The organism is Collinsella sp. AM31-2AC (assembly GCF_003469285.1).
Classification (GTDB): domain Bacteria; phylum Actinomycetota; class Coriobacteriia; order Coriobacteriales; family Coriobacteriaceae; genus Collinsella; species Collinsella aerofaciens_AT.
Genome location: NZ_QSJB01000006.1, coordinates 1 through 57,671 on the forward strand (window position 1 = coordinate 1; position 57,671 = coordinate 57,671).

The 57,671-nt window shown below is 61.6% G+C and carries 51 protein-coding genes (1 of these 51 running past the window's edge); 11 read left to right on the top strand and 40 right to left on the bottom strand.

Annotated elements, in window-relative coordinates:
• Positions 1–130 precede the first annotated feature (130 nt).
• The 3 genes from DW796_RS03690 to DW796_RS03700 form a co-directional block, all read right to left on the bottom strand.
• A complete protein-coding gene (locus tag DW796_RS03690) occupies positions 131–1,531 on the bottom strand; it encodes a phosphoglucomutase/phosphomannomutase family protein (protein ID WP_118094291.1) in 1,401 nt (466 codons plus the stop codon).
• A gap of 158 nt (positions 1,532–1,689) precedes the next feature.
• The gene (locus tag DW796_RS03695) at positions 1,690–2,583 is read right to left on the bottom strand and encodes a homocysteine S-methyltransferase family protein (protein ID WP_118094292.1); all 894 of its coding nucleotides are present in this window, start codon (positions 2,581–2,583) and stop codon (positions 1,690–1,692) included.
• A gap of 10 nt (positions 2,584–2,593) precedes the next feature.
• Positions 2,594–3,016: a metal-dependent transcriptional regulator gene (locus tag DW796_RS03700; RefSeq protein ID WP_089573098.1), complete on the bottom strand. Its 423-nt coding sequence runs from the start codon at positions 3,014–3,016 to the stop codon at positions 2,594–2,596.
• A 120-nt stretch (positions 3,017–3,136) separates the two neighbouring features.
• Between DW796_RS03700 and pepT the strand changes: the two genes are divergently transcribed.
• Complete coding sequence (gene pepT / locus DW796_RS03705) at positions 3,137–4,384, top strand: peptidase T (protein WP_118094361.1); 1,248 nt, start codon at positions 3,137–3,139, stop codon at positions 4,382–4,384.
• 397 nt (positions 4,385–4,781) lie between these two features.
• Here pepT and DW796_RS03710 read toward each other — a convergent pair whose 3' ends face one another.
• From DW796_RS03710 to DW796_RS03850, 29 genes are all read right to left on the bottom strand, one after another.
• The gene (locus DW796_RS03710) at positions 4,782–6,017 is read right to left on the bottom strand and encodes an LCP family protein (RefSeq protein ID WP_089573100.1); all 1,236 of its coding nucleotides are present in this window, start codon (positions 6,015–6,017) and stop codon (positions 4,782–4,784) included.
• A gap of 12 nt (positions 6,018–6,029) precedes the next feature.
• A complete protein-coding gene (gene murA / locus DW796_RS03715) occupies positions 6,030–7,313 on the bottom strand; it encodes a UDP-N-acetylglucosamine 1-carboxyvinyltransferase (protein WP_118094293.1) in 1,284 nt (427 codons plus the stop codon).
• 88 nt (positions 7,314–7,401) lie between these two features.
• Positions 7,402–7,794 (bottom strand): ATP synthase F1 subunit epsilon, encoded by a 393-nt coding sequence (gene atpC / locus DW796_RS03720; protein ID WP_006235718.1) that lies wholly within the window; start codon positions 7,792–7,794, stop codon positions 7,402–7,404.
• A 3-nt stretch (positions 7,795–7,797) separates the two neighbouring features.
• Positions 7,798–9,252, bottom strand: a complete 1,455-nt coding sequence (atpD, locus tag DW796_RS03725; protein ID WP_006235717.1) for a F0F1 ATP synthase subunit beta — start codon at positions 9,250–9,252, stop codon at positions 7,798–7,800.
• The gene (atpG, locus tag DW796_RS03730; protein ID WP_006235716.1) at positions 9,252–10,160 is read right to left on the bottom strand and encodes an ATP synthase F1 subunit gamma; all 909 of its coding nucleotides are present in this window, start codon (positions 10,158–10,160) and stop codon (positions 9,252–9,254) included. Before atpG ends, atpD begins: the two co-directional genes overlap by 1 nt.
• A 5-nt stretch (positions 10,161–10,165) precedes the next feature.
• Positions 10,166–11,764, bottom strand: coding sequence for a F0F1 ATP synthase subunit alpha (gene atpA, locus DW796_RS03735; protein WP_035138794.1), 1,599 nt, complete (start codon positions 11,762–11,764; stop codon positions 10,166–10,168).
• On the bottom strand, positions 11,764–12,240 hold the full coding sequence (locus DW796_RS03740; protein WP_006235713.1) for a FoF1 ATP synthase subunit delta: 477 nt from the start codon (positions 12,238–12,240) through the stop codon (positions 11,764–11,766). The genes atpA and DW796_RS03740 overlap by 1 nt, the downstream gene beginning before the upstream one ends.
• On the bottom strand, positions 12,230–12,832 hold the full coding sequence (gene atpF, locus DW796_RS03745; protein ID WP_006235712.1) for a F0F1 ATP synthase subunit B: 603 nt from the start codon (positions 12,830–12,832) through the stop codon (positions 12,230–12,232). The genes DW796_RS03740 and atpF overlap by 11 nt, the downstream gene beginning before the upstream one ends.
• A 15-nt stretch (positions 12,833–12,847) precedes the next feature.
• Positions 12,848–13,042, bottom strand: coding sequence for an ATP synthase subunit C (locus DW796_RS03750; RefSeq protein ID WP_022094262.1), 195 nt, complete (start codon positions 13,040–13,042; stop codon positions 12,848–12,850).
• Positions 13,043–13,166: 124 nt separating this feature from the next.
• On the bottom strand, positions 13,167–13,970 hold the full coding sequence (gene atpB, locus DW796_RS03755; protein WP_022094263.1) for a F0F1 ATP synthase subunit A: 804 nt from the start codon (positions 13,968–13,970) through the stop codon (positions 13,167–13,169).
• A gap of 3 nt (positions 13,971–13,973) precedes the next feature.
• On the bottom strand, positions 13,974–14,285 hold the full coding sequence (locus DW796_RS03760; protein ID WP_117803918.1) for a hypothetical protein: 312 nt from the start codon (positions 14,283–14,285) through the stop codon (positions 13,974–13,976).
• Between the two features lie 281 nt (positions 14,286–14,566).
• A complete protein-coding gene (upp, locus tag DW796_RS03765; RefSeq protein ID WP_040359658.1) occupies positions 14,567–15,214 on the bottom strand; it encodes a uracil phosphoribosyltransferase in 648 nt (215 codons plus the stop codon).
• Positions 15,215–15,337: 123 nt separating this feature from the next.
• Positions 15,338–16,879: a glycerol kinase GlpK gene (gene glpK / locus DW796_RS03770; protein ID WP_118094294.1), complete on the bottom strand. Its 1,542-nt coding sequence runs from the start codon at positions 16,877–16,879 to the stop codon at positions 15,338–15,340.
• A 13-nt stretch (positions 16,880–16,892) separates the two neighbouring features.
• Positions 16,893–17,636 carry an L-threonylcarbamoyladenylate synthase gene (locus DW796_RS03775; protein WP_118094295.1) on the bottom strand — a complete coding sequence of 248 codons (744 nt, stop codon included), beginning with the start codon at positions 17,634–17,636 and terminating at the stop codon, positions 16,893–16,895.
• A 134-nt stretch (positions 17,637–17,770) separates the two neighbouring features.
• Positions 17,771–18,217 (bottom strand): type II toxin-antitoxin system HicB family antitoxin, encoded by a 447-nt coding sequence (locus DW796_RS03780; protein WP_118260181.1) that lies wholly within the window; start codon positions 18,215–18,217, stop codon positions 17,771–17,773.
• Positions 18,218–18,228: 11 nt separating this feature from the next.
• Positions 18,229–18,414, bottom strand: a complete 186-nt coding sequence (locus DW796_RS10790) for a type II toxin-antitoxin system HicA family toxin (protein WP_089573106.1) — start codon at positions 18,412–18,414, stop codon at positions 18,229–18,231.
• A 68-nt stretch (positions 18,415–18,482) separates the two neighbouring features.
• Positions 18,483–19,733, bottom strand: coding sequence for a HemK/PrmC family methyltransferase (locus tag DW796_RS03790; RefSeq protein WP_118094296.1), 1,251 nt, complete (start codon positions 19,731–19,733; stop codon positions 18,483–18,485).
• Positions 19,734–20,322: 589 nt separating this feature from the next.
• Positions 20,323–21,390, bottom strand: coding sequence for a peptide chain release factor 1 (prfA, locus tag DW796_RS03795; protein ID WP_055252487.1), 1,068 nt, complete (start codon positions 21,388–21,390; stop codon positions 20,323–20,325).
• A gap of 231 nt (positions 21,391–21,621) precedes the next feature.
• Positions 21,622–23,037: a M20/M25/M40 family metallo-hydrolase gene (locus tag DW796_RS03800; RefSeq protein ID WP_089573109.1), complete on the bottom strand. Its 1,416-nt coding sequence runs from the start codon at positions 23,035–23,037 to the stop codon at positions 21,622–21,624.
• Between the two features lie 72 nt (positions 23,038–23,109).
• Positions 23,110–23,895, bottom strand: coding sequence for an amino acid ABC transporter ATP-binding protein (locus DW796_RS03805; protein WP_118094297.1), 786 nt, complete (start codon positions 23,893–23,895; stop codon positions 23,110–23,112).
• Between the two features lie 22 nt (positions 23,896–23,917).
• Positions 23,918–25,066 (bottom strand): amino acid ABC transporter permease, encoded by a 1,149-nt coding sequence (locus tag DW796_RS03810; protein WP_118094298.1) that lies wholly within the window; start codon positions 25,064–25,066, stop codon positions 23,918–23,920.
• Between the two features lie 9 nt (positions 25,067–25,075).
• Positions 25,076–26,002, bottom strand: a complete 927-nt coding sequence (locus tag DW796_RS03815) for a transporter substrate-binding domain-containing protein (RefSeq protein ID WP_118094299.1) — start codon at positions 26,000–26,002, stop codon at positions 25,076–25,078.
• A 328-nt stretch (positions 26,003–26,330) separates the two neighbouring features.
• Positions 26,331–27,224 carry an aldose 1-epimerase family protein gene (locus DW796_RS03820; protein WP_118094300.1) on the bottom strand — a complete coding sequence of 298 codons (894 nt, stop codon included), beginning with the start codon at positions 27,222–27,224 and terminating at the stop codon, positions 26,331–26,333.
• Positions 27,225–27,303: 79 nt separating this feature from the next.
• The gene (locus tag DW796_RS03825; RefSeq protein WP_118094301.1) at positions 27,304–28,173 is read right to left on the bottom strand and encodes a hypothetical protein; all 870 of its coding nucleotides are present in this window, start codon (positions 28,171–28,173) and stop codon (positions 27,304–27,306) included.
• Between the two features lie 229 nt (positions 28,174–28,402).
• Positions 28,403–29,272 (bottom strand): MerR family transcriptional regulator, encoded by an 870-nt coding sequence (locus tag DW796_RS03830; RefSeq protein ID WP_118094302.1) that lies wholly within the window; start codon positions 29,270–29,272, stop codon positions 28,403–28,405.
• 92 nt (positions 29,273–29,364) lie between these two features.
• Positions 29,365–29,943 carry a UbiX family flavin prenyltransferase gene (locus tag DW796_RS03835; protein ID WP_118094303.1) on the bottom strand — a complete coding sequence of 193 codons (579 nt, stop codon included), beginning with the start codon at positions 29,941–29,943 and terminating at the stop codon, positions 29,365–29,367.
• Between the two features lie 190 nt (positions 29,944–30,133).
• Entirely contained in the window at positions 30,134–31,609 is a 1,476-nt protein-coding gene (locus DW796_RS03840) for a UbiD family decarboxylase (RefSeq protein ID WP_118094304.1), read from the bottom strand.
• 143 nt (positions 31,610–31,752) lie between these two features.
• Complete coding sequence (locus DW796_RS03845) at positions 31,753–33,210, bottom strand: SLC13 family permease (protein ID WP_199579826.1); 1,458 nt, start codon at positions 33,208–33,210, stop codon at positions 31,753–31,755.
• 243 nt (positions 33,211–33,453) lie between these two features.
• Positions 33,454–34,401, bottom strand: a complete 948-nt coding sequence (locus DW796_RS03850; RefSeq protein ID WP_158567679.1) for an isopentenyl-diphosphate delta-isomerase — start codon at positions 34,399–34,401, stop codon at positions 33,454–33,456.
• A gap of 152 nt (positions 34,402–34,553) precedes the next feature.
• Between DW796_RS03850 and DW796_RS03855 the strand changes: the two genes are divergently transcribed.
• On the top strand, positions 34,554–35,798 hold the full coding sequence (locus tag DW796_RS03855) for an MFS transporter (protein WP_233539654.1): 1,245 nt from the start codon (positions 34,554–34,556) through the stop codon (positions 35,796–35,798).
• A 51-nt stretch (positions 35,799–35,849) separates the two neighbouring features.
• On the top strand, positions 35,850–36,296 hold the full coding sequence (locus tag DW796_RS03860; protein ID WP_187362366.1) for a low molecular weight protein-tyrosine-phosphatase: 447 nt from the start codon (positions 35,850–35,852) through the stop codon (positions 36,294–36,296).
• A gap of 105 nt (positions 36,297–36,401) precedes the next feature.
• On the opposite strand, the gene DW796_RS03865 is transcribed toward DW796_RS03860, so the two are convergent.
• Positions 36,402–36,731, bottom strand: coding sequence for a TIGR04076 family protein (locus DW796_RS03865; RefSeq protein WP_199579827.1), 330 nt, complete (start codon positions 36,729–36,731; stop codon positions 36,402–36,404).
• Positions 36,724–37,548 (bottom strand): PfkB family carbohydrate kinase, encoded by an 825-nt coding sequence (locus DW796_RS03870; RefSeq protein ID WP_118094306.1) that lies wholly within the window; start codon positions 37,546–37,548, stop codon positions 36,724–36,726. The genes DW796_RS03865 and DW796_RS03870 overlap by 8 nt, the downstream gene beginning before the upstream one ends.
• Before the next feature lie 560 nt (positions 37,549–38,108).
• On the opposite strand from DW796_RS03870, the gene DW796_RS03875 reads away from it, so the two are divergent.
• The 3 genes from DW796_RS03875 to DW796_RS03885 are packed head-to-tail and all read left to right on the top strand — an operon-like array spanning position 38,109 to position 42,364.
• A complete protein-coding gene (locus DW796_RS03875; RefSeq protein ID WP_117655367.1) occupies positions 38,109–38,615 on the top strand; it encodes a MarR family winged helix-turn-helix transcriptional regulator in 507 nt (168 codons plus the stop codon).
• Entirely contained in the window at positions 38,608–40,452 is a 1,845-nt protein-coding gene (locus tag DW796_RS03880; RefSeq protein ID WP_233539655.1) for an ABC transporter ATP-binding protein, read from the top strand. Before DW796_RS03875 ends, DW796_RS03880 begins: the two co-directional genes overlap by 8 nt.
• On the top strand, positions 40,445–42,364 hold the full coding sequence (locus DW796_RS03885) for an ABC transporter ATP-binding protein (protein WP_118094307.1): 1,920 nt from the start codon (positions 40,445–40,447) through the stop codon (positions 42,362–42,364). Before DW796_RS03880 ends, DW796_RS03885 begins: the two co-directional genes overlap by 8 nt.
• Before the next feature lie 319 nt (positions 42,365–42,683).
• Here DW796_RS03885 and DW796_RS03890 read toward each other — a convergent pair whose 3' ends face one another.
• Complete coding sequence (locus DW796_RS03890) at positions 42,684–43,562, bottom strand: LysR family transcriptional regulator (protein WP_233539656.1); 879 nt, start codon at positions 43,560–43,562, stop codon at positions 42,684–42,686.
• Between the two features lie 233 nt (positions 43,563–43,795).
• Here DW796_RS03890 and DW796_RS03895 point away from each other — a divergent pair, with 233 nt between their 5' ends.
• The 4 genes from DW796_RS03895 (at position 43,796) to DW796_RS03910 (ending at position 49,698) form a co-directional block, all read left to right on the top strand.
• A complete protein-coding gene (locus tag DW796_RS03895; protein ID WP_118094309.1) occupies positions 43,796–44,677 on the top strand; it encodes an SDR family NAD(P)-dependent oxidoreductase in 882 nt (293 codons plus the stop codon).
• An 85-nt stretch (positions 44,678–44,762) separates the two neighbouring features.
• Positions 44,763–46,019, top strand: a complete 1,257-nt coding sequence (locus DW796_RS03900; protein WP_118094310.1) for an MFS transporter — start codon at positions 44,763–44,765, stop codon at positions 46,017–46,019.
• A 69-nt stretch (positions 46,020–46,088) separates the two neighbouring features.
• Complete coding sequence (locus DW796_RS03905) at positions 46,089–47,129, top strand: Gfo/Idh/MocA family protein (RefSeq protein ID WP_118094311.1); 1,041 nt, start codon at positions 46,089–46,091, stop codon at positions 47,127–47,129.
• Positions 47,130–47,550: 421 nt separating this feature from the next.
• Positions 47,551–49,698 (top strand): Tex family protein, encoded by a 2,148-nt coding sequence (locus tag DW796_RS03910; RefSeq protein ID WP_118094312.1) that lies wholly within the window; start codon positions 47,551–47,553, stop codon positions 49,696–49,698.
• Between the two features lie 382 nt (positions 49,699–50,080).
• On the opposite strand, the gene DW796_RS03915 is transcribed toward DW796_RS03910, so the two are convergent.
• Positions 50,081–50,785: a transaldolase gene (locus DW796_RS03915; protein WP_233539657.1), complete on the bottom strand. Its 705-nt coding sequence runs from the start codon at positions 50,783–50,785 to the stop codon at positions 50,081–50,083.
• Between the two features lie 193 nt (positions 50,786–50,978).
• Positions 50,979–51,806: an HAD-IIB family hydrolase gene (locus DW796_RS03920; protein ID WP_158567680.1), complete on the bottom strand. Its 828-nt coding sequence runs from the start codon at positions 51,804–51,806 to the stop codon at positions 50,979–50,981.
• Positions 51,807–51,881: 75 nt separating this feature from the next.
• Between DW796_RS03920 and rlmKL the strand changes: the two genes are divergently transcribed.
• Positions 51,882–54,449, top strand: coding sequence for a bifunctional 23S rRNA (guanine(2069)-N(7))-methyltransferase RlmK/23S rRNA (guanine(2445)-N(2))-methyltransferase RlmL (rlmKL, locus tag DW796_RS03925; protein WP_118094315.1), 2,568 nt, complete (start codon positions 51,882–51,884; stop codon positions 54,447–54,449).
• Positions 54,450–54,543: 94 nt separating this feature from the next.
• On the opposite strand, the gene DW796_RS03930 is transcribed toward rlmKL, so the two are convergent.
• The 3 genes from DW796_RS03930 to DW796_RS03940 all read right to left on the bottom strand — a co-directional run.
• On the bottom strand, positions 54,544–55,257 hold the full coding sequence (locus tag DW796_RS03930) for a response regulator (RefSeq protein ID WP_199579828.1): 714 nt from the start codon (positions 55,255–55,257) through the stop codon (positions 54,544–54,546).
• A gap of 4 nt (positions 55,258–55,261) precedes the next feature.
• Positions 55,262–56,887, bottom strand: a complete 1,626-nt coding sequence (locus DW796_RS03935) for an ATP-binding protein (RefSeq protein WP_118094316.1) — start codon at positions 56,885–56,887, stop codon at positions 55,262–55,264.
• Between the two features lie 136 nt (positions 56,888–57,023).
• On the bottom strand, positions 57,024–57,671 hold the 3' end of the coding sequence (locus tag DW796_RS03940) for a KUP/HAK/KT family potassium transporter (protein WP_118094317.1). It continues 1,380 nt past the right edge of the window; the window shows 648 of its 2,028 coding nt (coding positions 1,381–2,028); its start codon lies beyond the right edge, outside the window; its stop codon occupies positions 57,024–57,026.

The following is a 57,671-nucleotide window of genomic DNA, read 5'->3' on the forward strand; positions in this document are numbered from 1 at the left end:
CAGACCGGAGGGGAGCCGGGGTCGGGAATCTGGGCGTACACATTTCCTACACAGTTTGGAATCCGACTAACGTTTGCCAGCCGTTAACTACCGCTCGCCGAGCATCTCTTTATATAAGGCAGTCTCATGGTTAAAGCGGATACGTTCCCCTAGCTAAAGCACAGCCAGCATCGAGCAACTCATCACGTTCTTCCACCGAGAACCCCTCGGCGTAGACGCGCACCACTGGTTCGGTCCCGCTAGGACGGACCAGCAGCCATGTGTCATCCTCGAATGCTAAACGCAAGCCATCCATATGACTAACGTTTTGCGGCACCTTGCCACAAATCGACTTGGGGTTTACGCCCGGCAGCAGGGTTCGTAACGTTTCGGCATCTTCGGCCTCAAGTCGCAAGTCGCGTCGACCGTAACTCGTCTTACCAAATCTGTCCTCGAGTTGGTCGACCAGAACGCCCAAAGGCGCGTCCGTCTTTGCCATAAGCTCACACAGAATCAGACAGGCGAGGATTCCATCGCGCTCGGGCATATGCGCGGCGATGCCGATACCACCGGCTTCTTCGCCGCCCATGAGGACGCCGCCCTTCTTCATCTCCGCCGCTATATATTTGAAACCGACTGGTTTGACGGTCACGCGGCAGCCAAGCGCCTCGGCAATGCGACGCACGAGCGTCGAGCATGAAAGATTGACGACGACGCGCCCCTCCAAATTACGAAATTGAACCAAGTCGCCCAAAACGAGCGCCATGATCTGATGCGGATGTATATATCTGCCGCGCTCGTCAACCGCGCCGATACGGTCGGCGTCGCCGTCGGTCACCAGGCCAGCGCAAGCTCCGTCCTCGATAACCGTGCGCTCGCAAGTGTCCACCCAAGGCTCAACGGGGTCGGGGCAGATATCTTCTTGATCAGACGCCTGCCCGGCGTGAATCTCGTGCACCTCAACGCCAAGCTCACGCAGCAAGTCGGCTAGATAGCCCTGGGCTGCGCCGCCCATGGGATCGACAACCACGCGCAAGTGCGCGGCGCGGATGGCTTCGGCATCGACAAATGATGCCACCGCCTGCATATAGTCAGGAATGATATCCGCGGTGCGATATTGCCCCTCGATCCCCATTGGCTCGGGAGCCATGGTCTCTTCGAGCTCTTCGATGACATCCTGGTTGGCGGTTGAGCCGTCACCCATGCGAATCTTGAGGCACAGATAACCCTGCGGATGATGGGACCCCGTCACCATGAGCGCGCCGCACGCCTCACCGTCATAAGCCGCCGCCCACGTAAGGGCAGGGGTCGGACCAGGTCGCGAAGCGAGCACGGTGTCCAGCCCGTGCGCTGCTAGCACGCCCGCCGCAAGCTCAGCGAACTCGCGCGCCAGGGGCCGGGTGTCGAACCCTATATATACCGTTTTGCCCGGATTGGTCTTTTGCCACAACTCGCCGACGGCATCGGCGATACGGGCAACGTTATCGGCAGTGAAGTCCTCATCGACGCGAGCGCGCCAACCGTCAGTTCCAAAATGAATTATCGCGCACACGCGCAGACACCTCACAGTGTTTGGATCATGGTACGCATGGGGTATACCCGCAACATGCACTCGGCAACCTGCCGGCACCAGCATTCACCATTTGGGCAAATGCTGCCGAGGACATGCAGGCAATAAAAAAACCGCCCCGTATGGAGCGGTTTTGCCCTTTATATATCGAGCGCCTCGGCCATCGCCGCCGTAGTGATTGCCGTGGTTCCACAGCAACTGCCCACCATTGCGGCACCGGCATGTCTCCATTCGACGCATGCGCGCGCGAAAGCTTCGGGGTTCTCGTGCCATACGGGGCCATCCTGAGTCTGGACCGGATCGCCTACGTTGGGACGCACCGTGACGGGAGTAGTCGCCGATGCAACCATCCTGGGCACCGCCGCGTTCGCGGCCGCAAGCGAACAGCAATTAACACCAACCGAGTTTGCGCCGTGTTTTTCGGCGTACAAAACGGCTGCCTCGATGTTGAGGCCATCGCCCAACAGGTCGCCCTTATCGTCAACGACAAAACTCACCAGAACAGGCATGCCGTCGGCGGCATCTCGGGCGCCGGCAAGCATGGGCTGCAAATTACGGATAGACGTCACCGTCTCGATCAGCAGACCGTCAACACCAGCATTGAGCAAGGCGTGCGCCTGTTCGCGCGCAATGCCTCGGATCTCACGAAACTCGGCCGAGTCCTCGGCAAACCACTCAATACCGATCGGACCCATCGAGCCCAGCAGCAGCTGAGGGTGCGCCTGGCGGGCATCGTCGACGGCCCCGCGATTGACCTCCGCCACGGACGGCGCAATCTGGTCGTGCTTGAGGGCATAGCTTGATGCCTGAAAGGTATTGGTAATGAGTACCTGCGCGCCGGCGGCGACATACAAGCGATGGATACGAGAAACGGTCTGCGGCTCTGCCAGATTCCAAAACGCCGGTGGAATATCGGCGGCGTCGTACTCACTCAACAGAACACTGCCCATGGGGCCCTGCGCCAACAAGGTCTCGCTCGACAAGCGGCGCGTAAGTTCCTCGGCACCAAAGCGATTGTAATAACTCGTATCCATATATATCCCGCTATTCCTCGACGCTGATTCCCTGCTTTTCGAGATAGGCGAGCCAGCGGTTCATCGTGTCCTCGGATAGCGCATGCTCCATCATGCAGGCCTCGGAATCGGCTCGCTCAAATTCGACACCGAGCTCCTGAACCAAAAACGTGCGGACGAGGCGATGACGGTACCAGATAGCCGTGCCAACCTCGCGGCCGCGATCGGTCAGGACTACCTTGCCGTAGTGCGATTGCTCGACAAGCTCGGATGCCTTGAGCGCCGAAACCGCTTTATTGACCGATGCCTTGGAGACGCCAAGGCGCTGCGCGATGTCGACCGATCGCACGCCGTTGGTTTCCCCCTCTTCGCTTTCAATGCGAACCATGCACTCCAAGTAGTCTTCGTTCGCCACCGTCAGATGTAGTTCGCGCGAGCTATTTGTCGTATCCATGATCTTCCGTCCCTTCTGCATTCAATGGCTGATTCTACCCCATCCAAGCGTCGCGGTATGCCGTGGCATACCGTGCTAGAGTTCTTGTTGCACACGACGACCAAGATTGGAGCGGTCTTTATGGAAAACACCACCACGAACCCCGATGTCCTCGAGCGCTTTTTGCGCTACGTCCAGATCAACACGCAGCCCGAGGATGCAAACTGCGACCAGGTACCCTCGAGCGTCGTTCAGTTTGACCTTGCCAACGTGCTGGCTGAAGAGCTGCGCGAGCTTGGTGCGGAAGATGCCCACGTGACCGAGCATGCCTATGTCTGCGCGCATATCCCCGCAAGTGCGGGCGCTGAGGACAAGCCCGCCCTTGGCCTGATCGCCCATCTCGACACCACCGAAGTTGCACCGGGCGCCGGCGTGAAGCCGCACATCGTACACTACGAAGGCGGCGACCTGGTCTGCGGCACGGTTGACGGTAAGCCCGTTGCCATGAGTACCGCCAAGCTTCCCGCCCTGAACGACCTCGCGGGTGAGGACCTGGTCTGCAGCGATGGCACCACGCTGCTGGGCGCGGACGACAAGGCAGGCGTCGCCGAGATCATGTCGCTTGTCGCGCGTATCGCTCAGGACCCCTCTCTGCCCCATCCCGCACTCGGCATTTGCTTCTGCCCTGACGAGGAGATCGGTCACGGAGCCGAGCTGTTGGATATCGATACCTTTGGCTGCAAGTACGCCTACACGGTCGACGGCGGCCCCATCGGCGAGCTGGAGTGGGAGTGCTTTAACGCCGCCGAGGCGACCATCCGCTTTGAGGGCCAGTCCATCCACCCGGGCGACGCCAAGGGCCGTATGGTCAACGCAGGCAATCTGTTCTGCGACTTCAACGCGTTGCTCCCCTACGTGCAGCGCCCGGAGTATACGGAAGGCTACGAGGGCTTTTATCACCTTGAGGGTGTATCTGCGACCGTCGATCACGCCACGGCGCGCTATATCGTCCGTGATCACGATGCCGCCAAGTTCCAGCAGAAACTCGACCTTATTGATGCCGCCGCCTCGATGCTCAACCAGCGTCTGGGTGAGGAGCGCGTGACGGTCGAGATTAAGCAGCAGTATCGAAATATGGCCGAGATCGTTCGTGACTATCCCGAGCTTATTGATGTTGCCAAGGAAGCCTACCTTGCCTGCGGCGTTGAGCCCCAAGTGCTGCCGATTCGTGGCGGCACCGACGGCGCTCAGCTGTCGTTCCGCGGTCTGCCCTGCCCCAACCTTTCCACCGGCGGCTATTGCTACCACGGCGTCAACGAGTTCGTCCCGGTCAGTTCGCTCGTCAAGATGACCGACGTGCTCCAGGAGCTCGTCGCCCGCTTTGCATAAGCCTGGCCGCTCAAGCCTAAAAGACAAACCGCCCCGTCCTCTACAGAGGACGGGGCGGTTTTTGTACAGGGAGTGTCCCTAACTGCCGGCAGAAAAGGAACGTCCCCAAGTGCCGCAAAATGACGAGATCCACTCTCGCTTTGTGGGTAGTCATTGGGGACGTTCTTGTTTGACTAGTCGTTTAAGAACGTCCCCAATGACTACCCAACGACTAGTCCGGACCAAGGCAACGCCGATGTTTTGGCAACGACAGCGAAAACCCGCCAGAGCGAGCAAGGTGCCTTGAAACGAGGCGGCATTGATCTTTTGATCATGCCGCCGAAGTTGAAAGGCAGATTGCCGCTCTGGCGGGTTTGCAGCGTCAACTGGTTACGCGGGCTGGTAAGCCCGCGTAACCCTAATAATTGGCTTCGTAGCCGTTGCCGTCGCCGGTGGGCTCTTCGTAGTAGTCCGAATCGCTCGAATCGCTTGAGTCATCGGAATCGTCAGAGCTGACCGATGAGGTTGCGGTACCGTTTGCGTAATCGTCAGACGTGTTGTTGTTCAGGTCGCCGATCGTAGAGCTGGAACCGTCGGAAAGACCCATGGTGTTGGGACCCTTGGGATCCTTGCCAGCATCGACGCGCTCCATCATTTCCTTGAGCTCGTCCTCGTAGACAAAGACGTAGCTCACACCGTCGATCATGGTGCTGTCGTCGGCGTACGAGGGCAGGTTGGCCGAGTAGATACCGTCGACATCCATACCGCGCATGGCGTTGACCGTAGCCACGATATCCTGAACGCTCATATCGGTTACGAGCATATCGGACAGCGAATTAACCAGGCCAAAGATCTTCGTGGCATCGAAGTTATTGAGAATCTGGTTGGCAAGGGCGCCAAGCACCTGACGCTGGTGGCGCATGCGCGTGTAATCGCCGTCGGCATAGGTGTAGCGGCAGCGGGCATAGGTAAGGGCGGTGGCACCGTCCATATGCTGCTGGCCAGCGGTAATCTTAATATCCAGGTGCTCGGGGTCGTCAACATCATCGGTTGCGTTAATGTCGATACCGCCAACCGAATCAATCAGCGCCTGCATACCGTCGAAGCTGACCTCGGCATAGTGGGAAATCTGAACACCGCACAGCTCGTTGACCGCCTCGACCATGGCCTCGGCGCCGCCAACGGTATGGCAGGCGTTGATCTTCATGGTCTCGCCCTTGTACTCGACCTTGGTGTCGCGCGGAACGGAAATGAGCGTCGCCTGCTTTTGCGTAGGGTCGATGCGTGCCAGGATAATCGAGTCGGCACGATACGTATCCTCGCCCGGACGGCCGTCGGTACCAAGAAGCAGCACGTAGAACGGATCCTTTGCCTCATCGGTGTCAACCAGAACCCGACGCAGATTGTCGGTAATGACATTAGAATCGCCGAGCTTGCCCATAATGGTGGCAAACCACAGGCCGGCAGCGGTAGTGGCACTCAACAGCACGCCAAGCACGACAATGAGCGCGACGTGACGAATCGTGTGGCTACGACGACGTTGGCGAGCGCGCTCGGAATAGCGAGCCACGTTATCGCGACTGTAGATCTTGGCCTGCGCACCAGTTGAGGGTCTTCGGGTGGTGGTATCTGCGAGGGGCTTTTTATTAAACATAGGCAACCTGTATTAGTAGATGACGGGATCGGGGACGGTAGCATGCTCGACATGCGCGCCGAGCGCATGCAGCTTTTCGACAAACTGCTCGTAGCCGCGCTTGATGTGATGGATAGCCGAAACCTCGGTCGTCCCGTCGGCGATCAAGCCCGCTACGACGAGGGCCGCTCCGCCGCGCAGATCGGGCGAGGTAACCTGTGCACCCGAGAAGCCCTTGACGCCATGAATCATGGCATGATGGCTCTCGATACGAATGTCGGCACCCATACGCACCAGCTCAGAGGCAAACATAAAGCGATTCTCGAAGATGTTCTCGGTAATAACGGAACTGCCGTCGGCAAGGGCGGAGAGCACCATAATCTGCGCCTGCATGTCGGTCGGGAAACCGGGGAACGGAAGCGTCTGGATGTCGACCGGCTTGATACGCTCGGCACGGTTCACATGGACGCCATCCTCGACGCGCTCGCAGTCGATACCCATGAGCTCCATCTTCTTGAGCACCATGCCCAAATGAATGGGGCAAAAGCCCGTGACATCGACACCGCGATCGTCCGCCATCAACGCACCGGCGACGATAAAGGTACCGGCCTCGATGCGGTCGCCCACCACGCGATGGATAACGGGATGGAGCTCTTCCACGCCTTCGATAGTCACGACGGGCGTACCGGCGCCAACAATCTTGGCGCCCATCTCGTTGAGCATGTTAGCGAGATCGACGATCTCGGGCTCGCGGGCGGCATTGTCGATAACCGTGGTGCCCTGTGCGCGCACAGAGGCCATGATGAGATTCTCGGTCGCACCGACGCTGGCGAACTCGAGCGTGACGGTGGTACCGCGCAGACCTTGGGGCGCATTAGCGTTGATGTAACCGTGGGCGGTATCGAACTCAACGCCCAGGGCCTCAAGACCAAGAATGTGCATATCGATCTTACGAGCACCCAGGTTGCAGCCGCCCGGCATGGCAATTTTGGCGCGATGGAAGCGGCCCAGCAGGGGCCCCATGACGGCGGTGGAAGCGCGCATCTTGGCAACGAGCTCGTAGGGGGCCTCCCATGAATCGACCTGAGAGGTATCAATCTCGAGCGTGTGCTCGTCGAGAACATCGATCGTAGCGCCCATGCCCTTGAGCACCTTGCCCATCACGTGGACATCGGAAATATCGGGCACGTTCTGCAGCGTCGTCTTGCCCGGCGCCAGAAGCGTTGCCGCCATGAGTTTGAGCGCGGAGTTCTTGGCGCCCGAGACGGGCACGGAGCCTCCGATGGCGTGGCCACCCTCAACGCGGATAATATCCAAGGTCTACCCTTTCAAAAAGCATGCCCGGGGTGGCTGGGCCATCCCGGGCATGATGTGTTCGCAAATGGTCGAACGCTAAATCGTTTGACTATTGGGCAAGCTTGAGCTTACACCATGCGATTTCATTATAGAGGTAGGCGCGGCGTGCATCATCCTCCGACAAATTACCCAGCTTCTCTTCAAAACCTTGAATATCAGCTTTAAGCTTGTCGGCATCGACGGTCGCCAAATCGCAAGCGCGCTCGGCGAGAACGGTCACGACATCGTCCGCAACCTGGGCATAGCCGCCGGCCACGGCAAACGTGTGGTCGACAGTGCCCATGGCCTTATCGGAAACGCGAACGTAACCGCGGTCGATCGTGCAGATCTCGCTGGAGTGAGCAGGCAGGACGCCAAACTCGCCATCCGTGGACGGAATCGACACAAACGCAGCGTCGCCCTCATAGGCGCAGCTCACGGGGCACACGATGCGGATACGCATAACCTACTTCTCCCCCATCTTGCGGGCGCGCTCGCGCACGTCCTCAATCGTGGAAGCATAGCGGAAAGCCTGCTCGGGCAGGTCATCGGCCTTGCCGTCGACAATCTCGGCGAAAGAGCGGACGGTATCCTCGACGCGGACGTAGACACCGGGGTTGCCGGTGAACTTCTCGGCGACGTGGAAGGACTGCGAGAGGAACTGCTGAATCTTACGGGCACGGTTGACCGTAAGGCGCTGCTCCTCGGACAGCTCGTCCATACCCAGAATGGCGATGATGTCCTGAAGGTCGGAGTACTCCTGCAGGAGCTCCTGGACCTTGACGGCGACACGGTAGTGCTCCTCGCCGACGATCGAGGGATCGAGAGCGTCGGAGGAAGATGCGAGCGGGTCGATAGCCGGGAACAGGCCAAGCGACGAAATGCTACGCGAAAGAACCGTGGTGGCGTCGAGGTGCGTAAACGTCGTGGCAGGCGCCGGGTCGGTCAGGTCGTCTGCGGGGACGTAGACAGCCTGGACGGAGGTAATGGAGCCCGTCTTGGTCGAGGTAATACGCTCCTGGAGGTCGCCCATCTCGGTTGCCAGCGTGGGCTGGTAACCAACGGCGGACGGCATACGGCCCAGCAGTGCGGAAACCTCGGAACCTGCCTGGGAGAAGCGGAAGATGTTGTCGATGAACAGCAGAACGTCCTGGCCGCGATCGCGGAAGTACTCAGCGGTGGTAAGGCCGGCCAGACCGATGCGCAGACGCGCTCCGGGCGGCTCGTTCATCTGACCATAGACCAAGCAGGTCTTGTCGATAACGCCAGACTCGCTCATCTCGAGGAACAGGTCGGTGCCCTCGCGGGTACGCTCGCCGACGCCGGTGAACACCGAGGTGCCGCCGTGCTCCTGGGCGAGGTTGTTGATGAGCTCCTGAATCAGAACGGTCTTGCCGACGCCGGCGCCGCCGAACAGGCCCGTCTTGCCGCCACGGATGTAGGGCTCGAGCAGGTCAACAGCTTTGATGCCGGTCTCGAAGATCTCGGTCTTGGTGGTGAGCTCGTCAAAGCGGGGCGCTGCATGGTGGATGGGGTAGAACTCCTCCACCTCAGGCATGGGCTTGCCGTCGACAGGCTTGCCCATGACGTTCCAAATGCGGCCGAGCGTCTTGGGGCCAACGGGCATCTTCATGGGCTCACCGGTATCGGTGGCGATGAGGCCGCGCTGCAGGCCGTCGGTCGAGGACATGGCGACCGTGCGGACGACGCCGCCCGGAAGCTGGCTCTCGACCTCGAGGATCGTGCTCAGATGACCGATCGGGGTCTCGGCCTCGACCGTGAGCGCGTTGTAGATCGGGGGCACCGCGCCGTCAAACTTGACGTCGACGACAGGGCCGATGATACGCACGATGCGACCATCACCGGCAGTCGTCTTCTTGGTGGCTTCCTCGACCGCAAGCTTTACGGTGTTATTAGCCATTACTGTTCCTCCAATGCTGAGGCTCCGCCGACGATCTCGTTAATCTCGGTCGTAATCGAAGCCTGGCGCACGCGACTATACGTGCGGGTAAGGGTCGAGATGATCGCGGTGGCGTTTTCCGTCGCGGAGTGCATGGCCTTGCGGCGTGCACCCTGCTCGGCAGCCGCCGAATCGATCAGGGCCTGGTAGATGACCGTCAGGATATAAGACGGCACAAGCTTGCCGAGAACATGCTCGGGAGAGGGCACGAACTCGAACGTGGACGAGATGCGCTTAGGGGCGTCGGTCTCGTTCTTACGCGGACCGTGGGCCATAGCGATCATCTCGGGGTCGAGCGGCAACAGATGCTCGACGCGAAGCTCCTGATCCACGCGGTTCTTGGCGTGGTGGTAGACAAGCTCGACACGGTCAAGCTCACCGGCACGATACGCATCGCAGATATGAGAGGAGATCATGCGGGCCTGATTGAAATCGGGCTCAGAGGAGTTGCCCTCAAAGTGCATGACAACGTTTGCGCGGTCACGGAAATACGTGGCCGGCTTACGCCCGCACGCGATGATCTCGCACTCGATGCCGTCGTTCGCCCAAGAAGCGGCGAGCTTTTCGGCCGTGCGCTCCACCGTCGTATTGAAACCGCCGGCAAGGCCGCGGTCCGAGGCAATAACGACAATCAGGCCATGCTTGACGCTCTCATGCTTCTGCAGCATGGGATCGGTGCCCGAACAGGAGGCGTCGCCGGCGACCGTCAACATGACGTCGGTCAGCGCCTCCTTATAGGGCTCGGCCTGCTTGGAGCGATCGAGGGCACGACGGATCTTGGCCGTAGAGACCATCTCCATCGTGCGCGTGATCTGCTTGGTCGTGGTAACCGAGGAGATTCGCTTCTTAATGTCGCGAAGGTTGGCCATGGGGCTTAGTTCTCCTCTGATCCAGAAACATCCGAATGGTGCTTGGCCATGAACTGCTGTTTGAAGTCGCCGATGACGCGCAAGAGCTCAGCCTTGGTGTCATCATCGATCTTCTTGGCGCGAACCTTGTCGAGCAGCGAACCAAAGCCATTGTCCATGTACTCGATGAGCTCGGCACGGAAGGGCAGCACGTCGGCGATCTCCAGGTCATCCAGGAAGCCCTCGTTGCCAGCGAACAGCGTAACGATCTGCTCGCCAACCTCAAACGGCTTGTAACGCGGCTGCTTCAGGAGCTCGGTCATGCGAGCACCATGGGTCAGCTGCTTCTGAGTAGCCTCGTCGAGGTCGGAGCCGAACTGCGTAAAGCCGGCGAGCTCCTGGTACGAAGCGAGGTCCAGACGGAGGTTGCCGGCGACCTGCTTCATGGCCTTGGTCTGCGCATCGCCACCGACGCGGGACACGGAGATGCCCACGTCGACTGCCGGGCGCTGACCCTGGAAGAAGAGCTCGGACTGCAGGTAGATCTGACCATCGGTAATGGAAATGACGTTGGTCGGAATGTAGGCCGAGACGTCGCCGTCCTGGGTCTCGATGATCGGAAGAGCCGTCATGGAGCCGTAACCGTTCTTCTTGGACATCTTGACGGCACGCTCGAGCAGACGAGAGTGCAGGTAGAAGATGTCGCCAGGATAGGCCTCGCGTCCGGGCGGACGATGCAGCGTCAGCGACATCTGACGGTAGGCCACAGCCTGCTTGGACAGGTCGTCGTAGATGACGAGCACGTGGCCGCCAGGGTTGGTCTCGCTGGCGGGCTTGCCGTCCTCGCCGTTGTACATGAAGAACTCGCCGATAGCGGCACCGGCCATAGGCGCGATGTACTGCATAGGGGCGGAATCGGCAGCGGTGGCCGAAACGATGATGGTGTAGTCGAGCGCACCGTGCTGAGCGAGGGTCTCGCGGATGTTGGCAACCGTGGAGGCCTTCTGGCCGATGGCGACATAGATGCAGACCATGCCCTTGCCGCGCTGGTTGAGGATAGCGTCGATGGCGATGGCGGTCTTACCGGTCTTACGGTCGCCGATGATGAGCTCACGCTGACCGCGGCCAATAGGCACCATGGAGTCGATAGCGAGCAGACCGGTCTGAACCGGCTCGCACACCGGGGTACGATCGATGACGCCGGGAGCCTTGAACTCGATGGGGCGACGGTGCGTGGCGACGATGTCGCCCAGGCCGTCGATGGGCTGGCCGAGCGGATTGACGACGCGGCCGAGCATGGCACGGCTCACGGGGATATCCATAATGCGGCCAGTGGTGCGGCACTCGTCGCCTTCCTTGATGGAGTCGACGGCACCGAACAGAACGGCGCCGACCTCGTCACGGTCAAGGTTCTGGGCAAGGCCGAAGACGGTCTCACCGGTATCGGAGCTCTTGAACTCCAGAAGCTCGCCTGCCATGGCGCTCTTGAGGCCGGAGACGCGCGCGATGCCGTCGCCTACCTCGTCGACCGTTGAAACCTCATGCGTATCGACCGTCGCGGAGAGGCTCGTGAGCTGCTCCTGCAGTTTCTTGGCGATATCCTGGGCATTGAGGGTTTCGGACATTAGGCTTCACCTCCGTACGAATTAGCAGAGTTTGCGAGGGTCTCCTGCGCGATGCGCAGCTGCGTCTTGACGGAAATGTCACGACGCTCGCCGCGAGCCTCGAGCACCAGGCCGCCCACGATAGACGGGTCGACCTGCTCGATAAGGAATACCTTGCGGCCGAAGTCCTGCTCGCATTTCTTAGTGATGGTTTGACGCAGCTCGTCGTCGAGCGGGATCGCCGTGGTGACGGTCACGCCCACTACATCCTCGTCTTCCTCGGCAACGTACTTAAAGGCAGCTGCCACCTTGGGAAGAAGGTCGAGCTGGTCGCGCTTGGACATGGTGTCGAGCACGGCGATGATCTCGGGGCTGGCAGAAGCCAAGCGCTCGATCATCTCGAGGTCCTCGAACACATGATTCTCGGCCTTAGCGGCTTCCAGAAGGGAGCGCGCGTAGGTCTCGAGCACCTTGTCCTGATAGCGGCTAGTCGGCATTCAGGCTACCTGCTTCCTGGATGTAGCGCTCGATGAGCTTCTTCTGCTCGGCATCGTCCTCGAGTGCCTCGCCCACGATCTTGGTGGCGACGGCAACGGACAGGTCGGCGATGGAGCTCGCGGCACCGGCGTAAATGGACTTGCGCTCGTCCTCGACGGTCGTATGGGCCTTGGCGATGATCTCCTCGGCCTCCTTGTGAGCAGCCTCGATGATACGGGCGCGCTCGGACTCGGCGTCCTTACGGGCCTCGAGAACGATGTCGGCAGCCTGACGACGGGCGTCGGTGACGATCGAGTCGGACTCAGCGCGCTTGGCGATAGCCTCCTGCTTGGTCTTCTCGGCCTCGTCGAGGCTCTCCTCGATCTTCTTGCCGCGCTCCTCCATGGTTTTCATGATGCCCGGCAGGGCAACCTTGGCCAGCACGATCCAGATAATCAGGAAGGCGATAAGCGCCGGGATGAACTCCGCCATCTTAGGGATGAGGATGTCCGCACCGGCAGCGCCGTCCTCAGCGAACGCGGAAACCGGCATGAGCAGCGCGGCCGCGGACGCGGAGAGTGCGATCGCGCTCTTCTGGGATGAAAGATTCATACTTGACGCTCCGTGCTATTTAACGATCAGCGCGACAACGAAGCCGATCAGAGCCAGAGCCTCGCCGAAGGCGGAGCCCATGATGAAGACGGTGAACACGCGGCCCTGGACCTCAGGCTGACGGGCCATAGCACCCGTAGCACCCAGAGCAGACAGGCCGATAGCAAGACCAGCGCCGATAACACCGAGACCGTAACCGATAACTCCCACGATTCCTCCTTTGTCGTGCGTGTCTTATTTCACGCAGGATAACCTTTTTATAACTGCCGGGCTCCATGGGTACGGGCACCGGCGGTTTAACGAATTGCCTTACCTTTAAGGCGCGAACGGAAGACTACTCCTCCTCCGCGACCTCCTCTGCCTCGGAGACATACACGGCGGTAAGGACCGTGAAGACGTAAGCCTGAATGGCGCCGACCACAAGCTCGATCGCATAGATCAGGATGAGGATGGCAAGCCAGGCTAGCGAAGGCAGGGCGCCGACGGCGTGGGCCGCGGAAACCTGCTGAAGCAGCGGCTGCATGAACATGCTCGCCATGATGGCGAACGAGCCCATGACCACGTGTCCTGCGAACATGTTGCAGAACAGACGGACGGCAAGCGTGATGAGGCGCAGGAAGGTCGAGAAAAGCTCGACGACCCACACGAGCACGTTCATCGGGAAGCTCACGCCCTGCGGGGCGAGGCTCTTGATGTAGCCGATCACGCCGTGAGCCTTGCATCCGTAGTAGATGAAGTACACGAAGGCGAAAATGGCGAGTGCGGCGGTGGAGCCGATTGCACCGGTGCCGGGCTTCATTCCCGGGATCAGGCCGATCATGTTATTGATCAGGATGAACAGGAAAAGCGAGCACAGGAACGGGAAGTGCTTCTTCCAGTTCTCACCCACGACGCCCTTGCCGATATCGTTCTCGACGTACTCGATGATGTACTCGAAACCGTTGACGAAGAAGCCCTTGGGAACCAGGGTCTGCTTCTTCTTGAACACGGCCAGGACGATCAGGAGCACGATCGTGGAGACGATCAGCCAAAACGAGTACTGCGTGATGCCGCAGCTCAGATCGCCCACGACAGGGGTGGAGCTGAACTCGCTGACCAGATGATTAATCTCATCAGGCAGCTTTTCAAAAATTTCCACGACTTACCTTTCGACCTCATGAGGATCTCGCAGCGCCTTGACGACACGAACCGTGCAGGCAGCCATAAAGGCCACGAAGCCGATCGCCTCGCCCAGGAGGAACATGCGAAATGCCTCTCCGAACAACACGAACACAACCAAGGTAAAGACGAGTAGGGCGATTGCCGAGACCGCCAGACTCACCATGCCCTTGAGCATGTCCGCATTCTGCTTATCGTCAAGAACCGGCTTGAGCGTAAAAACAAAGGGAAGAAAGGCGACCGCGCCCGCGATGACGCCTGCAACGATAGCGAGCAGATCGGCTATCTGAAACACTGGCGTCCTCACTTTCCCTCTTTAACGCTTCCCAGAACAGTTCCCGCCAAACATTGGTGACTATTGTACGAGCCAATCGCTAAAGTACAACCGAAAAAGCATCGGTTAATACGCACCTGTTCGTTTTCTTAAGACCTTCTTTATGCCGCAGGTAGGTAATACGTTTTTCTCGAACCCTGCAGGGCAAAACGTCCGTTAACGGGAGTGCGCGCGGTCGCCTTTTGTTCGTCCGCGCGCACCGTTTCTTCGTATTTGCAGCCGCGGCCGTCTTAGCCCGACGACTAGAGCGTGCCGTAGATGCGGTCGCCGGCGTCGCCCAGGCCGGGAACGATGTAGGCAGCCTCGTTGAGATGGTCGTCGATGGCGCAGGTATAGATATGCACATCGGGATCCTTCTCGGTCAGCGACTTGAGGCCCTCGGGGGCCGCGACGATGCACAGCATGCGGATGTCCTTGACACCGCGCTCGCGCAGGTAGCTGATGGCCATCTCGGCCGAACCGCCCGTGGCAAGCATGGGGTCGACGACCAGGCAGATGCGCTGGTCGATATCCTTGGGCATCTTGCAGTAATACTCGTGCGGCTCGTGGGTGACCTCGTCGCGTTCCATGCCGATGTGGCCCACGCGAGCGGAGGGCACCAGGTCGAGGATGCCGTCGACCATGCCAAGGCCCGCACGCAGGATGGGCACGATGGCGAGTTTCTTGCCGGCAAGCTGTTTGAACGTGGCGGTAGTGATGGGGGTCTCGACCTCGACGTCTTCCATAGGCAGGTCGCGCATGGCCTCGTAGCCGTCAAAAAGCGCGAGTTCGCGCACGAGCTGACGGAACTGGTTGGTGCCGGTGTTTTTGTCGCGCAGGATCGACAGCTTGTGCTGGACGAGCGGGTGATCGACAAGCGTCACACGGGACGCATCGTAGGTGACGGTCATGGATTGATTGCCCCTTTCGTTGCGGCCGCAAAACGGCCTTGCTGACAAGGTGTGCAGCAATGTTGCCGCCGCACGCCATGCATTAGTTTAGCGGTTTGTTGTATCGAGCAGCCCATCGCAGCCCTACTGTGAGGTGTTGAGCGAGCGCCTGACTGCATCACGCCAGCCCGCAAGGTTTTGCTCGCGGCGCTCGGCGGACATGTGGGGAAGGAAGGTCCTAACGATCTGGGCATTTTGCTCCAGCTCTTCCAGGTCTTCCCAATAGCCGACGGCAAGACCCGCCAAGTACGCGGCACCGATTGCCGTGGTCTCCACCGTCTCGCATTGCAGCACGGGGATATCCAGCAGGTCGGCCTGGAATTGCATGATGAACTCGTTGCGCGAGGCACCGCCATCGACAGACAGGCGCTCAATCGAAAGCCCCACGTCCTGCTCCATGGCGCGCAGCACGTCGTAGCTCTGATATGCCATGGATTCGCAGGCGGCACGTACGATGGTCGCACGGCTCGAGGCGCCGGTCAGACCGCACACGATACCGCGAGCATGCGGGTCCCACCAGGGAGCACCCAAACCCGCAAAGGCCGGAACGAAGTAGCAGCCCTCGTTGTCGCTAATCGAAGCGGCGAGTTGTGCCGACTCGCTCACGCTCGAGATGATGCCCATGTTGTTGCGAAGCCAGTTCATCGTTGAGCCGGCGGCAAAAATAGAGCCCTCGAGCGCATAGCTGACTTTGCCGTCCGCAGCGATACCGATGGTGGAGACCAGGCCGTTCTTGGATTCGACGATCTCGTCGCCGGTGTTCATGAGCATAAAGCAACCCGTGCCATAGGTGTTTTTGGTCTGGCCGGGACGGAAACAGCAGTGGCCGAACAGCGACGCCTGTTGGTCACCCGCCACGCCCATGATGGGCGGCATGTTGGTCATGATGTCGCTCGCGACGCGGCCGTAGTCGCCCGAGCTCCAGCGAACCTCGGGCATCATGGAACGTGGAACGTCAAAGAGTGCCAGCAGGTCGTCGTCCCAATCGAGCGTATGGATATTAAAGAGTGCCGTGCGGCTGGCATTGGTGTAGTCGGTGGCAAAGACCTGGCCGCCGGTGAGGTTGTAGATGAGCCAGGTGTCGATGGTGCCAAACATGAGGTCGCCCGCCGCCGCGCTTTCGCGTGCGCCGTCGACGTTGTCGAGAATCCACTGCACCTTGGAGGCCGAGAAATACGGGTCGAGCGTGAGTCCCGTGCGGGAGCGCACCAGCCCTTCTGCGCCCTGCTCGACAAGCTCGTCGATCAGAGGTGCGGTACGGCGGCACTGCCATATGATAGCGTTATAGATCGGCTGACCGCTCACGCGATCCCAGACCACCGTGGTCTCGCGCTGGTTGGAGATGCCGATGGCAGCAATGCGGTCGGAGTGGATACCGCTCTTAAACTGGACTTCCATCATGACGGCGATCTGGCTAGCAAGGACCGCCATGGGGTCTTGCTCCACCCAGCCGGGACGCGGGAAGCTGGTTTTGACGCTGCGACGTGCCTGCGCGACGATGCATCCGTACTCGTCGACGATGGTCGCAAGTACCGAGGTGGTGCCGCAGTCGAGCGCCATGATGTAGGAACCGCCAAAGTCAAACGAGGCATCTTCCATGCCCAGGCTGCCCAGATTCAACGACATCGCTTAAACCTTTCTATTGCATCGGGTCGGACAGGACCCGTTCGATCTCTGATGCGGGAAGTGCGCCTTGGCGCAGGAGCTGGAGCTCGCCGTGCTGAAACGACACGATGGTCGAGGCGTCGCGACACGGGGTCTCACCGGCGTCGACGGCAACATCGACCCCCTCCAGGATGCGACCCTCCACCGTGATAAAACTTGCCGGCGCGGGCGCGCCATGCGTGTTGGCGCTGGTGCAGGCAAGGGGGCTGCCACAGGCGCGAATGAGCGCCTGCACCACGGGCGAGGCCGAAGCGCGAAGTGCCACCGTGTCGTCGGCAGCGCGCATAAAGGTCGGCACGCAGGGGGCTGCCTTGACCACGATAGTCAGGGCTCCCGGCCAGCATCGTCGCGCGAGTATGCGGGCATCTTCCGGGATATCCACGCCATAGTGGTCGAGTGCTTCGACGCCATCGACCAGCCAAGCGACGGTTTGCGTGAGTTCACGTTGCTTGAGAGTGAAGATACGGCGATAGCCGGTGCCGAGCGCAGGAACTGCGGCGCCATTGACGGCAGCCTGCGGATCGCGCGGCCACGATGGGAATTCGCTTGTATCTTGGGGCACGGCGTCCGAGAAGGCGTTGACTGCCACGGCGACACCGTAGACGGTCTCGGTCGGGATCAAAGCCAGGCCGCCGCGGCCGAGCACCTCGGCCGTGCGCTCGACGGCAAGCCGATGCGGCTCGCGCGTTCCCTCGTATACCCGATAGACCGTCTGCATGTGTATGCCAGCCCCTTACGCTCTGGTGCAAGTTTGTTTACTGTGGGGCATTCTCGCACGAAACGTTCAACCTATTTGCCCAGAGCGCATGTTGGTTTGGTGAGCGGCTCTAGTAGTCGGTGAAAGTGAGGGGGTTATTGGACGGCTACGAACTTCTTTGGCCTGCCGGCGTGGCGTTCTTGGGCGGCGTAGCGCTCGATGCTGTCTATCGTTATCATCCGACGGCCGTCGACGAGTTCAACATCGAGCTTTCCGGCTTTGACCAGCGCGGTAATCCGCGGAGCGGAGACTTTGAGGTCCAGCGCTGCGTCTTTAAATGTTCGGCACGCCGCTTCCCGAGCGTCCTCGTGGTCGATTTCGACTGAAAGGGCCACGACCTCGGCCGAGCGTTCGTACCCTGCCGGAGTCAAACCGTTGTTGAGGTCGTCGGCCAAAAACGCCATCAGTGCCTCGGTAGCATGGGCAATCGCTTCTTCGCGCGTATCGCCATCGGCAAAGGCGCCGGGAATCTGCGGGAAGCTAGCGCAGTAACCGTCGTCTTCTTTTATGAGAACGCAGTCATAGGTAAATCGCTGCCTCATTTTGCCTCCAACTACCATCCAGCTTGGCGACGAATACTTGCCCACGTGCCCTTCTTTGGTCGATCACCACCAGAGCCGTTCACGGTGACAACACGGTCACCAGAAACATACTTAGCATGACTACCGACTTGCGCGACCTTCACGAATCCATCGTGCTTGAGTAGGGCAATGATTTCCCGAAAGGTAGGAGGTTGCATGGGCCGACCTCTTTCAGCCGTCCTAATTATAAACTAATTTATAATTTTTGCTAACCAGTTAATAAATATTACTGGCGCTGCTTGGGCTCGGTGACGATGGCTCGGACGATGCGGGGGCGATCGGTAAGGTCATGGACGATACGCACGTCCGAAAGGCCTGCCTGGCGACAGAGCTCGGCCGCGGCATCGAGGGTACCCTCGTAGAGCTCGCAGGCAAACAGGCCGCCGGCGCGCAGCATGTAAGGTGCCGCGTTGAGCAGGCGGCGGAAGATATCGAGGCCGTCGGCGCCGCCCTCGAGCGCCAGGTCGGGCTCAAAGTCCTTGACCTCGTGCGGCAGCGAGCGCATGACGTCGGTCGGGATGTAAGGTGGGTTGGAGACGAGCACATCAAAGGTGCCCCACTCTTCGCGGGGAATGGAACTCACCAGGTTGGTGAGGCTAAAGGCAACCTCATCTGCCGTGAGGCCGAGGGTGTCGCGGTTTTTGGTGGCCAGATCGATGGCGCGCGACTCGATATCGGTGGCGGTGCAGGTAACGTGGCCGCGGCGCTCCCAGGCAAGGGAGAGCGAAATGCAGCCCGTGCCGCAGCCGACCTCGAGAACGCGGGCAGTGCGGGGCTCGGCTGGGGCAGGCGCAGCGGCATCCTGAGCTGAAACCGTCTCCTGGTCGGCACCCTCGATGGCGACGCCGTATTCGTCGAGCTCGGACTCGGCGGCTTCCGCGGCTTCGGCTTCTGCTGCCTGCGCGGCGGCTTCCTCGGCCTCGCGATCGGCCAGTTCCTCGGCATAGGCACGGCTGCCCAGTACGTCGCCGCCTAGCGCCGCCTCATCGGCAGCCGCCAGATTAGTGGCACGGCGCTCGGCAGTCGCCCGTTCGTCTGCCAGCGCGGCCTCGGCCTTGCGTGCCTCCTCGACCTCATCGTTCCAAGGCAGCTCAACACGCTGACGGGCAGCAGCCTCGGGGCTCAGCACCTCGGCATCCAGATAATTGAGGACTTCCTCGACGAGCATCTCGGTTTCGGGGCGCGGAATGAGCACACCGGGAGCGCACGCGACGTCAATCATGCGAAACTGCGTGCTGCCGGTGATGTACTGCAGCGGCTCGCCTTTGGCGCGACGAACGACGGCCGCATGCATGGTCTCGAGCTGGGCCGCGTTAAGCGTCTCGTCCATACGCATATATAGGTCAATGCGCGCCAGGCCCGTGGCGGCGCACAGCAGCCACTCGGCGGAAAGACGGGGATGCTCCTCGCCGCGCTCGGCCAGGTACTCCTTGGTCCACTCGAGACAACGCTTGATGGTCCAGATCTCGTTTGCCATGGGGCCCTCCCCTCTTAAGCGCCGGGCGGCGCGCGAATGTCGGAGCAGATTGTAAGCGAGGCCAGCGCTTGGCAAGGGACGATTGAAGGCGATTATCGAGAATCAGCCCAGAATTTTGCTTGGAGCCTGCCTAGAGTGTTCATTCGTCGACGTCTAAATCTGCATCCGTCAAGCTTTTGGCAAGGTTGCCCCAAAACTGACCAATATCTAACCAAGAACTTGCCAAATCACTTGACGCGCGACCCATCAAAAATCGCTCCGCGACTTCTTGAACGATATTTTGAGCAATATTTTCGATAGCGGACTTATGCCGTCAATTACCTTAAGCAGGTAAGCAGCTCAAATGACATCACAGCCGACTAAATAAAATATCAAGGCAATGTCACCAATGACTCCCTACGGATCATTTGACAACCAAGGAAACGCCAATGATTTGGCAATGTCAGCGAGCGACGTCCAGAGCGAACAAGTTGGCATGAAAAAGGCAAGGCATAGACCTTCTGGTCATGCCTTGCCTTTTGAATGACAAATTGTCGCTCTGGACGGCGCACAGCGTCGGCTGGTCCGCCGTTCGGTAGAACGGCGGAACTTAGACTGCCTGTGCCAGCTTCTCGGCTCGCTCGGCGGCGGCGAGCGCCTCGATGACGGTGCCGAGCTGATCGCCCAGAAGGACGCCGTTGTAGGTGGAGTTGAAACCGATGCGGTGATCGGTCACGCGGTCCTGGGGCTGGTTGTAGGTACGGATCTTCTCGGAACGGTTGCCGTGGCCGATCTGGCTCTGGCGCTCGGCACCGAGCTCTGCCTGCTGCTTCTCGAGCTCCATCTCGTACAGACGGGCACGCAGCATCTGCATGCAGACTTCGCGGTTCTGGATCTGGGAGCGCTGTTCCTGCGACTGCACCACGGTGTTGGTGGGCAGGTGGGTGATGCGCACGGCGGAGTAGGTGGTGTTAACGCACTGACCGCCAGGGCCGGAGGCACAGTAGGTATCGATGCGCAGGTCGGACTGGTTGATCTGAACGTCGATCTCCTCGGCCTCGGGAAGCACGGCGACGGTTGCCGTGGAGGTCTGGATGCGACCCTGGGACTCGGTCTTGGGAACGCGCTGGACGCGGTGCACGCCGGACTCGAACTTCATGACGGAGTAGACGCGGTCGCCCTCGACCTTGAACTCGATGGACTTAAAGCCGCCGGCCTCGCTGGGGCTGGAGTCGAGCACGGTGGTCTTCCAGCCGCGCGACTCGCAGAAGCGCTGATACATCTTGTACAGGTCGCCGGCGAAGATGGCCGCCTCGTCGCCACCGGCGGCGGAGCGAATCTCGACGATGGTGTTCTTGTCGTCGTTGGGGTCGCTCGGGATGAGCATGTACTTGATGTCTTCCTCGAGCTGGGGAAGCTTGGCCTCGTTTTCGGAGATGTCCATCTGGAGCATCTCCTTCTCATCGGCATCGGTAGTATCGTGGAGCATTTCCTTGGCAGCCTCGATGTCATCGAGCGCGCCGATGTACTCGCGCGAGGCAGCGATGAGGTCGGACTGGTGCGCGTACTCCTTGTTGAGACGCGTGAACTCCTTGATATCGGAGGCGACGGCTGGGTCGGAAAGCTTCTTCTCGAGCTCCTCGTAGGCCTTGATGATCTTTTCGAGCTTGTCGCGCATGACGGACTCCTTTTATATGCGTGAAGGTGAAAATCGGCAGAATTGATGGGGCGCGGGGCGCCGCTGCGGGGGTAAAGCCCGGCTAGAACATGTCGATCTTCAGATACATGCGCATCCCTTCGCGTATGGGGGTACATAGTTGCGGTCTAACCCATACATGATAGCGTGCGCAGGCAAACCTGCATACAACCCGCACGGAATCCGACAAAGGGAGAGTCCCTTTGTCGGATTCTAGAGCGTATGGAGCAGGGCGATGAGGAAGCGAACACCCTGGAGGTAGGCGCGGCGGGTGATGCGCTCGTTGGTGCCGTGGACGCCGCGGTCGCACTCGTCATCGTCGACCACAAACGCCGAAAAACGAATGCATTCGGAGCAAATGTGCTGGTAGTTGGCAGCGTCGGTCGCGCCGATCACGGTCGAGGGGACAATCGCCAACGGCTCGGATGATCCGTTTTCCTCCGTCCCCTTTGGATCGCAGAAATAGCGGGCGGCGATGGAGCGAACCGCCTCGAGGCCGGGACCACCGATGCGCGGGGACGGCGAGGGCTCGGAGCTGCCGGGGCCCAGCTCCACTTCGACACGACCGGCAAGGTCCGCCCCGGCAACCGCCTCACGGCAGCGCGCCACAACGTCGGCCACGCTCGTGCCCTCGAGCATGCGGAAGTTAATGTTGGCCCACATATCCTGCGGCATCACGTTGGCGCCGGCGCTGCCTCCCTCGATCTGCGTGGGCGCGCAGGTGGTCGTCACCAGCGGATAGAGCTTCTTGCTGGCGAGGCAATCGCGGACAATGGCGCCCCCGTTGGCGGCAATCTCATCCGCCGTGTAGAGCCCCAGCTCGACAAGCTGCGCGGCAAGCAGATCGGTCACGCGCGTCGGCCACTCGATATCGCAGATTGCGGCGATGGCACGGCTGAGCACCTCGAGCGACGTGCCGCCGTAGGGGTTAGACGAATGCCCGCCCGCGCTCTTCGTCTTGAGCACGATATCGGCATAGCCCTTTTCGGCCAGGTCGGCATGCATAAGCCAGCCCTCGCCCGCGCCGTACTCGGCAGCCGGAACGATGCGGTAGTCGCCCTCGTCGATCAGGAACTCGAGCTCAACACCGCGCTCCTCGAGCACGCGGCCGATAGCTCCAGCGCCGTACTGCGTGGTTTCCTCGTCCTGGCCAAAGGCGAGCAACAGCGAACGCTTGTGCTCCCAACCGTGCGCCAATGCATACTCAACCGCCTCGAGAATGCCTGCGACCTGATCCTTCATGTCGATAGCGCCGCGGCCCCAAATGTAGGTGTCGTCCACGTGCCCGCTAAAGGGGGCGTGCGTCCAGTCGGCCTCGGTACCCGGCACCACGGGGACCACGTCCATGTGGCCCATGAGCATAACGGGATTGAGAGCAGGGTCGGAGCCGACAAGCGTCACCAACAGCGAGTGGTCGATAAGCTCGACCTCGCCCGCCGCAAACACGCGCGGCCAGGCCTGCTGCATATAGGCGCGCAGGTCGTCGAAGGGCTGCCAGTCCACCGCCTCGGCATCCATGCTCGAAATGGTCGGAAACGACAGCACGCGGCCCAAGCGCTCGCACGCGCTGACCTCGTCTATATCGGCAAAATCGTCCTCATGCGCAAAGAAGCGCCAAACCTCGGCCATGACATCCTTTCGATTGTGACGACAAAGGCCGCCCCACGGGAGCGGCCCTGCAACGTAAGCGTTTGCGGTCGGTTATTTGTCCTCGAGATAGCGAGAGAGGAACTCACGAGTGCGCTGGTGTTTGGGGTTGCCGAAGAGCTCGGCCGGCGCGGCATCCTCGAGCACCACGCCCTTGTCCATAAAGACCACGCGGTCGGACACCGTGCGGGCAAAGGCCATCTCGTGCGTGACGACGACCATGGTCATGCCGTCGGCGGCGAGCTTGCGCATGACCTCGAGCACCTCGCCCACGATCTCGGGGTCGAGTGCCGAAGTCGGCTCGTCGAACAGCATGATCTGCGGACTCATGCACAGGGCGCGGGCGATGGCCACGCGCTGCTTTTGGCCACCGGACAGGCGACCCACGGCGGCGTGCGCGAACTTTTCGAGCCCCACGCTCGTCAGATGCTCCATTGCGACCTTCTCGGCCTCGGCCTTGCTCATCTTTTTGAGCGTGACGGGCGCGAGCGTGCAGTTGTCGAGCACATCCATGTTGTTGAACAGGTTAAAGCCCTGGAACACCATGCCGATGTCCTCACGAAGTTTATTGATATTGCAGCGCTCGGCCGTAAGATCCTGGCCGTGGAACCAGATGTGGCCCGCGTCCGGGGTCTCGAGCAGGTTGAGGCAGCGCAGGAAGGTCGACTTGCCCGAGCCCGAGGCGCCGATGATGGTAACGACCTCACCGGGATTGACAGCGAGGTCGATGCCCCTGAGCACCTCGAGCGAACCGAAGCTCTTGCGCAGGCCCTCGACGCGGATGAGCGGCTCTTTAGTTTGTGCGGCGGCCACAGCGCCGGTGGTAGTGGTATCTGCCATGATGATTCTCCTCGTCTTGCGCCTAGTTGGAGCTGGGCAGCGTTGCCGGGGCCTCGGCGCCGAGCTTTTTGCCAAAGGCCTCGAGCAGGCGGCTCGCCACGAGCGTCAGGATCAGGTAAACCACGAGCGCCACGCAGTAGACCTCCATCTGGCGGTAGTACACGCCGGCGACAGTGGTGGTGGCGTACATGAGGTCAAACACGCCAATGACCGAGAGCACCGACGAGTCCTTGATGTTGATGATGAGCTCGTTGGTGAGTGCGGGGATCGCGTTTTTAATACCCTGGGGGAACACGACCTTGCGCATGGCCTGCCACTGCGACAGACCCAGCGAGCGCGCCGCCTCGGCTTGACCGGGGTCGATGGACTCGATGCCGCCACGCAAAACTTCCATCATGTAGGCGGTGGAGTTGAGCGAGATGGTGACAAGGCCGGCGGTGAAGGTACTCCAGATCTGGTTGGCCTGGGCGGTTTCGAAGCCCATGCCGCGCAAAACGGTGAAGCCCGCGTAATAGATGAGCAGGCCCTGGACCATCATGGGCGTGCCGCGCACGATGGTGGAGTAGATGGTCGCAAAGCCGCGGCCGATGCTCTTGAAGAAGCGCGTGAGATCGTTGTCCACACGGTCGAAGGTCTGAATGCGCAGGAACACAAAGAGCAGCGCCAGGAAAAAGGCGATGACGGTGCCGAAGGTCGCAAGCGCGATGGTGATCTCGATACCGCGGATAAAGAAGTCCCCGCTCTTGTAGGTCATGTAGACCAGACTCGACAAAAAGTCGCTGGGGTTGGAGTCCGAGACAATGCTCACCCGCACCAGGTCGATAAACGACATGACGCAACGGTCGATAAAGAAGATCGCCGCAATGGCGACCACGACATAGCTGCCCTGGCGCGCGCTGCGACGAAAGCGCTCGGAAGCAAACGGCGACGTTTCGCGATAGTCATTCCAGTGCATGAGTTTGGTGACGAGCGCCGCCGCCGACACGACGAGCCAGGCCCAAAGGATTGCCCAGAGGCAGTCTTGGAACACGCCCGTAGGCGCCAAGAAGCTCAGCGGCGTGGGGTTGCGCTGGCTAAACGCCAGGCCGAGCGCCGCGATAACGCTCGTGCCCAGGTATACATAACGGTGGTCTGCCTTGATAAAGGAGGCCAGGCGATTGATGGTTTTCATGCTGCCTCCCTATGCCGGCTGACGGTCGAGGCACGCGTCCCACATTTGGTCGCGCTCCTCTTGGCTAATGCCCTTGAGTGTCTTGTCGATGAGTTTAAGCAGCTTGTCCGAGCCCTTGCGGCAGCCGACGTTTGCCGTGACCTCCTGCTTGAAACCCTCGCCCTCGGCAAATTGAATCGGCACGATACCCGGGTTTTGGGCCATATAGCCCTTCTCGTTCTCAGTGTTGTAGGTCACGGCGTCGCACGTGCCCTGCAGCAGGTTCGAGAACACCGTGGGGACGGAGTCGACCGGGTTTTTGTGCACAACGCCCGGGATCTCGTCAATGACAGTGTCGAGCATGGTGTCCTTTTGGCCGAGCACCGTGGCGCCGCTAAAGTCGCTGAGCTTGGTCGCGTTTTGGTAGGGCGAGCCCTCTTTTACGAACAGGCCAAAGTAGCCGATAAAGTACGGGTCGGAAAAGCCGACGGACTCCTCACGCTCGGGCGTGGCGCTCATGCCGGCGATGATGAGGTCGATCTGGCCGTTGTTGAGCGAGTCAATAAGGCCCGAAAAGCTCTGCTTGACGGCGACGGGCTCGCCGCCGAGGGCCTTGCAGACGATCTTGGCGATCTGCACGTCGTAGCCATCGGCGTAGGCTCCCTGCACGTTGTCGATGGGAATGGTGTACTCGCTGGCCTCGGAGACCTGCCAGTTGTACGGGGCGTAGGCCGCCTCCATGCCGATACGGATCTTGTCCTTGCCGATCACGGAATCGGACAGGTCGTCGCGACCGCCGCCCGTCGTGGGCTGAACCACCTTGAGCGTGGACGGACGCTGGCAGCCGGCAAGCGCGCCGGCGACAACGGAAGCACTCGCAGCGAGAGCGCTACCCAAAAAGATGCGACGGCTGAACACCAGCTGTGGATGCGCGTCGCGTTGATGGGGAGAATGCATAATCTGCCTTCCCTGTTGAATCGTATGCTGACGACTTAACAGGATATACGCCAGCGACCAGCAGCGCAGCACAAGCTCGAAAAATTAATAGACACACGGTAGTCATTGGGAACGTCGATGTTTTGGCAATGCCAGCGAGCGCCGCCCAGAGCGAACAAGTTGGCATGAAAAAGGCAGGGCATAGACCTTCTGGTCATGCCGTGCCTTTTGAATGGCAAATTGTCGCTCTGGGTGGCGCGCAGCGTCGACCGGCCCGCCGTTCGTCAGAACGGCGGAACCTAAGGGCGCAGCGTCGACCGGTCCGCCGTTCGCTAGAACGGCGGAACCTCTAGAGCAAGGTGACGCTAAAGCTGCGGACGTCTGTCTCGCCCGGCGCCAGCGCAATGGTGTTGACCTTGTGCTCAAAGACGTCGTCCTCGGTGTCCATGGTGGTGTGGCCGGACCAAGGCTCAAGCGCCACAAACGGGGCGTCGTTGGCGGCAGACCACACGCCGATGTACTTAAAGCCCTCAAAGTCGATCTTGACGCCGTGGCCCGACTTGCGACCGCGCAGCGTGAGCGTGGAGCCCGGGGTATCGGTGAACATGATGGCGTCGTTATCGAAGCTACGGTGCGTGATGGGCAGCACGTCAGAGTTATCGGGGGCCTTGTAGCTACCCTCAAACGTCATGAGGCCATCGGGCGTGATGATGGGGGCCTCGTTGGTCCAAGCCTCGGTAAACGCCAGCTCGTAATCCTCGAACGTCTCGTCCTCGGCACCGGGGGCGGGCACGTTAAATGCAGGGTGGCCGCCCACCGAGAACGGCAGGTCCACGTCGCCGGTGTTCGTAACGGCAAAGGTCTGCGTGAGCGTGGCGTCGCCGGTTAGGGCATAGGTCATGCTGAGCTTAAAGTGGAAGGGGAAAGCCTTGAGCGACTCGGGCGTGTCGGTGATCTCGTAGGTGACGGACGAGCCGTCCTCGGAGACCTCGACCAGCTTGTGCTCGACGATGCGCGCGAGGCCGTGGCGCGGCATCTCGCAGGTGCCAGCCGCAGATGTTGCCGTGTTGTTGCGCAGTGAGCCCACGATGGGGAACAGAATGGGCGCGTGCTTGCCCCAAAAGACCGGGTCGCCCTGCCACAGATACTCGTTGCCGTTGAGGGCAAGGCTCGTGAGCTGGGCACCCATGGAATCGATGGCCGCGGTGAGGCCGCCGCGCTTGATGGTAGTGACGGTGGACATGCTACTTCCTCCAAAAATAAACAACAGTATCGAGGGCTATTGTCCCACTCTTGGCGGCGGGGTTGAGCGTCAGGCGCAGTTATTGAGCAATAGCGTAAAGGTCAAACCCGCCCTGCGGCGTGCTATCGACCGTATCGGGCGCCCGTGAATTAAAACTCACCGGAACCATGCGCTTTGAGGCGCGGTAACGCGTGCCGTCGGTGGCGACGGGCGGCTCATCAACCGTGAGCTCGTAGTCGCCGGGCTTGAGCTCGATACCGTCACCTTCGGAATTGACGTATTGATACTCGTCGATTGCTTGTCCCCTGAGCGTGCGGCCCACGATATGGACGAGCATTTGGCTATCGCCGCGCGCGGTATCCCACGTCGCGCCGTCCTTAACCTCGACCGACACATGCACCGAGCGCGTGCGGCTGAGCGATTGCTCGACGGACATCTCGACCTTGGCGGCGTCTTTTCGCTGTTGTTCAACATGGCTCCAGACGTTTCCAATTGCCGAGCATGCGATAACGCCGGCCATAAAGGCGATAAGGATGGGGCCGAGTGGTGAGCGGCGGGCCGCGTCTTCCTCGCGAGCCAGGTTGGGGCGATGCGTGGGGGCGGGCGCCTGGGCACCCTGCGCGGGCACGTCGAGTATGCTGAAGGATGCCGTGCTGCCGGGGTCGATGTTATGGCGCGGCTGCGGGGTCTTGGCCGGCGAGATGGACATGTCGGCTGGCTCACCCAGCGTGGCCGTGGCATCGGCCTTTGCCTCGTCGGCCTCGGCCTGGGCCCAAGCCTGTTCAAAGGTTAGGGGTTCGGCGGCATCGGAGGCGGCTTCAGGCTCGACACCGACATCATTGCCGGCCTCGTCCTCGTCGCTCGACACGTCACACGGAGCGGGCTCGTCCCACTCCTCGTCCGGAGCCTCGCCCTCGCTATACCACCATTCAAAGTTATCGATATCCATACGGGGCGCCCCTTAAGCCTCGCAAATAAACACTTGCTAGCCTTATACCCCCATATGACACGCCCGCTCGCACGGAATGTGACAAAGGGACTGTCCCTTTGTCACACGGCCAGACGTGAAAACTTATAAACTTGCAGATTTTGCAAGTTTATAAGAAATGAGCGACCCTCCTCCGCTTCAAAACAAGCTTGCGATGCTATTCGGATGTGACAAAGGGACTGTCCCCTTGTCACATCTGAAGGGCGACGGGGATTTGGATACAGCAGAAGTCCTCTTGGTGGGACTCGTCGTAGCTCGTGGTATCGAGGTAGCAAAAGTCGAAGGCGTTGCCAACGGGCTGGAGCGCGTGCTCGTCCATGCAGGCCACAATGACGCGGATGCCTTCGGGCTCGTACGGCATGCCCCAGCGGCTCATGCACAGGCATGTGCCCTCGGGCAGCACTTCGATGCCGATCTCTGCCAGCTCGGCAGCGTCGCTCGGCAGCAGCTCCTCGGCACCGCGCGGCAGCACGGCAAAGGAGCCAGCGCCGGCGATGGGATCGTCGGAATGCAGCGCCTCGCGACGCAGCATGGCGCCCCAACCGCGCATGGGGCGCGTGCCCGTCAACGTGCGCATGCGCAGGATTGCCCGCATGAGCGTGGGGTGAAGCATCGAGCGACCGCGCTCGATATCGCCCGGGAACTCCTCAAAGACCACGTAGCGGCGCTCAAACTGTTTGAGCTCCGGCTTGCCCTCGCGCTCGCGCCAGTAAACCGCCTCGTCGTAAAAGCTCAGACGCTCCTGCACACTCGCGCGCTCGGCTTTGAGCCCGGCGATCCGTTCATCGAGCGCCTGCACCCGCGAGCGCAGGTGATCGGTCATCTCGCCAATGTCGAACGTCGAGGTCAGGCGGTCAATCTCGTCGAGTTCGAGCCCCAGGTCGCGAAGCATGCAAATCAGACGCATGAGCGGGATCTGCGTAGGCGAATAGAAACGGTAGCCCTTTTCGTTAACCACGGCGGGTTTAAACAGACCGATCTTGTCGTAGTAGATGAGCGTTTGGCGCGAAACGTTAAACAAGCTCGCCATCTCGCTAATCGCATACATGCCTGTCTGCATAAGTCCTCCCGGCACATCCTTTTAGCGCACAAAGCCCGCCGCCCACAGGGGCAGCGGGCTCAAACACTACTCGTATCCTACCCTAAAGACGCCTATGACCAGCGCTTATAGTTTGCACATGACACGCCGACGGCCTCGAGCGCCTTGGCGGCGATGTGATGCACCGCGTCATCGAGCGTGGCGGGGCCGTTGTAAAACGTAAGCATGGGCGGCATGAGCATGACGCCCGGCACGCGCGCCAGGCGCGCCATGTTGTCGATGTGAATGGCGCTGAAGGGCGTCTCGCGCACCATGAGCACCAGGCGGCGCTGCTCTTTCATCTGAACATCGGCCGCGCGCAGCAACAGGTTTTCGCTGTAGCCGCTCGCGATGCCGGCGAGCGTCTTCATGGAGCAGGGCGCCACGATCATGCCGTCGACCGGATAGGTGCCGCTTGCGATGGCGGCGCCGATGTTCTTGTTGTCGTAGACCACATCGGCATGGCACGCAAACTCGTCGAGCGTCATGCCGAGCTCCTGCTCGATGGTAATCTCTCCCCCGCGCGTGACGACAAGCGCCGACTCGGCACCGGCCTGGCGCAGGCATTTGAGGCACTCAAGGCCCAGCGCGGCACCGCTGGCGCCCGAAACGCCAACGACGATGCGACGGGGACGGACAGAAGACTCAGGCATGACAACTCCTAACAACAAAATGGCAGCTATAGGTCGGGCAATGTCAGCGAGCGCGCGTCTGGCGAGGCAAGGTGCCCCGAAACAAGAAGGCATAGGGCTTATGCCCATGCCTTCGCAGTTGAGGGGCAGATTGCCCGCCAGGCGCGGGCGCAGCGTCGAGTGGTCCGACGTTCGGTAGAACGCCGGAACCTTAGAAAGCAATCTCCTTGGCCCACTTGTCCTTGTCGATCTCCATGAACTGCGAGCGAATGAAATTCTTCTTGAGGTCGAACGGAACCGTGCAGTCGAAGATGGCCTTGCAGGCGATGCCGTGCTCGCGAATCGTGGGGTCGTTGGACGGGTCGAGCACGTGGCAGTGGCAGCCGGGGATGGTGATGAGGTCGACGTCGGCCTGGAAGCGCGTGGTCATGGCCCACATCACGTCGCTCATATCAAAGATGTCAACATCCTCGTCAACCAAGATCACATGCTTGAGCTCGGAGAATGCCGAGAAGGCGAGCATGGCGGCGTTGCGCTGACGGCCCTCGTCATTTTTGCTCGACTTCTTAAACTGCATGATGGCAACGAACTTGCCGCCGCCGCAGGGTGCAGCGTGGACGTTGAGCAGGCGGCCCGGGATAGCGGTCTCGACCATCTTGTAGATGGAAGCCTCGGTGGGGATACCGGCCATGGACACGTGCTCGTGCGAAGGGCCGATGCAGCTCTCCATAATGGGGTTGACACGCGTGGTGACGGCGGTGATCTTGATCACCGGGCAGACCTTGGCGCCGCCGGTGTAGCCGGGGAACTCGGGCATGGCGTAGCCGTGGCCGTTGACGTCCTCGTTGATGGTCTCGTCGTGCATGAGGTAGCCCTCGAGCACGTACTCGGCATTGGCGATGCACTTCTGCGGAACGGTGACGCAGTCGGCAAGCTCGACAGCGTGGCCGCGCAGGGCGCCGGCAATTTGCAGCTCGTTGAAGCCGAGCGGTGTGGTGGGAGCCTCAAAACCGCAGCACATGTACACGGCGGGGTCCAAACCGATGGAGATGGAGATGGGCATGTCTTCGCCGCGCTGGCAGTACTCGTCAAAGAACGCGCCCAGGTGACGGCTGCCGGGGGTAATCCACATGGCAAGCTTATCCTTGTCGACGCAGGAGAAGCGGTGGATGGTCACGTCGGACTGGGAGCCGTCGGGGCTCGTGCCGTAGGCGAGGCCCATGGTGATGTAGGGGCCGCCGTCGACGGGCGTGTTGGTAGGAGCGGGAACGATCTTGCGCAGGTCAAAGCCCTCGTCGGTCGCCTTGTACACGACCTCTTGGCAGTCGACGTGCGCACCCTCGGCGATCTGCTCGGGCGCGATCAGGTTCTCGAAGCGTTTGCCGATCTCGAGGCCCAGGTGCTCCTCGTCCAGGTCGAGCAGGGCGGCAACGCGCTTGCGGCTGGCAAGCATGCCGATGCAGACCTTGGCATCGTCAAAGCCCTTGACGTTGTTGAAGACCATCGCCGGCCCCTCTTTGGTCGGGCGCATAACGGTGCCGCCGGCACCGACGTGGCGATAGACACCCGAGACCTCGGCGTCCGGGTCGACCTGAGTGTCGGTCTCGAGCAGCTGGCCCGGCATCTCGCGCAAAAAGTCGAGCGCGGAGCGCAAGTCGTGGATCTGGGAAGCATCGGTAGTGGACATAGCATGCTCCTTTCGGGAGAGTGCCCGGCGGCGAGGATGCCGCCGGGCTTGGTAACGTAATGGGGCCGCAGCGCTCATGGATGGGGCGCTCGGGCACTCGAAGTTCGAGCACTCGGCTGTTTACAGCCCAAGCGCTCGGCCGCTTACATCAGGCCAAAGAGATGGAACCAGGCGGCCTCGACCAGCACGACGATAAAGACGACCGCGGTGAGGGGAATGCCCATGCGCATGGCTTCTTTGGAGGTGTAGCCGTCGGCGTCCTTGCCCTCGCCGATAAGGATCGGCAGGTTATGGAACGGCAGGATGTAGTGGATGTTGATGGACGTGAAGACGATGAGCGCCACGGCGAGCGGGCTCACGCTGGAGCCGGCCGCGAAGCTGATGAACGCCGGCACGCACACGCCGAGTACGGCCATGACCGAGCCCATGAACATGTGGATGATCATGGAGAGCGCAGCGACAAGCAGGGCGAACAGGAAGATGTTCTCGGGCACGGAGCTGGGAAGCACGACGTCGGCGATCCAGGCGTTCATACCGGTGGCACCGCCCACGGAGCCCACGGCCATGGCGGCCGTCAGGAACATGAGGGACTTGATGTCGACAGCATTCCAGCTGGCGGGGGTGAGGACCTCGCCGATGACGGGCATGGCGAGGCAGACGCCGATGGCCAGGGTGACCCAGCCGATGTAATCGCCCGAGACGGTGAGCCACAGCGCGATGGCGATGATAAGCCACACAATGGTGCGGATCTCCTTGACGGAGAGCTTGCCGAGCGCAGCCTGCTTGGCCACGATCTGCTCGCGATCGTAGACGAGCTCCTTGCTGGGCTTAAAGAGGAAGAGGCCCAGGAACAGGGTGCACAGCAGCGCGACCAGCATGGGCACGCTCATGTACAGGAACCAGTCGACGAAGGACGGGCTCATTCCGCCGGCCTCGGCGCTGTACTGCGCAACGAGCGGGTTGAGCGTGGAGTCGCCCGTCAGGAAGAACATGGAGCCCGGGGCGGCAGCGGCAAACACGAGGAAGCCGAGCTTGCCGCGGTCGTCGTCACCGTAGCCGGCGGACTCGGCGATGACCGAGACGACGGCGAGGATGAGGAAGGCGCGGGGGAACGGATGCGGGATCAGCAGCGACAGCACAAAGGTGAGCGCGAAGATCGAGATGATGAGCGACTTGGCGTCGCGCACGAACTTGAGCATGAACGCATAGGCGATGCGCTCGCCCAGGCCCGACTCCTTGACTGCACTGGCGATGAGGTAGGCGCCGATGACGAGCCACATGGTGGCTTTGGTCCACGAGCTAAACGTGGAGGCGACCGTCGCCGAGATGCTCGCGGCGCCCGTGTCGTCCACGCACACCTTAAACAGAACGAGCAGCGCGCAGTAGAGCAGGCCCACAAAGCCCGGCTGTGCCACGCCACATGCCCAGAACACCACCGTGGCGAGCGTCAGTGCCAGACAGGTCTGACCGCCGACCGTAAGCTCGACCGTCGAGCTCAGCTCCGCCAAAGGAAGAAACTTCACTAGCAAAAAGACAACAATACCCAGCACAAAGCCAATTTCGCGCTTGGTGATCTTAAATGCCTTCTTTTCCGCTTCCATCTCCCCACCTTTCTTGTTGGGGGCGCTCCGGATTCGCAGCCACGTTGCCACTTAAAAAGGGGCGCCCGTTATCGGACACCCCTTACGTTGCGCCGTGTTGTTGCAATACAGTCAAGCGGATTTTTTGGATGAGGAGCGATCCTCTGGGCAAAAACCGTCACAACATTCGACGCTTTTCCTCGATTTCGAGATTTTCATCGAATGTTGTGACGGTTTGGATATGGCAAAGGGACTGTACCTTTGTTACATAGCGAGGGCCGTACGGATGGATGGGTCGCTGAGTGCCTCGCGGAGCCAGGGGGCCAGCTGCTCGGGGTGACCCTGCAGGTAGCCTTTGAGCTCGGACGGGGCCACGCGACGCACCTCCGAGATCTCCTCTTGGTTGATATGCAGCTCGCCCGGCTCAACATGGGCAAGGTAGACCTCGCACCATTCGCACTCGCAGCGGCCGTCGCCGTGGTCCTCGCGGCACACCACGTGTCCGAGGTGCTTGAGCTGATCGGGCTCGCGCGTGATGCCAAGCTCTTCGTTGATGCGACGTGCCGTGGCGGCCGCGACGTCTTCCCCGGGGAGCGGATGGCCGGCACAGTCATCGGCCAGCACCCCGCCCCACAGGCGTTTGAGCGGACTGCGACGACAGAGCAGCAGGCGCGCGTCTTCGCCCTGGCCCTCGACCAGAAGCGTCAGAAATGCCTGATGCAGGATTCCCTCGCCGGTATGGGCCTCGATGCGGTCGACGGGGCCAAGCGCCTCGCCGGTCGCGGCATCGACCGCCACGACCTCGGCGCCTGCGCCGCCCTCATCCCAGCCGGCGCGCAGAATGCGGGCTGCGGCCTCCTCGAGCGCGGCGATGAGTTCCTTGGTGGTATCGAGCATGCGCCGCAAGTCGTCCGCGGTCGCGTTCTCCACATGAAAACCCGTGCTTGCAACTACCGGCACGCCAAAGCGCGTGGCCAGCGCCGCCGCAATATCGTGCGCCGGAATTTCGTCTCGATGGCACGGAACGGCCAGGATGCTCACCGTCGCCGTACGGCCGGGCTCGGGGCGAGGAATGGCCTGCGCCGTGGCGCCCAGGTGCGCAAACTCCGGCGAGCAGGCGTACACCGCCATGCCTCGCGGCGTCACCGTCAACTGGGCCTCGAGCGCAAACTTGCCCTCGCCCACTACAACCTTTGTCGTGTGCATACCCATGGGATCTCCTGTCGCCCGCAATGTACCTGAGACTATCTTCGCCTGTATTGCGACTATACAGGCAAGCGCAGCCTGCGACAAAGGAGGCAGGCACCTGACACATTCTGTTAGAGTTGCAGGGATTGAATCCCGCTTATTCATGCGACATTGGAGTGACAACCTTGACCGCCGCAACCACGCCTAAAAGTAAGTCAACCGCCGCCGCGCTCTCCCCCGCGCGCACCAGGCTCTGCCTGGCGCTGCTCGTGCTGCTGGGATTCTCGCTCGGCTGCTCCGAGTTCGTGGTCATCGGCATCGAAAGTGACTTGGCGACGGAACTCGGCATATCGCTTGCCGCTGCGGGCCAGCTCATCAGCGTTTTTGCACTGGTCTACGCCATCGCGACGCCGGTGCTTGCGCTCAGCACGGGGCGCTTCCGTCGTTACCAGCTGCTCGTGTGCTACAGCATTATCTTTGTGCTCGGCAATCTGGTCATGGCGTTGGCGCCCAACTTCCAGGTACTGTTTATCTCGCGCATTGTCCTGGGATCCGTCTCGGGCGCACTGCTCGCCGTGGGCGTGACGTACATCCCCGAGCTGCTGTCCCCGCAGCAAACTTCGCTTGCCATCTCGGTGGTATATGGTGCGTTTTCCGTGGCAATGGTCTTTGTCACTTCGATCGGCAAGTTCGTGGCCGACACGCTCGATTGGCACGTGGCCATGTACGGCACGCTGACCTTTGCCGTTTTGATCTGCGGAGCGCTCGTGGCGTTTATGCCGCGCGCTGGGCAAACCGACGAGCCTGCCACCTTTCGCGAGCAGGCGGGGCTTCTACGCGAACCGAGCATCATCACCGGCATGCTCATCTTTTTGTTTGGCGTGGGATCGGTCTATGTGTTCTACGGCTACGTGACGCCTTATCTTGAGCAGGTGCTGGGCATGGGCACTGTTCAGGCAAGCACCACGCTTATGGCCTACGGCGTGTTCTGCCTGGTCTCGAACATCTTGGGCGGATGGATCGACGCGCGCTTTGGCATGAAGGCGCTGCTTGTGACGTTTGTGCTGCAAGCTGCGGCGTTACTCGGGCTGTTTGCCGTGGGCGACACCATGCCGCTCGCGCTGGTCTTTGTCTTTAGCCTAGCGCTGCTCATGTACCTGTTCTCGGTGTCATGCATCACGCACTTTATGGACGTGGCGCGCAGCCGCCATCCCAAATCGATGGTACTCGCGAGCTCGGTAGAACCCATGGCGTTTAACGTCGGCATTTCGTTTGGCACCGCAGTGGGCGGCGCCGTGGTGAGCAGCGTTGGCATTGCCTACGTTGGCGCGGTTGGTGCCGCGTTCTCGCTTGTGGCCTGGGCGCTTACGCTGGTGACGATTAAGTTGGCTCGCTGGGAGCGCAAGCGGGCGAGGGCGTAAGCACAGATGCGATACTCGAGCTCGATGATGGCGATCGAAAGGAAACCGCATATGCAACGTGTACTGTTTATCTGCTATGGAAATATCTGTCGCTCGACGATGGCTGAGTCGGTGTTTACCGAGCTGGTGCGCCGCGCTGGGCGCGCGGGCGAGTTTGTCATCGATTCTGCAGCGACCTCAACTGAGGAGATCGGCAACCCGCCGCATCATGGCACGGTCGCCAAGCTGCGCGAGGTCGGGATTCCCGTCGTTGCCCACCGCGCACGCCAGGTGCGTCGCGCGGAGTATGGCGACTGGGATCACATTGTCTATATGGATGCCGAGAACGCGCGTGGCCTGCGTCGCATCTTTGGCGACGACCCCGACGGCAAGATTACGCGCTTGCTCGATTGGACCGAGCGCCCCGGCGACGTGGCCGATCCCTGGTACACCGGCAACTTCGATGCCACCTACCGCGACGTGCTCGACGGTTGCATCGCTATGCTCGAGCAGCTGTAGGCAAGCGAGCTCGCGAGGTGCGCCATTGGCATAAAACGAGCGTGGATTATCTCCCGCATACAAATTGAGCGTGGATTTTCTCGGTGGGAGAAAATCCACGTTCAACTACTCGTCGACGATCTCGGCAAGCCAGACGTTGAGGGTGTCGACCTCGGGGCAGCAGAACTTTGCCGTACCAGACTCGTTGCCAGGCACGGTTCCGCCATAGCGCAGGATATCAATATAGGGAAAGCCCACGTGACAGGCCATGGCGCACATCTTGCCGCGGTCTCGGTCAAAGTCAAAGACGTCGCCCGGCTTGTGACCATGGTGGCAGCGGCACGTCCCCAGCTGGTCCACGCAGCTCACGCGGATACGCGGCCGCTTGCCCCGCGGCGCGCCGAGCGGCTTGCCCCCGCCCGCAGGCTTGGCGCCGCCCTCGCCAGCGTTACTCATGGTCAATCACATCCAGGCAGGCTTCGATGGGAAGGCCGGCCGACTTGTCCTCCTGGTCGGCATTGCGCTCGATAAGCTCAGCCACCACACGCATGGCATCGGACGTCGCGCGCTGCAGATTCCAACCTGCCATAACGCGGCCGACGAGCACCGCCGAGAACGTGTCGCCCGTGCCCGGGAAATAGACCGGAATGAGCTCAAAGGGAATCGTAAAGTACTCCCCCGCCACATGGTCGTAACCGATAACCGCGTTCGTGCCATTGACTACGGCGCTCGTAATGACCACCGACTTGGCACCCAGCTCACGCACGGCGTCCACAAGGGCGCGGGCCTCATCGGGCGTAATTTGCTCTGCGATAGGCCTATCGGCAAGCAGACAGGCCTCGGTGTAGTTGGGAACCGCGTAATCGGCGCACTCGAGCAGGTGCCTCATGAGACCGATCGTGGACTCGGGCACGCCCGCATAGAGCTTGCCGTTGTCGCCCATGATGGGATCGACGAACACCTTGGTGCCCTTTTGCGCACGGCGGTGGCAAAAGTCCGAGATGATGCGCGTCTCTTCCTCGGTCACGATAAAGCCGGTCGAGATGGCGTCGAACTCAAAGCCGAGCTCCTCCCAGATAGCGAGGCTTTGGCGCACGTACTCGGTGGTGTCGTGGATGTAGAACTTGGGGTAGTTGAGCGTGTCGGAAACGAGCGCCGTCGGCAAGTTATGGATACGGTAGCCCATGTGCGACAGTACCGGCAGCATGGCGGAAAGCGCGACCTTGCCGTAGCCGCACATATCGTTGATCAGCAGCAGCTGAGTGTTCTTCATGAGGGTCTCCCTTGTTTCGGGCGCGGCGCGGCAGCGCCACAGTGCGACTAAGTGTAGCGCAGGGGGCATTGCGAGCGGGCGGTGGCGCCGTGGAGGTCAAATTGTTGCGGAAAGGTTTCGGAAATGGGGGCTGTTTGCTCCATAGCGGCCTAGTTGATGCTACTCATATAGCGCCATTTCAAAACTATGCCTATTTACTACGTTTAACCGCCCGCCTCCAACCACAGCGAATTTCTCTCCAACAAAACCGCAGGTAGATAGCTTGCGTTTTTTCAGAAACAGCTGTTGTGGTCAGCGATGCTGGATTCATCGTAGTAATTAGGCATAGTTTTTGGCAAGGCCGCTTCGAAAGGTATCATCGCAGCCCAAAACGATACCTTTTCCTTCGTCCCCAAGGGATCAGATTGCCGCTTAGGAGCGTTTGCAGCGTCGAGCGGTTACGGCGTTTGGTAAAACGCCGTAACTTAATAAGTTTGGTACCTTGACATTTATTTCTTGCACTCCTAAATTAGTTAGGCACAAAACAATTGCACTACCTAACTAAAGAAAGGAGCGACACCATGTGCGATGACCACATCGGCCTCTGCCCCCACACGCCGGGCGGCGACCCCCATGAACCCGCAGATGCGCCCGCGGCACAGTCCCAATCAGACGCGCTCGCCAAGCACATCCTAAACGGGCTGGGCTTCTGCGGCCACTTTCTGCACTTTCACGGCGGCGGCGCCTCGGGAAAGGCCCCCATCGTCTGCTTGCTCGCCAAGCAGCCAAACGGCGAGATGTCACAGCAGGAACTAGGCCTGCACTTTGATCTTAAGCCCGGTTCGCTTTCCGAGATTCTCTCCAAGATCGAATGCGCCGGCCTTATCGAGCGCAGCCGCAATCCCAAAGACCGGCGGCAGCTCACCATTCGCCTGACCGAAGCGGGATGGGAAAAGGCCCACGTAGAGCAGGCGGCCCGCATTCGCTTTAGAGAGCAGGCCTTTAGCGCGCTCACCCATGACGAGCGCGAGGACCTCGCCGAAATGCTCGATAAAATCCGCGTAACCTGGGAGGAACTGGATGATTAAAACCCTCATGGGCAGCATCCGCGACTATATGAAAGTCACCGTTGCCACGCCGTTGCTCGTGCTTGGCGAGGTGCTCTGCGAGATGCTGATTCCATTTATCACCGCCAACCTGATCGACGCTATCAAAGACGGCGCCACCGTAGCCGAGATGCTTCCCACCGCAGGCTTTTTGGTGCTCATCGCGCTGACGTCGCTTGCTTTTGGCGCCGCGGCAGGCGTCACCTGCAGCCATGCGAGTTGCGGCTTCGCCAAGAACCTGCGTCACGACCTGTTCTACAAAATCCAGACGTTCAGCTTTGCCAACATCGATGAGTTCTCGAGCTCCTCGCTCGTCACGCGCCTGACCACCGACATCAACAACGTGCAGCAGGCCTTTATGATGATCATCCGTATCGCCGTGCGCGCGCCGCTGGTATTGATCTTCGCCTTTACCATGGCATTTATCATGGGCGGCAGCGTTGCCATGGTCTACCTGGTCATCATTCCGCTGCTGGGCTTTGGGCTGTTCTTTATCATCTTTAAGGTGCGCCCCATCTTCTCGCGCGTGTTCCACAAGTACGATGCCCTTAACGAGTCCGTCGAGGAAAACGTCACCGGCATGCGCGTGGTTAAGAGCTACGTACGCGAAGACTTTGAGAAGGAGAAGTTCGCGGCCGCCGCGCGCGATGTCCAGATGGACTTCACCCGCGCCGAGAAGCTGCTCGCCTTTAACAACCCCATGATGAACATCTGCGTCAACGGCGCGTTTGTCGTCATCATCTACCTGGGCTCCAAGCTCATCATCACGAGCCAGGGCACGCTGTTCGACGTGGGCCAGCTCTCCTCGACCTTTACCTATGGTTTCCAGATTCTCATGAGCCTGATGCAGCTGTCGATGATCTTTGTCATGGTGACCATGGCCGACGAATCGGCACACCGCATTGCCGAGGTGCTGGCCGCCGAGCCCACGATCGCCGATCCCGCCGAGCCCGTGCTCGAGGTTGCCGACGGTTCCATCGACTTTGACCACGTGAGTTTTAAGTATTCCAAGCATGCGAAGCGCCAGGCGCTCGACGATATCGACCTGCACATTACGAGCGGCGAGACCATCGGCATCATCGGCGGCACCGGCTCGGCCAAGTCCACGCTCGTTAACCTCATCGCCCGCCTGTACGACACCACCGAAGGCGCTGTGCGCGTGGGCGGCGTGGACGTGCGCGACTACGACCTGGACGCGCTGCGTCACCAGGTCGCCATGGTGCTGCAGAAAAACGTGCTGTTTAGCGGCACCATCGCCGAGAACCTGCGTTGGGGCGACCCGAACGCCACCGACGAGGAAGTCCGCGAGGCAGCGCATCTGGCCTGCGCCGACGAGTTTGTCGACGGTTTCCCCAAGGGCTACGACACCTGGATCGAACAGGGCGGCTCCAATGTTTCGGGCGGTCAGAAGCAGCGCCTGTGCATTGCACGCGCCCTGCTGCGTCGCCCCAAGATCTTGATCCTGGACGACTCCACCAGCGCCGTCGACACCAAGACCGACGCAAAAATTCGCGCAGGTCTGGCAAGCTATCTGCCCAACACGACCAAGATCATCATCGCCCAGCGCATCAGCTCCGTGCAGGACGCAGACCGCATCATCGTCATGGAGGGCGGCCGTATCGCACAGATCGGCAACCACGAAGAGCTGCTCAAGACGAGCGAGATCTACCGAGAGACCTTTACCTCGCAAAACAAGATGTCTGCCGAAGGTACGCAAGACGCCGACGACGTCTCTGGCGACGCGAACACGGCGGCAGACAACACCGACATGACCGCAACGCAAGCTCAGACCCAGGAAGGAGGCGAGGCCCATGAGTAAGGCAACGACCGCCGAGCGCGCGCTCAACCGCAAGGGCGGCACCATGTCGCGCCTCATCAAGACGCTCTTTGGCTTCTATCCCGTGCTTTTGCCCCTCGTCGTCGCCGGCGTGGTGCTCTGCGCCATCATCAACTCCATCGGCGCGACCTTCCTGCAGAGCGCCCTGCAAATTATTGGCGAATCGTGGCAGTCGGGCGATTGGGAAGCCGCGCAGCCCAAGATCGCACAGCTCGTGACCACCCTCGCCTGCATCTACGGCGTCGGCGTCCTGTCCTCGCTCTTCTGGAACCGCGCCATGGCTATCGTCACGCAGGGCTCGCTCGAGAAGCTGCGCGAGATGATGTTCAACCGCATGCAGGACCTGCCGATCCGCTACTTCGACACGCACCAGCGCGGCGATATCATGAGCCACTACACCAACGACATCGACACGCTGCGTCAGATGATCAGCCAGTCGCTGCCCAACCTGCTCATGACGATCATCATCATCGTCACGGTGTTCTTTATCATGCTGTACTACAGCGTGTGGATGTGCCTGGTCATCATCGCCGGCGTCGCCTTTATGACCTTTATGACCAAGCTGCTCGGCTCCAACTCCGCGCGCTTCTTCATTGCACAGCAGACCGAGCTCGGCGTGGTCGAGGGCCATATCGAGGAAGTCATGAACGGCCAGAAAGTCGTCAAGGCGTTCTGCCACGAGTCTGCCGCCGAGGCCGATTTTGACGAGCGCAACGAAAAGCTCTTCGAGGTCTCACAGAAGGCCAACATGTACGCCAACATCCTCATGCCCATCCTTATGAACCTGGGCAACTTGCTCTACGTGCTGGTGGCCCTTGCCGGCGGCATTTTCCTGGCGCTGGGCGTGCCCAACCTGAGCATCTCGGGCATGACGCTGTCCATCGCCGTCGTGGTGCCGTTCCTCAATATGACCAAGCAGTTCTGCGGACAGATCGGCCAGATCTCGCAGCAGATCAACGCCGTGGTCATGGGCCTCGCCGGCGCCGACCGCATCTTTGAGCTCATCGACGAGAAGCCCGAGGCCGACGAAGGCTACGTGACACTCGTCAACGCGCAGGTCAACCCCGACACCTGGCAGCTCGAGGAGGCTGACCACCACACCGGCATGTGGGCGTGGAAACATCCGCACCGCGCAACCGGCGAGATCGAGTACGTACCGCTGCGCGGCGACCTGGTCATGGACAACGTCGACTTTGGCTACACGCCCGACCACGAGGTGCTGCACGGCGTGTCCGTGTTTGCCAAGCCGGGCCAGAAGGTCGCGTTTGTCGGTGCCACCGGTGCCGGCAAGACGACCATCACCAACCTCATCAACCGTTTCTATGACATCGCCGACGGCAAGATTCGCTACGACGGCATCAACGTCAACAAAATCCGCAAGGCCGATCTGCGCCGCTCGCTGGGCGTCGTGCTGCAGGACGTGAACCTGTTCACCGGTACCGTGATGGATAACATCCGCTACGGCAACCTGGATGCCACCGACGAGGAGTGCATCGCGGCGGCCAAGCTCGCCGGCGCGGACGACTTTATCACCCGCCTGCCCGACGGCTACGACACGATGCTCACCGGCAACGGCGCACAGCTGTCGCAGGGCCAGCGCCAGCTGATCTCGATCGCCCGCGCCGCCGTCGCCGATCCGCCGGCGATGATTCTAGACGAGGCCACGAGCTCCATCGACACCCGCACCGAGGCCATCGTGCAGGCGGGCATGGATAAGCTCATGGAGGGCCGCACGACGTTTGTCATCGCACACCGCCTGTCCACCGTGCGCAACTCCGACGCGATCATCTGTCTGGACCACGGCCGTATCATCGAGCGCGGCAACCACGACGAGCTGATCGCCAAGCGCGGGTACTACTACCAGCTGTACACGGGTGCGTTTGAGCTGGAGTAGGAACGGTTACTGACGGAGGGTGCCCCGGGGCGTCGGGGTAATTCCTCCGTGCTCAAACATTCTCGCTTCGCTGCGAAACTGCGCGCGGAGGAAATACCCCGCCGCCCCGGGGCACCCTCCTGCGCGCAATCAGCCCGTTGTTTAAAACGGAATAAAGGTTAGTGAGGCCCTGGCCGTTTGGCCAGGGCCTCGTTTTGTTAGTCTTTTTGGGACGGGGCTTTTTAGCTACCCTGTGCCAAATACGGCGTCATGCTTCGACGGCACCAGATTGGGTAGCTAAAAAAGCCCCGTCCCAAAAAGACTACCCGCGCCAAATGAGCTAGTTGAGGAGTTGGGCCATGGCGTTGACGAATTTTTGGACTTGGAGGGTGGGCTCGAGCGGGTAGTGCAAATAGACCGGCACCTCGCGACCGCATAGAAACGGTACGCCCACAAAGGCCGGGTGCACGCCCGACCACGCTCCGCAGGTGAGCACCGCATCGCCCTTTTCCTCCGCCTCGTTAAAGAGCGCAAAGTCGAAGCTATCCACGTCGATCACGTCCACGCCGCCGTCGGCCAACAGGTCGATGCGCAGGCTGTCCATAGCGTCGTTGCCGTGACGGAGCACGCGCAGGCGCATGCCCTCCAGGTCGGCAACCGTGATGCGCGTCTTGCGCGCAAGCGGGCTCGTGCGCGGCACATCAATATAAAACGGTACGTTGACGATAAGGAGCTTTTGGCAGGCGTCGCCCCAGCGCGGGGTCGAAAAACTCGACTGCACTACATCCACTTCGCGACCAAGACTGCGCATGACGGTCTCGCGCTCATCGTAGAGGTCACTCACCGGCACAATCTCAAAGCGCAGCGACGGCTCCAGCTCGTGCACACTCGGCCACATCGACAGCGTTTGGCGCCCCGGGCACATCATCGACACGCCCAGACGCACGGCGCCGCCATCGCCCGCTGCGCGTCGGGCACGGCGCAACGCATCCTCGGACTGACGCATGATCGAGCGCGCATCGTCTACCAGCAGCGCACCCGCCGGCGTCACCTTAACGCCCGAATGCGAGCGCTCGAACAACGTGATGCCAAACTCGGCCTCGAACCCCGACACCTGTTTGACGAGAGCCGGGGTCGACACACGTAGTTTTGCCGCCGCGCGCGAGAAGCTTCCCAGCTCCGCGGCGGCCGATATAGCCTCAAGTCGTCGATCGTACACGTCAATCTCCCGTTTTCGCGCCCGTGGCCACATGGTGCCACAGGAGGTTGTTTTCGCAGGTCATGCGCTCAATTGAGAATAAACTGCATCGCACAGTGTAAACCTATGGTTAACGTCATTCTAACAAATATGCAATTCACCTGCGCAAATGCAAAGCATACGATAACCAGCGAAAACCACGTGGGTCGGTTAATGGGAGCGACCCACCGGGAGGCACAAGAAGGGAAGTTCCTATGAGCAATTGGCTTAAGCTCGAGGGCGATGTCTGCGCCGTGACTGGCGCGCTCGGCGGCATGGGCGTCGAGATTTGCCGAGAGTTCGCCCGCAATGGCGCTAACGTCGTCCTGCTCGACCTGGACGAGGAGAAGGTCAAGGCCGCTGCCGCCGACCTTGCTGCCGAGTTTGGCATTCACGCCGAGGGCTACAAGATGAACGCCACCGACGAGGCCGAGGTTCAGGCCGCCGTCGACGCCACCATCGCCGACTTCGGCCGCGTCGACGTCCTCGTCAACACCGCCGGCATCCTGCGCTTCGCCGCCATGGAAGACCTGCCGCTGAGTGACTGGAACGAGGTCATCAACGTCAACCTCACCGGCTACTTCATCACCTCGCAGCGCTTTGGTCGCGAGATGATCAAGGCCGGCCAGGGTCGTCTGGTGCACATCTCGACCGTCGCCAGCCACTCCCCCGAGACGTTCTCGGGCGTGTACAGCTCCACCAAGGCGGGCGTCAACATGATGTCCAAGATGCTGGCCGCCGAGTGGGGCCCCTACGGCGTGCGCTCCAACTGCGTCGAGCCCTGCTTTGTCAAGACCCCCATGTCGGCGAGCTTTTACGCTGACCCCGAGGTCGAGAAGAGCCGCAGCCGCCTTATCGCCACGCGCCGCATCGGCGAGGTCAGCGATATCGCCAACGCCGTCATGTTCCTGGCGTCCAAGCGCTCGGACTTTACCACCGGCGACGCCATCAAGGTTGATGGCGGCTTCTCCAACATGATGGGCGACCTCACCGCTAAGCCCGGCGGCCGTCGCGCCTATGCCGACAATTACCTCAAGAACAAGGGTGTCGAGCTTTGGTCCGATGAGTCCGGCGTCGCCAAGCCGACCGACCAGTAAACAAGCCCGGTAGAAAGGGGCGCGGGGCAAGCACCTCAGCGGCGTTTGCCCCTCCCCTCCCCCCGCATCGATTAGAAAGAGTCCCATGGCTTCCACCAACTCCAACAAGGGTCGCGCCGTCGTGCTTTCCGCCGCGTGCGTCACCATGTTCTTCATCAGCTCCATCGCGCTGTACTCCGTCGTGTCCAAGAACCTGCTCGCCGTCTACCCCGAGTGGTCCAGCGCACTTACCTGGGCTTTCCCGGTCTTCCAGACCATCATGGCCGTGACGGGCATCTTCGCCGGCCGCATCTCCGATAAGATCGGCCCGCGCAACGTCGTGATCGCTGCCGCCGTGTGCTACGGCGTGGGCTGGTTCATGTCCGGCACCGTCACCGAGCCGTGGCAGTTCTACCTGTGGTTCTCGCTCGTCGCCGCCATCGGCAACGGCCTGGGCTACAACCCCGCGCTCACCACCGGCCAAAAGTGGTTCATCGACAAAAAGGGCCTCGCCTCCGGCATCACCCTGGCCGCTTCGACCGCCGGCCCCGCCGTGCTGTCCCCGGTGCTCGCCTCGCTGCTCATCCCGAGCCTTGGCATCTTTGGCGCCCTTAAGGCACTCGGCGTCATCTTCTTTGTGACGATCGCCGCCTCCGCCCTGTTCCTGAAGGCCCCCGAGGCCGGTTGGCTGCCCGAGGGCTTCGAGGTCCCCAAGGGCGGCGCGCACGCCGGCACTTTCGGCGACCTCACCCCGGGCGAGATGGTCAAGACCCCGCGCTTTTGGGTCCTCATCGTCACCTTCGCCTTTGCCGCCACCGCCGGCACCCTGCTTGTGGGCAAGGTTGCCTCCATCGCCGCCGTCCAGCTCTTCGCCGACCCCACGAGTGCCGCAGCCGTCGCCCTCGGCGGCGTGGTCGTCTCCGTCAACACCTGCGCCAACCTGGTCGGTCGCCTTTCCTTTGGCCAGATCATCGACAAGATCGGTGCCTACAAGTCGCTGCTCATCAGCCTTGTCGTGACCATCGTCGCGCTCGTCATCATGTCGATGAGCTTTACGCAGAGCATGTTCTTTGTGGCGCTCGCTCTGCTCGGCTTTAGCTTTGGCGCCCTGCTCGTCATCTACCCGCCGCTCACCGGTGGCGCCTTTGGCACCAGCAACATCGGTGTCAACTACGGCATCATGTTTTTGGGCTACGCCGCCTCTACCTGGATCAGCCAGCCCATCACTGCCGTGCTGTATCACGCCGAGGCCGGCAGCGCCGCCTACCAGCAGTCCTTCTACGGCGCCATCGTGATCGCCGCCATCGCCGTCGTGCTCACCCTCTACATGATGGTCTCCGACAGCAAGAAGAAGTCCGCCTAGTTTTACCGATGTGACAAAGGGACTGTCCCTTTGTCACATTCCACCAGCCACCAGCATTAAGGAGTCGAAATGTCTGAGCTCAACCCCGTCCGCATTGCCGTCATCGGCGCCGGCGCCATGGGCCGCAACCACATCCGCTTTGTCACCGAGGAGCCCGAGGCCGAGCTCGTCGCCATCGCCGACGCCTTTGAGGGCGCCCGCGCCACGGCCGAGGCTGCCGGCGTGCCGTTCTTTACCGATCCCGCCCAGATGATGGACGAGGTCAAGCCCGAGGCCGTCATCATCGCCACCCCCAACGACCTGCACCTGGGCGTTGCCCGCGAGGCCATCAAGCGCAACATCGTGCCGCTGGTCGAAAAGCCGATCTCCAACGACCTCGAGGATGCCCAGGCTTTCGCCGCCGAGGCCGAGACCGCCGGCGTGCCCGTGCTCGTGGGTCAGCACCGTCGCCACAACCCCTTCGTCAACAAGGCCAAGGAGATCATCGAGTCCGGCGAGCTGGGCAAGCTCACCGTGTCGAGCTTCCACTACATGATCTATAAGAATGACGAGTACTTCGATGTCGAGTGGCGCCGCAAGAAGGGTGCCGGACCGATCTTGGTCAACCTGGTTCACGACGTGGACCTGCTCCGCTACCTGCTGGGCGAGCCCGTCGCCGTCCAGGGCATGCAGTCCAGCGCCGCCCGCGGTTTTGAGACCGAGGACTCCGCCGTGGTCAACGTCCGTTTTGCCGATGGCGCGCTTGCGAGCATGACCATCTCCGACGCCACCGCCAGCCCCTGGAACTGGGAGGCAACCGCTCGCGAGGATCCGCAGTACCGCCCCTTCGACGCCGACGCCTACTTTATCGGCGGAACCTTGGGTGCCCTTTCGCTGCCCCGCCTGCATCAGTTCTCCTACGACGGCGCCTCCAACTGGCACAAGCCGCTGCAGATGGAGATTCCGGCCGTCGACCCGGCGCTGCCGCACAAGATGCAGCTCAAGCACTTTGTGAAGGTCGTCCGCCGCGAAGTTGAGCCCGTCGTAACCCCCGCCGATAACGTCAAGACGCTCACGCTTCTCAACGCCATCAAGGAGGCCGCCGAGACCGGCCAGCTCGTCGAGCTGTAGCACCTTAGGACAGGCCGCGGCAGAAACCCCATGCCGGGCCCCTCGGTCCGCCACAAATAAGCCCCTCTTCTTTGCCCCGCGAGCAGCCTCCTGCCCGCGGGGCATTTTGCTACTTCGCTGACGATTTTTCTGAGGCGGGGGGCCTTTTTGCGCCTCAGCTTGATTCGTTCGCCACGAAATGTGCCTATCTACTACGTTTAACCAATCACCCTCATCCATACCGAATTTCGCGAAATAAAAACCGCAGGTAAACGGCTTGCGCATTTTCGGAAAACTGGGGGATGGTCGACCCACACGGTTCAAACGTAGTAGATAGGCCGCTTTCGTGGTTCCGCGCCAAAACAGTCTTTTTTGGGCGAAGTGGCAGGTGGTATCCTTGGTAGCCCTGTGCTGCAAACGCACCTTAAACGCAAGGAGTCCCATGGATCTTATCGCCCAGCTCGCCCGCGAGCTCAACCTTAAGGCCGCCAACGTCGAGGCGGCTGTCAAGCTCATCGACGAGGGCAACACCATCCCCTTTATCTCGCGCTACCGCAAGGAGGCCACGGGCGGCATGGATGACGTCGCCCTGCGCGCCCTCGACGAGCGCCTGTCATACCTGCGCAATCTTGAGCAGCGTAAAGAGGACGTCATTCTGCTCATCGACGCCCAGGGCAAACTCACGCCCGAACTCGAGCAGCAGATTCGCGAGGCCACACAGCTCCAGCGCGTCGAGGACCTCTACAAGCCCTACCGCAAGAAACGCATGACCCGCGCGCAGAAGGCACGCGAGGCAGGCCTGGAGCCGCTCGCCAACATGATCATCATGCAGGCTTCGGCCAAGGGCAGCGCACTCGACGCCGCCGCGACATACGTCAACGAGGAGGCCGGCTTCGACACGCCCGAAAAGGCGCTCGCCGGCGCAGCTGATATCGTGGCCGAGACGGTGGCCGAGGACCCCGAGAACGTCGCCGATCTGCGCGCCTTTACGCAAAACACCGCCGACATCGTCGTTGAGGCCACCGACCCCGCCGAGAAGACCCCCTACGAGCCGTACTACAGCTATGACGAACCGCTGCGCCGCATCCCCAACCACCGCGTGCTGGCTATCGACCGCGGTGAGCGCGAGGGCAAGCTCCGCGTGCGCGTGAACGTCGACGGCGCTGCCGCCACGGCGCGCCTCGGCAGCCGCTGGCCCCGTCGCCAGGGCGTGTTCGCGCCCGTCTTTGACGCCGCTATCGCCGACGGCTACAAGCGCCTCATGGCTCCCTCGCTGGAGCGCGAAGCCCGCGCCAAACTCACCGTTCGCGCGCAGACCGAGGCCATCAACGTCTTTGCCAAGAATCTCGAGGGGCTGCTCTCGGCGCGCCCCGTGCGCGGCGCCCGCGTGCTCGCGCTCGACCCGGGCTACCGCACCGGCTGTAAGGTCGCCGTCATGGACGAGACCGGCAAGCTGCTCGACCACGGCGTGGTCTACCCCACCAAGCCGCGCCACGACGTCGCCGGCACCAAGCGTGAGCTCGCCCGCCTCGTCAAGAAGGACGGCGTCAACACCATCGTCATCGGCAACGGCACCGCCAGCCGCGAGACCGAAGAAGTCGTCTCGGAGTTCATTGCCGAGCAGGCGCCCAGCCTTCGCTACACCATCGTTAACGAGGCCGGCGCGTCGGTGTACTCCGCGTCCGAGCTCGCCAGCCAGGAATATCCCGACCTGGACGTCACCGTGCGCGGCGCCATGAGCCTGGGCCGCCGCCTGCAGGACCCGCTGGCAGAGCTCGTCAAGATTCCGCCCCAGTCCATCGGCGTGGGCCAATACCAGCACGACCTTGACCAGACCGAGCTTTCGCGCACCCTGGGCCACGTGGTGGAGGACGTCGTCAACCGCGTGGGCGTCGACGTAAACACCGCAAGCGCGAGCCTGCTGGGCTACGTATCGGGCATCACGCCGAGCGTGGCCAAGAATATCGTGGCCTATCGCGAAGAAAACGGTGCCTTTACCGATCGTCGCCAGCTTAAGAAGGTTCCCAAGTTAGGACCCAAGGCATATCTCAACGCCGCAGGCTTCCTGCGCATCAGCGGCGGCAAGAACCCGCTCGACGCGACAAGCGTTCACCCCGAGAGCTACGAGGTGGCCACGGCCGTCTTGGAGCGCGCCGGCGTTGCGGCAGGCGAGCTCGGCCGCGGCGGCGTGCCCGACATCGAGCGCCGCCTGGGCAGCATCTCGGCGCTGGCAAGCGACCTGGACTGCGGTACCCTGACGCTCATCGACATTGTCAACGAGCTCAAGAAGCCCGGCCGCGACCCGCGCGACGACGCGCCCGAGGTGGTCTTTAGCCGCTCGGCGCTTTCCATCGACGACCTGGAACCCGGCATGGAGCTCAAGGGCACAGTGCGTAACGTCGTCGACTTTGGCGCCTTCGTCGACGTGGGCGTGCACCAGGACGGCCTCGTGCACATCTCCAAGCTCGCCAACCGCTTCGTCAAGCACCCGAGCGACGTGGTACGCGTCGGCGACACGGTCAAGGTGTGGGTCGAAAAGGTCGATCGCGACCGCAAGAAGATCTCACTCACCATGGTGCAGGAAAAGTAAACCGCCAAAGCAAGGGTACCCCCTCTCGCGACGTGCAAAATGGCGAATATTCAGCATTTCCCGATAGCACCGCGGCACCTCGGAGAACCATAAAAGCAAAAACGGCCCCCGTTTTGGCGTTTTTAGAGCCAAAACGGGGGCCGTTTTTTGCTTCGGTTAACTGGTAAATAACTTTACCTTGCTGAATACTCTCAATTTTGCACGTCGCAGGCGGGGGTACCTTTGCCCACGGCAGGATATGGAAGCCGATCACCAACCTACCGGCAAGTTCGTGTCGGCAGCCCCGGCCTTTCCTTTGCCTAGCGCGACCCTCGCGAAGCGCGTGAGCGATAGGGAAAGGAAAGGCTGGGGCGAGCAACCCACGGTACAGCCGGTGTTCGCGTTACGGGAGGATATGGAAGCCGAGCGAGGCGATATCCTTGGCAAAGCCGCGCACGGTGTCGAGCGAGACCTCGTACGGATCGCGACCGATGTTCTTGCGCTTGGCCAGGATGCTGTTGGGCACCGTGATGATCTGGCAACCGCAGGCTTCGGCCTGATAGATGTTGATGAGCTCGCGCGTGGATGCCCACAGGACCTCGCAGTTGGGCTTGGCGGCGGCCTTCTTGACCGACTCCGTCATAAACGGAATGGGATCGACGCCGGTGTCGGCAATGCGGCCGGCAAAGAGCGAGATGATAGACGGCGTCTCGGCGTCAACGGCCTCGACCATCTCGTCGACCTGCGTAGGCGTAAAGATGGTGGTGACGTTGACCTTGATGCCGTCGGCCGAAAGCTTGCGGACCAGCTCGGCGGTGGACTCGCCCTTGGTGGTCACGCACGGAATCTTGACGTAGACGTTCTCGGCCCAGGTAGCGATCTCGCGCGCCTCGATCTCCATGGTCTCGACGTCGTCGGCAAAGACCTCAAACGATACGGACACATCGGTGATGTGGGCCAGGACCTCCTTGGCAAACGCGCGGTAATCCGTCACGCCGCCCTTCTTCATAAGGGACGGGTTGGTCGTGAAACCCTGAACGTTGCCGTTCTCGTACATGTCGAGCATGCCCTCGAGGTTTGCACCGTCAGCGAACACCTTGATTGCCATCTGCCTGATTCCTTTCGTTAGCATACGGCCGATAAACTGCTAAACACTTTACCTATGTTTATCAAGGCGTGAGCTGCGGGTTTTTATCTTCTCGGCGAACGGTATAAACACCTCAGCGTTTGGATTGATAAATCGATTGAGCATGCAAAAGCAAAGAGTCGCAGTTTGAGCAAACGTCAGAAGGCGAGATTCATTAGATGAGGCCGAAATGCTGCATCGCTGTGACGGTGCCGTCGTGTGCGACATCGTCGGTCACGTAGTCGGCGAGCGCCTTGACTTCGGGCATGGCGTTGCCCATGGCGACAGCCGTCTCGACCGCAGCGAGCATGCCCAGATCGTTGCCCGAATCGCCAAAGCCAAAGGTGCGCGCATTTCCCTCGCGGCCCAGGTACTCCAGCGCTCGCGCCACGCCCACGCCCTTGTCGATACCCTTGGGGCTCAGCTCGCGGTTCTGGCCGCCGGTATTGCACAGCTCAAACTCGCGATCGATAAAGCCGTCGTCGTTGGCAACGCGAGCCAGACTGGGCGCATTAAGGCATACCTTGCCCACGCGCAGACGACCGTCGATGCGCATTTCCTCGGCGCTGTGCACCGCAGCAGTGCCGATCAAAGACGACTGCTCAACGCCCGCAGGCTCCAGCGCAAAGGTCGCAGCATTGGCCTCGAAAAAGGCCTCGAACCCTGCCGCAACAATGCGACGCGCAAGCTCCTCGACAATACCCTCGTCAATGCAATCCTCGTGCACCACACGCCCCTCGACCTCGAGCGTGGCGCCCGCCATGGCCACGACACCCGCAGGGTCGAGCGCGCGCAGGCTGTCCGCAATCAGCCACAAGGGGCGACCCGTGCAGATAAACGCCTTGTGCCCTGCGTCGCGCAGACGATGAAACGCCTCGACGACCGTCTGCGAAGGGCGAACCGCCGAAAAGTCCTTGTCGGTCATGTTGTCGGGGTCGAACGACGTCAGCGTGCCGTCCACGTCAAAAAACAATACAGCGGAATCGGAGCACGCATCAATCATATGGGTTCCTTTCGAGGGCGATGGCAAACGAAGCATCCATCATATAATGGAGCGACGCAACCAGAGAGGTCACCCATGGAATTTTATGCAAGCTGCCCCGAGGGCTTTGAATCCGCACTCGCCGACGAGCTCAAGTGGCTCGGGCTTTCGCATGTCCGCCGCCTGAAGGGCCGCGCTACGTTTGAGGGCGAGCTCGAAGAAGGCTACCGCGCCTGTCTGTGGTCGCGCCTGGCCAGCCGCGTGTTTGTGGTGCTTGGACGCTTTGAGGCGCAGGATGCCGACGAGCTGTACGATAGCGTTTACGACATCGCCTGGGAGAGCATCGTCCGCCCCGGCGCCACCATCGCCATTACCGCCCGCGGCGTGACCGAGCAGCTGCGCAACACGCGCTTCTCGGCCCTGCGCGCCAAAGACGCACTGTGCGACCGCCTGGCCGAGACCACGGGCCGTCGCGCCGATGTCGACGCCGCCGATCCCGACGTTCACCTGCTGCTTTCGCTGCGTCAGCGCCGCGCGAGCATCAGCCTGGACCTTTCGGGTGACCCGCTGTTCAAGCGCCTGCCGCCCGCCGCGACCCGCGCCGGCGAGGGCGCGCACGTGCTGCGCCCCGACTACGCCGCCCTGGTGCTGTCGCAGGTCGGCTGGACCGCACTGTGCGAGCGCGAGCTGACGGCCGACGATTACGAGAACGAAGCCCTGCCCACGCTGGTCGACGCCTCGTGCGCCGGCGGCGGCCTGCTGCTAGAGGCCGTGAATATCCTAACCGACCGCGCTCCGGGCGCCGCCCGCGAGCACTGGGGCTTTGAGGGCTGGCAGCTGCACGACGCCGCCCTGTGGGAGCAGCTGCGTGCCGAGGCGCGCGAGCGCGAGGCGGCAGCGCGCGAGCGCCAGGTGCGCATCGTGGCCGTAGACATCGACCCCGCCGCCCGCAAAACCGCCGAGTGCATGGTCAAGTGCGCCGGCTACAAGCGCTTTGTCGATTTTTGCGGCGCAAAATCTGCCACCGTACTGGACCACGCGGGCGCCGTCGCCGGTGCCGCCCTCGTCGCGGATACGACCGAGACACCGCTGTCGCTTATGCATGACGCCATGACGCTGGTCGGCGAGCTGCGTCGCGCGCCCGAGCTTACCGCCGCGCCGGTCGCCGCCCTCACCCGCGACGGCCTTATGGCCCGCGCGCTCCATGCCGAGCCCGCGCGCTCCATTGCCGTCATGCCCAACAACGAAGAGGCGACTATCGAGGTTTGGCCCTCGCTCGACCACGCCGCCGCAGCGTTTGAGGCTGCGACCAGCGCGGATGCCGAGGCCGAGGTTGCGGATGCCAACGAAGTCAACGATGAGGCCGCAGCTTCTGCCATGCCCGAGCCCGCTGCCACGCTCGACCTGGGCGACGGCAAGCCGCTGCCCGTGCTCATCCCCGAATCCGAGCAGTTCGCCAACCGCCTGCGCAAGAACGCTCGCCTGCGCCGCAAGTGGGCCAAGCGCGAGGGCGTGAGCTGCTACCGCGTCTACGATGCCGACCTGCCCGACTACTCCGCCGCCATCGACCTGTACGAGGGTTGCCCACAGACTCCAGGCCGCTGGCTCGTCATCGCCGAATACGCGGCGCCCAAGACCATCGACCCGGCGCTGGCCCAGGCCCGTATGCTCGACATCTTGGCCATCGCGCCGCGCATCCTGGATGTCCCAGCCGAGCATGTGCATGCCAAGGCCCGCATGCGTTCGCGCGGCGGCTCGCAGTACGGCAAGCAGGGCGCCGGCAAGGGCGGCCCGGGCGAGCGCGCCAACATCGCGCGCCGTCGCCTGCCGCTCATCGAGGAGGGCGGCCTCACCTTTGCCGTCAACTTTGACGACTACCTGGACGTCGGCATCTTCTTGGACCACCGCGTCACCCGCAACCTGGTGCGCGAGCACGCCAAGCAGGCGCGCCGCTTCCTCAATCTGTTTGCCTACACCGGCACTGCCACCTGCTACGCGGCCGATGGCGGCGTCGAGGAGACCGTGACGGTCGACCTCTCCAATACCTATCTGGACTGGGCCGAGCGCAACATGCGCCAGAACGGCTTTGTGGGGCCTCAGCATCATTTTGTGCGCGACGACGTGCTCGCCTGGATTCGCGACCAGCGCCAGACGCGCAACCGCTGGGACCTGATCTTTGTCGACCCGCCCACGTTCTCGAACTCGTCCAAGATGGGCCGCCGCACCTGGGATGTCCAGCGCGACCATGTTGAGCTTTTGGCTGGCGTATCGCGCCTGCTCGCGCAGGGCGGCCATGCCATCTTTAGCTGCAACCTGCGCGGCTTCCGCCCCGAAACGCGCAAGCTCGCCCGCGCGGGCGTGGTGCTGGAGGACATTACGGCGCAGACCATCCCCGAGGACTTCGCGCGCAACCAGAAGGTGCACCACTGCTACATCGTGCGCCGCCTGCCCATCGAGGACGCCATGGCCGAGGTCGGCTTTAGCGCCGAGGAGATTGCCGAGCGAACCGAGGAACTGCGCAACCCCGAGGCCCGCAAGCCCCGTGCGGCAGTACCCGCGCACGCGCAGGCCGGCAACGGCAAGTCCAACTTTTCCGGCAAGCCCTCCCCCGCCGGCAAGCCCAAAAAGAAGAAGTTCTACGCCAGCAAGCCCAAGGGCAAATAACAAAGTTGCGGTGGAATACGGACTGTTTTGCCTGGAATTAGGCAAATTTAGACCGTATTTCACCGCAACTCATATTGGGATGGTGGTTGGCGATCTAGCCTTGGATGACTAGGCGGTAGCCAATGCCTACGTGCGTTTGGATATAGCGCGGGTGCGCGGGGTCGGACTCGATCTTCTTGCGCAACGTGCCCATAAAGACGCGCAGGCTCGCCAGGTCGCTCTTGGTCGCCGTGCCCCAAATCTCGTGCAAGATAAACTGGTGCGTCAGCACCTTGTCGGCGTTATGCGCCAGCAGGCACAGCAGCTTGTACTCGATCGGCGTCAGGTGCAGCTCCTCGCCGTCCATCGTTGCGATGCCGGCGTCAAAATCGATATGCAGCTCACCGGTATCGAACGAGCCCTCGGAGGCAACGCCGCCCGCCTGCGCATACGAAAGGCGCCTGAGCGTCGTGCGAATGCGCGCGAGCAGCTCCTCGACCGAAAACGGCTTAGTCAGGTAGTCATCGGCGCCGGCATCGAGCGCTCGGATCTTGTCCGCGTCCTCGCTGCGCGCCGAAACCACGATGATCGGCATGCCCGACCACGCGCGCACCGACTCCACCACCTTGACGCCGTCCATATCGGGCAGGCCCAGATCGAGCAGCACAATGCTCGGCGCCTGCGACGAAGCGGCGGCGATGGCGGCGTGGGCGGTCTCCACAGCCATATGGCGCAAACCGTGCGCCTCGAGCGCGGCGACGATAAGGTTGCGGACGGCGGGATCGTCCTCAACGACCAAGATGAGCGGTTTCACGGCAGAGTTCGGCACAGCGCTACTCCTTATCAAACGAAACGTCGGCGGCGGGAAGCTCAATCGTAAAGACCGAACCGTGAGGGTCCGCCGCGGTAACCTCTATGCTACCGCCATGTGCCAGCGCAATGGAGCGGCAGAGCGAAAGCCCCAAGCCCACACTGCGGCAGCTGTCGGCCAGGCCATGGTTGGCGGTGTAGAACGACTCAAAGATCCGCTCGCGGTCCTCGGGCGCAATGCCCGGGCCATCATCAGCAACCGAGCACGCCACGCATCCATCATGGACGCCAATCGAGATTACGATATGCGAGCCCGCGGGCGTATAGGCGATGGCGTTGTTCACCAGATTGACCACCAGCTGCACCATCAGGCGCGCGTCGACGTTGACGAGCGCCGGCTCATCGCACGCCACCACCTTAAGGTCGTGCTCGCGCACGGCCGGGTTCACGTGGCGCAGCGCCTCCTCGACGATATCGTCCATGAGCTCGAGCGTGGTCGACAGGCGCATACCGCCACCCTCGAGCTTGGTGATGGCGAGCAGATTCTCGACAGTGGCGTTGAGCCATTGCGCGTCCGAGCGAATGGATAGGAGCATGCCGCGGCGTGTCTGGTCGTCGAGCACGGCCGTGCCGGTCGAGCCCTGGTCGAGCAACACGTCGGCATTACCCGAAATACTGGTGAGCGGCGTACGCAGGTCGTGCGAGATGGAGCGCAGCAAGTTGGCACGCAGCTGTTCGTTTTTGGCGAGCACCGCCGCTTCCTCGCGAGCCTCCATGGCGCGGGCGCGATCGAGCGCCAGCTCGCCTTCGCTCACGATGGCATCGGCAAGCGTCCGCTCCTCGGGCGTCAGCGCATCGGGCTCGGCGACAATGGCGAACACCCCCACCACCGAGGCGGGATCGCCCGCGCGCACCATGGTGTCGCCCGAGCGCACGGTCAGGTATATGCCGTAGAACGCCGAGGCGCCATAGGTGGCATCGAGCGGCGTTCCCACATAGGCGGACGCCGAGAGCCGCGGCGGCATCTGCGGCGCCAGCTGGTGTACCGGCGCGGCATCGCCCACGGCCGTGTACGTCGTGCGCGGCAGCAGGTCATCGTTATCGGCATCGGCGCTATACCACACGACCGGACAGTCCGAAAGACGCGCCAGCTGCGTTGCCATAGCGTGCACAATCTGTTGCTGATCGCCACACCGCTGCAGCATGCGGTTGGTCTCGAGCACCATCTGCGTGCGACGGTCGCTGGCGGCAGCCTGCGCCAAGGCGCGGCGCAGGGCCAGCGCGATCGAGCTCGATACGAGCGAGACCGCAAACATGATAAAGAACATGCCGGGATAGACGCGGTCGATAAACGACAGCGCGTAGCGCGGGTCGACAAACAAGAAGTTGTAGAGCGCCACGGCGGCAGCCGAGCTCAGCAGGCAGTACAGGCGGCTCCAGGTAAAGAAAGCGCACAGCTGCACGGCGAACACATAGACGATCATGATGCTCGGCGCGAGCCCCGGATGGTCGAGCAGCGCGCCCACAATCGTCGCCGCGGCTAGCAGCCCCGCCGATACGCAGGCGTCATACAGAGGGCTGCGACGCGTCAGCGTTGTACGCCGCCACCAAAAGTTCTCGGCAATATCGCCGTCCGCACGGACGTCCATCAGCGCCCCGCCCCTCTCTCAAAAACAAAAACCACCACAAAGGGGACTGGCACCTTTGCGGTGGTGGCCTCCTTGTGGTGGTTTCAAGTGTATAGCCTTTGCAGCCTGCGGTCGCTAGACAAACAGCAGACGTCGACTACGGACGCTCGTCGGGAGCCAGGCGCTGCATCTTGCTCACGGCCTTAAACTTGGTGAACAGCGGCACGTACTCAAAGCTCACGTTGGAGTTCTCCAGGCCGTACCAGCGCGCAGGCGTGCCGGCGGCGCGGCGGATGATGTACTTGAGCGTGATGGCCGTACGCTCGCTGGGCTCCACGTCGCTTTCGGGCGCCAGCAGCTTGCGGATCATGACGAACTTAAACGTACCGATGTTGCCCGGGTCCTTGTAGACCGAGTAGTCATGCGTCTGCGCCGGCAGCTCGCCGCTGGCAGCCAGGTCCTGAACAACCTGGCGCAGGTAAGCATTGACGCGCTGGTTGATCTTATAGCCCAGGTACAGATGCACGCGGAATACGTAGTCGGTGCCGAACGTCTCGACCGAGTAGGCAAAGGTATGCGGCTCCTCCATGGTCTCGACATTCACGAACCACCAGGCGCGAGCGCGCTTGGGGTGCTTATCCAAAATCGAGTAGACGATATCGCGGTCGATATAGTCGGTGTTGGTGTCCTTGGTCAGGTACACGATGTTGTCGCTCATGAGCTCGTAGCGATCGTCGTCGCGCAGGCGTTTGAGCTGCGGCAGATAGCTGCGCAGCGGCAGCAGCGTAAACTGACGTTGCTCGAC

Coding starts and splice junctions, on each gene's coding strand:
- DW796_RS03695 (WP_118094292.1), bottom strand. CDS start 2,583: ATGGATACGAGTTATTACAATCGCTTTGGTGCCGAGGAACTTACGCGC.
- DW796_RS03700 (WP_089573098.1), bottom strand. CDS start 3,016: ATGGATACGACAAATAGCTCGCGCGAACTACATCTGACGGTGGCGAAC.
- pepT (WP_118094361.1), top strand. CDS start 3,137: ATGGAAAACACCACCACGAACCCCGATGTCCTCGAGCGCTTTTTGCGC.
- DW796_RS03710 (WP_089573100.1), bottom strand. CDS start 6,017: ATGTTTAATAAAAAGCCCCTCGCAGATACCACCACCCGAAGACCCTCA.
- atpC (WP_006235718.1), bottom strand. CDS start 7,794: ATGCGTATCCGCATCGTGTGCCCCGTGAGCTGCGCCTATGAGGGCGAC.
- atpD (WP_006235717.1), bottom strand. CDS start 9,252: ATGGCTAATAACACCGTAAAGCTTGCGGTCGAGGAAGCCACCAAGAAG.
- atpG (WP_006235716.1), bottom strand. CDS start 10,160: ATGGCCAACCTTCGCGACATTAAGAAGCGAATCTCCTCGGTTACCACG.
- atpA (WP_035138794.1), bottom strand. CDS start 11,764: ATGTCCGAAACCCTCAATGCCCAGGATATCGCCAAGAAACTGCAGGAG.
- DW796_RS03740 (WP_006235713.1), bottom strand. CDS start 12,240: ATGCCGACTAGCCGCTATCAGGACAAGGTGCTCGAGACCTACGCGCGC.
- atpF (WP_006235712.1), bottom strand. CDS start 12,832: ATGAATCTTTCATCCCAGAAGAGCGCGATCGCACTCTCCGCGTCCGCG.
- upp (WP_040359658.1), bottom strand. CDS start 15,214: ATGACCGTCACCTACGATGCGTCCCGTGTGACGCTTGTCGATCACCCG.
- glpK (WP_118094294.1), bottom strand. CDS start 16,879: ATGTCGTTGAATCTGGGCAGCCTGGGCATGGAAGATGCCTCGTTTGAC.
- DW796_RS03775 (WP_118094295.1), bottom strand. CDS start 17,636: ATGCAGACGGTCTATCGGGTATACGAGGGAACGCGCGAGCCGCATCGG.
- DW796_RS03780 (WP_118260181.1), bottom strand. CDS start 18,217: ATGAGGCAGCGATTTACCTATGACTGCGTTCTCATAAAAGAAGACGAC.
- DW796_RS10790 (WP_089573106.1), bottom strand. CDS start 18,414: ATGCAACCTCCTACCTTTCGGGAAATCATTGCCCTACTCAAGCACGAT.
- DW796_RS03790 (WP_118094296.1), bottom strand. CDS start 19,733: ATGGCAAACGAGATCTGGACCATCAAGCGTTGTCTCGAGTGGACCAAG.
- prfA (WP_055252487.1), bottom strand. CDS start 21,390: ATGCGCGACAAGCTCGAAAAGATCATCAAGGCCTACGAGGAGCTCGAG.
- DW796_RS03800 (WP_089573109.1), bottom strand. CDS start 23,037: ATGGCCGAGGTTTGGCGCTTCTTTGCGCATGAGGACGATTTTGCCGAT.
- DW796_RS03805 (WP_118094297.1), bottom strand. CDS start 23,895: ATGGCAGATACCACTACCACCGGCGCTGTGGCCGCCGCACAAACTAAA.
- DW796_RS03810 (WP_118094298.1), bottom strand. CDS start 25,066: ATGAAAACCATCAATCGCCTGGCCTCCTTTATCAAGGCAGACCACCGT.
- DW796_RS03815 (WP_118094299.1), bottom strand. CDS start 26,002: ATGCATTCTCCCCATCAACGCGACGCGCATCCACAGCTGGTGTTCAGC.
- DW796_RS03820 (WP_118094300.1), bottom strand. CDS start 27,224: ATGTCCACCGTCACTACCATCAAGCGCGGCGGCCTCACCGCGGCCATC.
- DW796_RS03825 (WP_118094301.1), bottom strand. CDS start 28,173: ATGGATATCGATAACTTTGAATGGTGGTATAGCGAGGGCGAGGCTCCG.
- DW796_RS03830 (WP_118094302.1), bottom strand. CDS start 29,272: ATGCAGACAGGCATGTATGCGATTAGCGAGATGGCGAGCTTGTTTAAC.
- DW796_RS03835 (WP_118094303.1), bottom strand. CDS start 29,943: ATGCCTGAGTCTTCTGTCCGTCCCCGTCGCATCGTCGTTGGCGTTTCG.
- DW796_RS03840 (WP_118094304.1), bottom strand. CDS start 31,609: ATGTCCACTACCGATGCTTCCCAGATCCACGACTTGCGCTCCGCGCTC.
- DW796_RS03845 (WP_199579826.1), bottom strand. CDS start 33,210: ATGGAAGCGGAAAAGAAGGCATTTAAGATCACCAAGCGCGAAATTGGC.
- DW796_RS03850 (WP_158567679.1), bottom strand. CDS start 34,401: ATGGGTATGCACACGACAAAGGTTGTAGTGGGCGAGGGCAAGTTTGCG.
- DW796_RS03860 (WP_187362366.1), top strand. CDS start 35,850: ATGCAACGTGTACTGTTTATCTGCTATGGAAATATCTGTCGCTCGACG.
- DW796_RS03865 (WP_199579827.1), bottom strand. CDS start 36,731: ATGAGTAACGCTGGCGAGGGCGGCGCCAAGCCTGCGGGCGGGGGCAAG.
- DW796_RS03870 (WP_118094306.1), bottom strand. CDS start 37,548: ATGAAGAACACTCAGCTGCTGCTGATCAACGATATGTGCGGCTACGGC.
- DW796_RS03875 (WP_117655367.1), top strand. CDS start 38,109: ATGTGCGATGACCACATCGGCCTCTGCCCCCACACGCCGGGCGGCGAC.
- DW796_RS03880 (WP_233539655.1), top strand. CDS start 38,608: ATGATTAAAACCCTCATGGGCAGCATCCGCGACTATATGAAAGTCACC.
- DW796_RS03885 (WP_118094307.1), top strand. CDS start 40,445: ATGAGTAAGGCAACGACCGCCGAGCGCGCGCTCAACCGCAAGGGCGGC.
- DW796_RS03895 (WP_118094309.1), top strand. CDS start 43,796: ATGAGCAATTGGCTTAAGCTCGAGGGCGATGTCTGCGCCGTGACTGGC.
- DW796_RS03900 (WP_118094310.1), top strand. CDS start 44,763: ATGGCTTCCACCAACTCCAACAAGGGTCGCGCCGTCGTGCTTTCCGCC.
- DW796_RS03905 (WP_118094311.1), top strand. CDS start 46,089: ATGTCTGAGCTCAACCCCGTCCGCATTGCCGTCATCGGCGCCGGCGCC.
- DW796_RS03910 (WP_118094312.1), top strand. CDS start 47,551: ATGGATCTTATCGCCCAGCTCGCCCGCGAGCTCAACCTTAAGGCCGCC.
- DW796_RS03915 (WP_233539657.1), bottom strand. CDS start 50,785: ATGGCAATCAAGGTGTTCGCTGACGGTGCAAACCTCGAGGGCATGCTC.
- DW796_RS03920 (WP_158567680.1), bottom strand. CDS start 51,806: ATGATTGATGCGTGCTCCGATTCCGCTGTATTGTTTTTTGACGTGGAC.
- rlmKL (WP_118094315.1), top strand. CDS start 51,882: ATGGAATTTTATGCAAGCTGCCCCGAGGGCTTTGAATCCGCACTCGCC.
- DW796_RS03935 (WP_118094316.1), bottom strand. CDS start 56,887: ATGGACGTCCGTGCGGACGGCGATATTGCCGAGAACTTTTGGTGGCGG.